Below are 57,671 nucleotides of genomic sequence, written 5' to 3'. Positions count from 1 at the left end.
GCTTTTTTTGAGCGCGCGCAGCTAGTGTTCAATGACTGCCAGCACAAACGGTTGCCGCTGTGCGTGGTGATGCTGGACATGGATCACTTCAAGCTCATCAATGACACCTATGGCCATCAGGTCGGCGACCAGGTATTGCGTCAAATGGGCGTCGTCATCAGCAGCTGTTTTCGCGAAAGGGACGTATACGGCCGATTGGGTGGCGAGGAGTTCGCCATTCTGCTGCCGGACACGTCCATTGAGGTCGCCCTGAATCTTGCCGAGCAACTGATTCGTTCTATTGGTGGTTTGATGTCCGGCCCTGTCCACCGCATATCGGCCAGTCTCGGTGTCGCCTCCATGGAGCTCCACGACAATGATCTGCAAAGTTTGATGAACCATGCGGACAAGGCGCTTTATCGGGCCAAGGCACGCGGGCGTAATCAAGTGGCTGTTTCAGAGTAAGGGCGGGGCAGGGCGGGCCTGAAGGAGCGTAGTTAGTGGGCGCCCGGTCCGCAATGGATAGACCGGGCGCCAATCGATGCCGCTTTAATGCGCGGCTATCGGCACCGTTACCGTCTTGCCAAACGCTGAGGTGACCGTGATGGTCGGGCTCGGTGTAGGCCCGCTACCGGTCGTCGTGACGGACACTCGCCAGCGCGCACCCGTGCCTGTTGGTGTTAGCGTTGCGGGGCCCAGATTAAGTGGCCCGCCGGTGGTCGAGGCGGTTACCGTCACGGTGTTGCCGGCAGCCCGCGAAGTGGTCCCGGCAATGTCCCAGGTGAAGCGATTATTGCTGCGGCCAGTGACCGAAGCGCTGGTGACCAACAGGTCTTCGTTGACCGCCGCGGCGGTGACCGAGACGGACACTGTTGCCGGGTCCGACTTCGCGTCCTTGGCGTCGCTGGCCTGATAGGTAAACGTCGCGGTGAACGGCGCGGGGACGATGTCCGGTGGGGTATAGATCACCCGCACACCGTCGGTGCTGACCGTGCCTTTACCCGAATCCGGCTGACTCAGGCCCACCACTTTGAGCGGAAGGTTACCGTCGGGGTCGGTGTCGTTGGCCAGCACGTTGATGGTCAGCGGCAGGCCATTGCTGCTGGTAGCGCTGTCAGGGTTGGCCACGGGTTTTTTGTTGTCGCCTTGGTTACCTTCACCATTACTGCCGGTGCGGAAGGTTGGCAACGCCACCGAGTTCACGTAGGTGACGCCGTCCCAGCCAGGCAGCGGTGTCGGCATCAACTGGAACTGCCCCGGATTCTCGACATCCCAACGTAGCAACATCGAGGAGTCTTCGTGCTGGGTGTTGTGGCAGTGCTCCATGTAGGTGCCGGCAAACTCGCGAAAGTGGATGGCCATATCGACATCCACCGAACTGTCGATCCCTTCACCAATGCGATAGACGTCCTTGCGCGCCCATTTCTCCCATTCCGGCGGTTCCTTGCCGTCGCGGGCGAGGATGATCCCTTCTTCGAAGTGCACGTGCACCGGGTGGTTCCAGCCGTTGCCACCGTTTTTGATTTTCCACACTTCGAGGGTGCCGTCACCGGAAAACCCCGCATCTGTGGGCCCATTGGCCAATTGCGGTGCCGCACTGAGCCGGCGTGGGTCCATGTTGTAGCCAGCCCCCCCGTCAGTCTTGATGGTCCATGGGGCTTCGTCGGTGCCATCGGAACGGCCGAATTCGAACACACGATGGCGCGCCAGTTTGAGTTTTGCTTGGACGGCCGGATCGTCGCGATCGAGGGTCAGCGGGATCATGGTCTTGCCGGCTGGTTTACCCGGTTTCGCGGGTTCGAAGTCGGCCGGGTTCATGCTCACGTCCTGACCGGTATAAGGCTGGACCAGCAGTTGCAGGAATTTGCCAACCGCTGGGTCGCCTTTGTCCCATTGCGGGCCTTTGCTGGTTTGTTTGATCACCGCTTTGTACTTCTCGGACAGCACGTCGGCCAATGACAGCTCGTTCTTCTCCGGCCCCTTGCCGGTTCTGTGTTCCATCAGGTTGACGAAGTACAGCTTGTCGCCGGGGCTGATGCCGTTTTTCGCGAAGTTGACGATGATGTCGAAGCGTTCGGCAATGCCTTGGGTGGGCAGGATGGCGTTGTGGTCTTGCAGGTTGCCGTCGCCATCCAGGTCCAGGCTGCCGTCGAACGGCACGGTGTGCTCCATGATGTTGCCGTCGTTGGCGATCATGTGGAACGGCACCCGGTTATAGGAAACCCCAGAGCCGGCCGGTCCTGGAAACTCACCGCCATTGCCGCTGACTTCGCGCACCAGGGCCAGTTTGAAGAAGCGCGACACCGAGCCGTTGAGAATGCGGAAACGGTAGCTGCGCGCACGGACTTTCAGGCGTGGCTGGTACTGCCAGTTGACGAGGATCTGGTCACCGAGAAACCCGTCGGTGTTGAACGGGTTGAACCACAACTGGCCGTTGTCGTCCCAGGCCTTGTCGGCCACCACTAAGTTCACATCGTAATCACGGTTGCCCCACGGCAACGCCGAACCGCTGGGGAAACGCAGGTTGACGCCGTCCTCGAGGGCTTCGTTGCCGCGATCAAGTGCGCTGTAGTAGTTCATCATCACCGCGTTGCCCTTGTAGACATTCTGCGCGGTGAAATCGAGCATATGGTCGTGGAACCAGTGGGTGCTCATGGTTTCACGCCAGTCGCCTCAACACCGGTTGGCCGTAACGCACCATGAGCAGTTTTGGCGGAAAGGTGCCGTCGAAGGTCCACACGGCGTTGTGATTTTGCAGCGGAAAATTCGGGTGAAAACGCGTGTCGATGCCTTTGGTGGTGCCCGTCGTGGTCGGAATGTCCGAGGTCTGATAGTAGAGCCCGCCAGGTCCGAACTCACCGACGGCGTAGTTATGCAATTGCTTGCGGTCACGCAGGCCCTGGTTGACTCGGGCGCCGACCTGGACGGTCTTGAACTGGACTTGAGGAAAGAACTCATTCCAGCGTTGATGCGACCAGCCTTTTCCCGGTGGCCGACCTTCAGCCGGCGAGCCCACCGGGTGGCGGTTGAGGAAAGTTTCTATCTGCGTCTTCCAGGGGTTGCGATCCAGCACATTGGAAAATTGTGACGGGAACGGAGTCAGCCCCGGCTGACGCATGAAGGCTTCCAGCGCCGCGCTCGACGGGCTGCTGCTCGCGACATTGTTCGGGTCCTGTTGGGGCGCCGGGCCGACAGTGGGCACGGGAAATGTCAGTGTCTGGGGCGGGGTGGTCGGATCAAGTTTTTCCGTGCCAAACTCTTCGAACAGCAACAGCTGCTGAGTGAACGGCTGAGCGCCAAATAATGGGCTGGGTTTGCCGTTGGTGGGGAAGTTGAACGACGTCTGTAAGTCCGGCGGCAGCACGTTGTCGGCCCGAGGGGTGTCCCGATTGCCGAACACGCCATTGGGCAGCGCTAAGGCGCCCTGATTGGCCTTGGGCAAGTTCTCCAGTGCCTCCAGTGCGGCTTTTGGATCGGCCGGCTGATTGGTGAACGCCGAGGGATCCGTCGGTGGTGGTGGCCCAAAATCATCCAGTGGTGCGGCGTTTACCGTGGTCAAGCTGAACGTCATCAGCATCACAGACGTGATGCCCTGCGCCCGGGAAAAGCCGGGCGACTTGTTCACAGGGACTGAGCTTTTCATGATGGTTCTCTTGGGGCATGCCAATGTGATGGCACGTGCGCCTTTCGTTAAGCAAAAGGCGAACCATTACCAAATACTTATTAAATATTATTTAAATCAATAAGTTACCTAAAATAAACATCGTCAATAGGGTGGGGGGAACGCGTAAAGTTGGGGGAATGTCCTCATTGTCGGGGAATGAGGTTGTCTGTACGCGACAACAAGCCCTGATGTTTTACACGAGCAAGGCCTGCCCTTTTTTGGGGTGAATGCTGATAACGCGGCGATCAATCGGTGACAATAGCCACGCCGCTGCCCAATAAGCCTTACCCCGGAGTCAGAATTTCAATGCCGCCACTCACCCACTTCGATGCCCCGTGCCCGGAGCACATCAACAGCCAGATCCTGCAACTGGTCGTCGATAACCTGACCGACATCAGCATGGTCGGCATCGCGCCGAGCAATCCACTGTACAACGTGTACCAATACACGGTCGGCTTCGAAGTGCACCTGTACCTGGAAGCGCTCAACGGGGCCAAGGGGATTGCAGTCGAGTTGATCGTCGCCACCGACGATGAAGACCCGTCGAAGGTCATCGGTTTCCTGCTGTACCTGCCGATCAAAGACGATCCTCAGGCCTGCGGCGTGGCTTACATGGCGGTCGACGCGGGCCATCGTCGTACAGGTGTCGCGCGCGCCATGCTGCAAGACATGATCAACCGCTACCCGCACGCCGAGTTGACCTGCGCAGTCGCCAAAGTGCCGTGGTTTGAGTCGATGGGCTTTCAGGTGTTGGGCGTACGCGGCACGCAAGTGCTGATGAACACCCGCGACCACAGCAGTGACGGTCTGATGGGGCTGCTGGATGTGGCCTCGATCTACAGTTCTTTAGAGGTTCGGCAGATCCATCACTACTTGCTGCAAAAGCACGGCAAGCGCGCAATGATCGATGCCGAGAAGCAGCGTGACCGACATCTGGACCAAATGACCCGCAACGCCAAGGTGTTTGTGCTGAATCGTTTAGGCCAGAACGCGGCGAACGAGCCGCGTCTGGACTAGACCCATAGGTCCTTTCGGGAGCGCACGGTCGCCCGACCGTGATATTCTGCGCGCCAACTTGGTTTGACCTGCTCAGTTGGCCCGTCTTGGAGACGTGCCGACAGGATCAATGTCGCTCAAGTAGCTGAAGCCAATAATGATAAAAAGTCAGTTCAGTAGGGACATATAACTGAGGTCGACGCAGTTGGTCGGTCTTGTGTGCCCACCCTCCAGTCATCCTGTACGAACCCACACGACATCCTGCCTGAATGCCGTGAGCCCAGGGTTTTGTCGCGAAGATGGAAGGGCGGATGGCGTTTTATCATAGGTGTGACAGATGTTTAAAAAAGTGAACACGGCCCTGCTGGGGCTGGCTTTGTCGATGGGGATTACGTCTGTACAGGCGCAAGAGGCAAAGAAAGTCGATGTGCTGCTGATTGGCGGCGGCATCATGAGCGCAACGCTGGGTGTCTGGCTCAATGAGCTGGAACCTGGCATGTCGATGGAAATGATCGAACGCCTCGACGGCGTCGCTCAGGAAAGCTCCAACGGCTGGAACAACGCCGGTACCGGCCACTCCGCCCTGGCCGAATTGAACTACACCCCGGAAGACGATAAGGGCAACGTTCAGATCCCGAAAGCCGTGGAAATCAACGAAGCGTTCCAGATCTCCCGTCAGTTCTGGTCCTGGCAAGTTCAACAAGGCGTGCTGAAGAATCCACGTTCGTTCATCAACTCCACACCGCACATGAGCTTTGTGTGGGGCGATGACAACATCAAGTTCCTGAAGAAGCGTTACGAAGCCCTGCAAGCGAGCCCGCTGTTCGCCGGCATGCAGTACTCCGAAGACCCGCAAGTGATCAAGAAGTGGGTTCCGCTGATGATGGAAGGGCGCGACCCGAACCAGAAAGTCGCGGCCACCTGGTCGCCAATCGGCACCGACGTCAACTTCGGCGAGATCACCCGCCAGTTCGTAGCGCATCTGCAAACCACGCCAAAGTTCGATTTGAAGTTGTCTAGCGAAGTGCAAGACATCACCAAGAACGAAGACGGCACCTGGCGCGTCAGCTACAAAAATCTCAAAGACGGCAGCAACGCCGAAACCGACGCCAAGTTCGTGTTCATCGGCGCGGGCGGCGGTGCACTGCACCTGCTGCAGAAGTCCGGCATTCCTGAAGCCAAGGAATACGCTGGCTTCCCGGTGGGCGGCTCGTTCCTCGTGACCGAAAACCCGACCATAGCCGAGCAACACCTGGCCAAGGCCTACGGCAAAGCCTCCGTTGGGGCACCGCCGATGTCGGTTCCGCACCTGGACACCCGTGTTCTGGACGGCAAGCGCGTGATCCTGTTTGGCCCATTCGCGACCTTCAGCACCAAGTTCCTCAAAGAAGGTTCGTACCTGGACCTGCTGACCACTACCACCACGCATAACGTGTGGCCAATGACCAAGGTCGGCATCAAGGAATACCCACTGGTTGAGTACCTTGCCGGCCAGTTGATGCTGTCTGACGAAGACCGCATGAACGCCTTGAAAGAATACTTCCCGAACGCCAAAGCCGAAGACTGGCGTCTGTGGCAAGCCGGCCAGCGCGTGCAAATCATCAAGCGTGATGAAGCCGCTGGTGGTGTGTTGAAGCTGGGCACCGAGATCGTTTCGTCTGCTGACGGCTCGATCGCCGGCCTGCTGGGCGCCTCGCCAGGCGCATCGACCGCTGCACCGATCATGCTGACCGTGCTGCAGAAAGTGTTCAAAGACAAAGTGGCTTCGCCAGCCTGGCAGGAAAAACTGCACCAGATCGTGCCGAGCTACGGTACTCAGCTCAATGGCAATCCTGAGAAAGTGGCCGAGGAGTGGGCTTACACCGCCAAGGTGCTGGAACTGACTCCGCCGCCAGCGATGGGTCAGGTGATGGCTCCGGCTGCTGCTGCGGCTGATGCCGGGAAAGCGCCGAAGGCTAATGCTGCGACTGATATGGCTCTGTAACCAGAGCGCTATTCAAAAGCCCACTGAACCGGTAACGGTCAGTGGGCTTTTTTGTGGGACATGGTTTTCAAAGGGCAGATTCGGGCTCCCGTTAACAGCCGAACACATCGAAGAGTGACAAGATTGCCCCCGTGGAAAAAATGAAGAGGAAGAGTACAAAGGATTGGAGTATCGGCTTACTACGCATCGGAGTGATCCGTCGGAATGGGCAGTGCATCGCGCTCAAGACGTTCGGTGACTGGAGGTCTTGTTGCCATGGGGCCCACCCCAACAGCGATCATGCTGATGAGAGGGAAACTGACGATGGAATACCACCCCGGGAGATTGAGTGTGTTGGTGGGTGCAATCGAGCCAGTCATTCCACGGCGCAGGCGATTGAGCAATACATCGGCTACATGCATAGGGAGTACCCCCAAGGTGCGCTGCTTATCTAGTTGTAGCAGCTTCAACGACACAATAAAGCACTGGATGAGAGCAGAGCATTCTCTATGCCAAGAGTTGAACGCTGTTTAATTTCTGGTCGAAGTGGTCCATTTATGCCCAGCGGCGCACATGAGGAGGTACTGTTTGCGGCATTTCGCCAGCAACACTAAGTCGATAAAGCCCATATATGGGGATTATTTTCCCGGCGTGTGGGGATAGCGACTCCACAGAATGCTGTCGGTAAACCACGTGCTGGATCAGGTAGATCGAAAAGGGTAGGCGAGGGCGTTGTTTCAAAATGCTGTGCAGTGAAAAGCCCCGTCCCCTTTGAAGGGGCGGGGCTTTATGCGTTCCAGTGTCTTGTTCTGAGCGAAGGCTCATTGTCTGTGCAGTATCACCGCAGCCTAGCGAACACCCGCACCTGCCATGGACTCTGGCACCCACTGCGCTGTCGATAGCGCCTCGGTATAGCGAATACCGCCATGAGGGCCTACCACGCCATTGATGTTGTAGGTGCCACGCGACAGGTCGTATGTCATGAAAGGGGTGGCATCCGGGACTTGTTGGTCATAGCTCTGGCTGAGGAACGCGAAGGAGCCACGGTAAAGCTTGCCACTCGTGTCGTATTGATCAGAGGCCACTGCGGCCCAAGTGTCTTCATCCAGGTAAAAGCGGCGTTTCTGGTAGATGTGCGTAGCACCGGCCTTGAGGTTGCCCTCGACGACGTAGACGCGGTGTTTTTCCCAGCGTACGAAGTCCGGGGCAATGAAGTTGGGGGTGGTCAGCGACTTGGCATCGGGAGCATAGGTCAGCTTGTAGGTGTTATAGGGCACAAACATTTCTTGCTTGCCCACCATCGTCCAGTCGTACAGTTCGAGTGCACGGGCCGTACCGGGGTTCGGTGTGTCGTAGGCCAGGATCGAAATCTGTTTGACCCGGCGCTGGGCCGGCATGTACTGCCAGGCACGGCCAGGACGCTGCAGCGGGTTGGTGGCGTTCTTGAGCATGATCGACTCGCCGGCTCGCCGTGCAGGGCTGGTATAGGACAGTTTCAACTGGTAGTAGAGGTCGGAGTTGTTGATGGGCTTCGACAGGTTCTCGTAAATCGGGAAGGAGACGAATGCCTCGCCGGTGACAGCCAGACTCGCCACGCCCGCCGAGTCGACGTTCCAGGAGTCGTACTTGGACCGGATGTTGACGCCCTGGTAGCGCAGCAGGAAATTCCACATCGCCTCGGCACCCGATTTCGGGATCGGGAACGGCACACCGGGCAATACGTTATCGAAGGCTATCCCACCATTGAGGGAGGTGGCGGCAGTGGCGTTCTTGCGGCTATTGTCCAGTACCGCTTGCGGCAGCGATGCGGTGCGGTGCGTCGGGTACACGTCGATGCGGTAGTCGGGGTAGCGCTTGGCCAACTCGACGGTGGTGGCCGTGAGCATGCTTTTGTACTGGTCAACGTTCTTGCCATTGATCACCAGCAATGGTTTCTCGTTCGCATAGGGATCCGGGCGCATGCTGTCACCGACCTTGAAGCTGGCCGGGGCAGTGGTCAGGCCACCGCTATAAGGCGGAATGGAACCATCGGTATTACCGGCCTTTTCAGCGCCTACCAGCGTCAGGTTGGTGCCCAGTTGGGCGGCTTCCTGACTCGATACATAGGCCTGTGCATCGATGGCCAAGGCCATGAGCAGTGGGGCAGCCAGAACTCTTTTCACGAATTTCATATTGTTGTTCTCCTGCTTGGCGTACCAAGCAACTCGTGACGCAGGCGCGGCAGTCGCGTTCGCCTTGTGGGCGATCAGACTGGCTCAATCGCCAGATGCTTTTTATAGCGCCCATTAAAAAGCCCCCGAGTCGGGGGCGCATGTCATTTGGCGACATTCGCTTGGCTTTTCATGACAGCTCAGGATGTCAGCGTGAGTGAGAGGCCCCATTCCGTCGCTCTACGTGCCCTTCAGGCTTTTGGCCGTTACAATGCGCACCTCGACCGTGACAAACCAGATAAAAAATATGTCTCTGCCTAAACATCACCTGGAACTGCTCAGCCCCGCCCGTGACGTGAGCATCGCTCGCGAGGCCATCCTGCATGGTGCCGACGCCGTGTACATCGGTGGCCCGAGCTTCGGCGCCCGGCACAACGCCTGCAATGAAGTCAGCGATATTGCCCGACTCGTGGAGTTCGCCCGTCGCTACCATGCCCGCGTGTTCACCACGATCAACACGATCCTGCATGACAACGAGCTGGAACCGGCGCGCAAGCTGATCCACCAGTTGTACGATGCGGGCGTCGACGCGTTGATCGTTCAGGATCTGGGTGTGATGGAGCTGGACATCCCGCCGATCGAGCTGCACGCCAGCACCCAGACCGACATCCGCACATTGGCACGGGCAAAGTTCCTGGACCAGGCGGGTTTCTCCCAACTGGTACTGGCCCGTGAGCTGAACCTGCAAGAGATTCGTGCCATCGCCGACGAGACCGATGCGGCGATCGAATTCTTCATTCACGGTGCGTTGTGTGTGGCGTTCTCCGGGCAGTGCAATATTTCCCACGCACAGAACGGTCGCAGCGCCAACCGGGGCGACTGCTCCCAGGCCTGTCGTTTGCCTTATACCCTCAAGGACGACCAGGGCCGCGTCGTCGCCTACGAAAAACACCTGCTGTCGATGAAAGACAACAATCAGAGCGCCAACATCCGTGCGCTGGTCGAAGCCGGCGTTCGCTCGTTCAAGATCGAAGGACGCTACAAGGACATGGGCTATGTGAAGAACATCACGGCCTATTACCGTCAGCGTCTGGACGACGTGCTCGAAGATCGTCCGGACCTGGCTCGGGCGTCCAGCGGCCGCACGGCACACTTCTTCGTGCCCGACCCGGACAAGACCTTCCACCGTGGCAGCACCGACTACTTCGTCAGTGAGCGCAAGATCGACATCGGCGCCTTCGACTCACCGACCTTCACTGGCTTGTCGGTGGGCGTGGTGGAGAAGGTGGGCAAGCGTGATTTGCAGGTGGTGACCTTTGAACCGCTGTCCAATGGCGACGGCCTTAACGTGCAGATCAAGCGCGAGGTGGTGGGCTTTCGCGCCAACATCGCCGAGCCCAAGGGCGAGTTCCTCGAAGAGGGCCAGAAGCGCTATCGCTACCGGGTCGAACCCAACGAAATGCCGGACGGGATGTTCAAGCTGCGGCCCAATCATCCACTGAGCCGCAATCTTGACCATAACTGGCAGCAAGCCTTGCAGAAGACCTCTGCCGAGCGTCGTATCGGTTTGAGTTGGATGGCACGTCTTGACGAGCAGCGCCTGCAACTGACCGCCACGAGCGAGGAGGGCGTCAGCGCCAGCCTGTCGCTGGACGGTCCGTTCGGCCTCGCCAATAAGCCGGAGCAGGCCTTGGAGCAACTGCGCGATCTGCTCGGTCAACTGGGCACCACGGACTATCACGCCACCGCCATTGAGCTGGTTGCACCCCAGGCGTTCTTCATTCCCAACTCGCAGCTCAAAGCCTTGCGCCGCGAAGTGATTGACGCATTGACTGTGGCCCGCCTGCTCGCCCACCCAAGAGGGCATCGCAAGGGCGAAACCAGTCCGCCGCCGGTGTATCCGGAGTCGCACCTGTCATTCCTGGCCAACGTCTACAACCAGAAGGCTCGGGACTTCTATCACCGCCACGGAGTCAAGCTGATCGACGCGGCGTTTGAGGCCCATGAAGAAACCGGGGAAGTGCCGGTGATGATCACCAAGCACTGCCTTCGTTTCTCCTTCAACCTCTGCCCCAAGCAAGCCAAAGGTGTCACCGGTGTCCGCACCAAGGTTGCGCCGATGCAACTGGTGCACGGTGACGAGGTGCTGACGCTGAAGTTCGACTGCAAACCTTGCGAAATGCACGTCATCGGCAAGATCAAGGGCCACATCCTTGACCTGCCGCTGCCGGGCAGTGTTTCGGAGCCGGTCGTGGGTTACATCAGTCCTGAAGACCTGCTGAAGACAATTCCTCGGGCGCCGCATTGAGTGACAGGCGAGTGCTGGGCGCACTTGCAGGGCGTGCCTGCTGACTGTTGCCATAAAGGAATTACCTAGAGCACTAAGGTGATCGCCGTACTCCAAGGGGTTCGGCGCAATATCTCGCCTTAGGGCTCTGGAATAGGCTAATGGCAACGAATTGGCGGAGCCCGTTATGCGATTGTTTGAACTGATGACCTTTACGGTGCGTGTGCGTACCGTTGCAGATGCACTGGTCCGAATCGAGGCCGCGCTGGCCAAGCCCGGGGTGGGTGGCACATTGATGGGGTGCTGGGCGTCGGAAATCGGCCAGCTGAATCAAATTGCCGTACTGCGCGGTTATGCCGACGAAGGCCTGCGGCAAGCGGAGCGCGAGCGCTTTCTGTTGGAGGGCGATGCGTTCGGTATCAACGCCTTTATCACTGACCTGCGAATCGAAAACTACAGCTTGTTCCCGTTCCTCAATCCCTTGAGCGCCGGAAAGCATGGCCCGTATTACGAAATGCGCGTGTACGATCTGGTCAGTACCGGGTTGCAACCGACACTCGATGGCTGGAGCAAAGCCGTGGAGCCGCGTACCGCCGAGCAGTATTCGCCGGTGTATGCGGCGTTTTATGCCACCGACGGTGCCTTGCCGCGTTACCTGCACATCTGGCCGTATTCAACCCTGGAGCAACGTCTGCAAGTGCGGACTCAAGCCGTGGCAGACGGTGTATGGCCACCTGAGAACTCCGGTCCGCAACTGCGCGACATGCGCTCGACGATTTACCTGCCTGCGGCTTTTTCGCCTTTGCAGTGAGTGTGTGAAGGCGCGGTACTCGAAATCAGCCACTGCTGAACAATCGACACCGGCCGTTGGGCCCCTGGCGGGCAATTGCGCCCAGCGGCCATTGGCCGCCTCTGGTCATGAGCCCGCACCTCCGTCAGGCGCGTACCGGGTACGCGGTTGAGTTTCTGAGTGTCCAGCTTGCTACTAAATAGTTTTCCCGTCGGTTTCGTTGTGGATCAAGTTCACCAGGTAAACCCACTAAATGTTATGAGCTAATAACCTCGTGTTTATAGCCTTTCGAACAATCTTTTAAGGGGTTTGTTATTAGAGGTGTTCTTATATCTTTAGAATAATTTGTGATTAGTCACAGCTGCTTTTATGTCTTTATGATCTGTCCCACAACTACTCGTGAGACAGGAGGTAGCTCGATGACTATTCAAATTAAACCGGTCGCTGGTCGAATTGGCGCACAACTGGACGGCGTAAAACTAGGAGGGGACATCAGTGCTGAATATTTCGAATTTATTAATCAGGCATTGCTGAAATATAAAGTGCTGTTTTTTCGCAACCAACATCTGGATGACGCCGAGCACGAAGCTTTTTCCCGACGCTTCGGTGATCAGGTGCCGCATCCGACCGTGCGTTCAGCTGAACAAAGCGCCGCCATTCTGCACCTGGACGCCAAGGAAACCCGAGCCAATTCCTGGCACACCGATGTCACCTTTGTGGCTAACTACCCGAAGATATCCATCTTGCGCGGTGTGGTTATTCCACCTTATGGCGGCGATACAGTGTGGGCCAATACCGCAGCGGCCTACGCCGACTTGCCAGAGCCATTGAAACAACTGGCCGATAATCTGCGCGCATTGCACACCAACTTATATGACTATGCGGCGCCGCGTAATACCAATGAATCGGGCCTCATACGTTATCGCGAACAGTTCACCGCCGAAGTCTACGAGACCGAACATCCTTTGGTGCGGGTGCACCCGGAGTCGGGTGAAAGAAGTTTGTTGTTGGGGCACTTTGTCAAACAGATACAGGGTGTAAGCAACAGCGATTCGAAACAACTGATTCGCCTGTTCCACGACCGAATTACCCATGTCGACAATACCGTGCGCTGGCGCTGGGAGGAGGGCGATGTGGTGATTTGGGACAACCGCGCCACACAGCACATCGCGATCAACGACTACGGCGATGCCCAGCGCATCGTGCGCCGCACCACCATCGACGGTGATGTGCCGGTCGGGGTGGATGGTCGCTTGAGCCAGGCGCTCAAGCCAAGTCCGGATACCCGCTCACCGAAAACCGAAGCCGACAAAAAACATCTCGCCGCCTGACAGCGAGCTCATGGACACAAGGAAGGTTGCATATGGAACTCAAAGGTATTCCCCTGTTTCTCAAATGCAGCATCGCTGCCGCACTGGCTACGGTTTTTTTCATTCCCCTGGCTCAGGCCGATGTATTGCGCATTGGTGTCGCGACAGCCGGTGGCGGTGATCCGGTGACGTTCAGTGGGTCGCCTCTGAGCATCGTGCGCAACCAGCAACTGTTGGAAAAGGCCTTCGCCGGGACCGGGACCGACGTGCAATGGTTCTTTTTCAAGGGGGCTGGCCCCGCCGTCAACGAAGCCTTGTCAAACCAGCAACTGGACTTCGCCTATCAGGGCGATCTGCCCGCCGTCGTCGGACGCTCCAATGGGCTGGACACCAAATTGTTGGCCGCACTGGGCGTACGAGCCAATCTTTACCTGGCCGTTCCCAAGGGCTCTGACATCAAAAGCATTGCGGATCTGAAGGGCAAGAAGGTCGCGATTTTTCGTGGCACCAACGGCCATCTGGTGTCGATCAATCTCTTGGCGGAGCAGGGTCTTACCGAACGCGATATCAAGGTCATCAACCTCGATACCGGCAGCACTCAGGCTGCATTGGTTTCCAATGGAGTAGATGCTGCATTCGGCGGTCGCGAATTGTTCAAGCTGCGCGATCAAGGACTGATCGACATTGTTTACGACAACCCCACTCAGGATGTGCGCTACACCCGACAGACCGCACTGGTCGTTCGGGGTGCCTATGAAAAAGAACATCCGGACAACGTGCAGAAAGTCGTCGATACGCTGGTGGATGCGGCGAAATGGACCTCGCAAGAGAGTAATCGTGACGCGGTCTTCACGGAGTGGGCCAAGAGTAATGAACCGGCAGAATCACTCCGTGCCGACTTTACCGGGGTGAGCATCAGGGACAAAGCCTCGCCGCTGGTCGACAACTTCCTGCTTGGCCGCTATCAGGCCGTGGCGGATCAAGCCAAGGAAGAAAAACTCATCCGCCGCCCCGTCAGTATTGATGGCTGGTTCGAGACCCACTATTTGCAAAATTCCCTCAAAGCCAAGGGGCTTGAGAACTTCTGGACGCCCTACGGTCCGGATGGCAAACAGCCGGCGGGTGATGCAGTAGCGGCCGCGACCAGCAAGCAAGGGAGCTAGACAAATGGCCAGGGCACAGACCGTCAGACTAGCGCCATACGCGGCGCCGGCATTGCCGAGCGACAACGTTAAACGTTTTCCACCGTCACCGGTCCGCCCAGTACGCAAGATTGAGGTGTCGCGCCAGTCAGCCTGGCCCTCCAGTCTGGTTGACAAGGCCTTGCCCTGGCTGTTGCCGCTGGTTTTGCTTGGCTTATGGTACTTGGGGGTGGAGCGCGGCTGGCTTTCAGAGCAGGTGCTGCCTGCGCCAGGGTATGTCTACCAGGCCTTGTCGGACCTGGCCACCAGCGGTGATCTCTGGCTGAACGCGTCTGCCAGCCTGCAGCGGGTTGTCGTCGGATTTACCTTGGGCGCCTTCATCGGCGTGGCTCTGGGCCTGGCCATGGGGCTGTCCAGGACGTTAGAGGATTGTCTCTTGCCCACCTTCAACGCACTGGTGCAAATACCGGTACTGGGCTGGTTACCGTTTGCCCTGTTGCTGTTTGGCATCGGCGAGACGCTCAAGTATGTGTTGATTGCCAAGGCGGCCTTGGTGCCGATCACGCTGTGTACCTTGCAGGCTTTCCGCCAGGCGCCCAAAGGGTTGTTGGAAGTCGGCCGGGCCTACGGTTTCAGTCGTCGACAAAGCGTTACCTCCATCGTCTTGCCTGCGGCTATCCCGACGCTGTTTACCGGTTTGCGTCTGGGCTTCACCAAAGCCTGGTTGTCTCTGGTAGTGGTTGAGCTGGTGGCGTCGAGTGAGGGGTTGGGTTACCTGATCGTCTATGGGCGTCAGCTGTTTCAACTGGACTTGGTGATGGCGGCCGTTGTGGTGGTGGGTGCGCTTGGTCTGCTGATAGACCGTGGTTTCGATTACGTGGAGAAACGCCTCAATCGTGGTCGGCCAACTGCCGGGGGGCGCCTGTCATGAGCACGATTTTGTCAGTAGGTAGTAGCAGCCGCCGGTATCGCGGTTGGGTTTTGCCCATTGCCGCCATTGCCGTGTGGTGGCTGGCATCGAACCAGGGCTGGAGTCATTCCGGGTTGTTCGTTTCGCCAGAAAAAGTGGCTGCAACAGCCTTGGATCAAATGGCCTCGGGTAAATTCTGGCGGGCCATTTCTGCCAGCCTGGCGCGCAACCTCAGTGGCTTCTTTATTGGGACCACGCTGGGCCTGGTACTGGGTTGCCTGTTGGGCCTGTCGAGGTATTTCGAGCGTTTAGTCGGACCGAGCTTCAATACCTTCAAGCAAATATCGCTGTTCGCCTGGATCCCGTTGATCTCGGTGTGGTTCGGCCTGGGCGATGTGGCCAAGGTGGTGTTCCTGTCATTGGCCGCAATGGTGCCGGTGGTGGTCAATACCTGTGACGGTTTGCGCAACGTCCCGCCCAACCTGTTGGAAGTGGCGCGGGTATACCGTTTCACCCGTTGGCAAACCATCGTCGGGGTGATGCTGCCCGCCGCGTTGCCGTCGATTTTTACCGGGCTGTATCTGGCGCTGGTCTATTCCTGGCTGGCGACCATCGGCGCTGAATACCTGCTGGTATCGGGGGAGGGGATCGGCAATACGCTGATTGATGGCGGCGAGCATTTCATGATGGACCTGGTGTTGTTTGCAATGGTGGTTATCGGCCTGGTGGGATGGGGTCTCAACGCTTTGGCCCGGACACTTGAGCGACGGATGCAGCGCCTGTATGGCATCGCTCCCCGTTGATGGGCACTTTCAAAAGGATCGCAACATGCTCAACAACAGCCTGACCCTGGAAAACATCAGCAAGCGTTTCGCTTCCCGACCGGGCAGTTCGACGCAGTTGCAAGTACTCGACAACATCCAGCTCGACATTGCGCCTGGCGAATTCATCAGCATCGTCGGCGCCAGCGGCTGCGGCAAATCCACGCTGCTGCGCCTGATTCTCGGCCTGGACGAAGAATACGACGGGCGCATCCTGCTGGATGGCAAACCCATCGAAGGCACTGGCCTGGAACGCGGCATTGTGTTTCAGGATCACCGTTTGTTCCCTTGGCTCAACGTCGAGCAGAACGTCGCGGTCGGGCTCAAGAATTCACCCCTGAGCGCTGCGCAGAAACACGAGACCGTGCGCGAGCACATTGAACTGGTTGGCCTGCAAGACTTTATCGATGCCTACCCGCATCAGATATCCGGAGGCATGGCGCAACGCGTGGCGATAGCCCGCGGCTTGGTCAATCGGCCGAGCGTGCTCTTGCTGGATGAACCGCTGGGTGCGCTCGATGCCTTGACCCGTGCGCGCCTGCAGGGCGAGCTGCAAAACATCTGGGCCAAGGAAAAAATCACCATGATCCTCGTCACCCACGATGTGGATGAGGCGGTATTCCTGGGTGATCGCGTGGTGGTGATGCAACCGAATCCTGGCCGCATCCGGCGCATTCTCGACATCGATCTGCCGCGCCCGCGCAACCGCAGTGACAGTCGCTTCATCGCCCTGCGCGACGATGTGCTGAGCGATTTCGCCGAGCTGCACTGAGCCTCCGCACCGCGCGCAAGCCCCTATTTTTTATGCCTGCTTTTTTCAAGGAACGGGAAATGTCCGAACGTCAGCTCAGCCTCAACCTTTTCATCTACCCGAACGGCCATCACGAAGCCGCCTGGCGTCACCCGCAGTCGGTGCCGCAAGCGTCCATGGATATCGGCTATTACCAGCAACTGGCGCTGCGCGCAGAACGCGAGAAGCTTGATGCGATTTTCTTCGCTGATTCGCCGTCACTGGCCGAAAGCGGGCGTGAAGGTCTGCGCATTCGTTTCGAGCCCATTACCTGGCTGGCGGCGATTGCCGCGGTGACCCAACGTATAGGCCTGATCGCCACGGCCAGCACCACCTACAGCGAGCCTTACAATCTGGCCCGCTCGTTCAGTGCGCTGGATCACCTCAGCAAAGGTCGTGCTGGCTGGAACATCGTTACCACTTCCATGGCGGCTGCAGCCGCCAATTTTGGCCTGGACCAACATCCGTCGGCTCATGACCGCTATGCCCAGGCCGAGGAATTCGTGCAGGTGGTCGGTGACCTGTGGGACAGCTGGGAGGACGATGCGCTGGTGCTGGACAAGTCTTCCGGAGTGTTTGCCGACAGCAACAAGGTGCATTCGATCAACCACGTGGGCACTCACTACAAAGTCAAAGGCCCATTCAACTCACCACGTTCCCCGCAGGGGCGACCGGTGCAGGTGCAGGCAGGGTCTTCCGAGGATGGCCGTGATTTCGCCTCCAGAAATGCCGAAGCGATTTTCACCGCGCACCAGACCCTGCAAAGCGCGACCGAATTCGCCAACGATATCCGTGCTCGGGTGAAGTCGGTGGGGCGTGATCCTCGCCAGCTGAAAATTCTCCCGGGCATCAGCCCGTACATTGGCAGTACCGAAGCCGAAGCCCAGCGCAAGTTCGATGAGCTCAACGAACTGGTGCTGCCCCATGTTTCCCTGGGCCAACTGCACCGCATGTTGGGTGTCGACCTGTCCGGTCACGATCTGGATGCGCCATTCCCGCGCCACTTGGTCAATTTCGACAGCAGCGAGAGCCAGTCCAGTCGCTTCAAGCTGATCATCGACATTGTCGACCGCGAAAAATCGACGCTACGCCAGCTGATCAATCGCCTGGCCGGTGCTCGCGGGCATTGGGTTCCGGTCGGTACGCCGGTGCAGATTGCCGACCTGATTGAGCAGTGGTTCCGCAGTGGCGCTGCCGATGGTTTCAATGTAATGCCACCAGCATTCCCCGAGGGATTTGAAGTGTTCCTCGATGAAGTGCTGCCGATCCTGCGCAAGCGTGGGCTGTTCCGCCATGAATATTCGGGCAGTACGCTGCGCGAGCATTATGGTCTGAGCCGGCCGGTTTCGCGTTTTACCCTGAAGCCCGCCGGAGCGACCTTGCCATTGCGCAGCGCAGAGCAATCGCTTCCCGCCCCTGTTTGATCTCGTTCAGGGCGGTTGGAGGATTAGCGGGAGAGAGCCTCGAAAAACTTATGAGGCTCTCATCGCTAACGTTCTGTCGAAGACTCAGTGAGAGACAACCGGTGCCGTCACCGTCTTGCCGAACGCCGAGTTAATGGTGATGGTCGGGTTGGGCGACGGACCACTGCCGGTGGTCGTCACCGATATCCGCCAGCGAGCGCCGGTACCGGTCGGGGTCAGTGTGGCCGTGCCAAGGTTCAGCGGGCCCGCGGTGGTCGAGGCCGTCACGGTGATGGTATTGCCAGTGCCTCGCGAGGTAGTGCCGGCCAGGTCCCAGGTGTAGCGGCTGTTGCTGCGGCCAGTGACCGAAGCGCTGGTGACCACCAGGTCTTCGTTGACCGCCGCGGCGGCGACCGAGACGGACACCGTCGCCGGTTCCGACACCGCGTCTTTGGCGTCGCTCGCCTGATAGGTAAACGTCGCGGTGAACGGCGCGGGGACGATGGCCGGTGGGGTGTAGATCACGCGTACACCGTCGGTGCTGACCGTGCCTTTGCCCGAATCCGGCTGGTTGAGGCCTACCACTTTGAGCGGCAGATTACCGTCGGGGTCGGAGTCGTTGGCCAGCACGTTGATGGTCAGCGGCAGGCCGTTACTGCTGATGGCGCTGTCAGGATTGGCCACCGGTTTTTTGTTGTCCCCTTGGTTATCGTCGTCCTTACCACCGGTGCGGGCGGTCGGCAGGGCCGCAGAAGCCACGTAGGTGACACCGTCCCAGCCAGGCAGGGGCGTTGGCATCAACTGGAACTGGCCGGGATGCTCGACATCCCAACGCAGTAGCATCGAGGAGTCTTCGTGCTGGGTGTTGTGGCAGTGTTCCATGTAGGTGCCGGCAAATTCGCGGAAGTGAATCGCCATTTCGACATCCACCGAACTGTCGATCTCCTGACCGATGCGATAGACGTCCTTGCGCGCGCCTTTTTCCCATTCCGGTGGAGCTTTACCGTCGCGGCTGAGGATGATCCCTTCCTCAAAGTGCACGTGCACCGGGTGGCTCCAGCCATTGCCGCCGTTCTTGATTTTCCACACTTCAAGGGTGCCGTCGCCAGAGAACCCGGCGTCCGTCGGGCCGTTGGCCAATTGTGGGGCGGCGTTGATCCGACGAGGGTCCATGGCGTATCCGAAACCGCCGTCGGTCTTGACGGTCCAGGGTGCTTCGTCGGTGCCATCAGAGCGACCGAAAATGAATTCGCGATGCCGCGCCAGCTTGAGTTCGGCCTGGACGGCCGGATCGTCGCGATCGAGGGTTAGCGGAATCATGGTCTTGCCGGCTGGTTTACCCGGTTTCGCAGGTTCATAGTCGGCGGGGTTCATGCTCACGTCCTGGCCGGAATAGGGCTGAACCAGCAGCTGCATGAATTTACCCACCGCCGGATCACCCTTGTCCCATTGCGGGCCTTTACTGGATTGCTTGATCACTGCTTTGTATTTTTCGGAGAGCACGTCGGCCAGGCTCACTTCCTCTTTCTCCGGGCCCTTGCCGGTTTGGTGTTCCATCAGGTTGACGAAATACAGCTTGTCGCCGGTCTTGATCCCGTTTTTCGCGAAGTTGATGATGATGTCGTAACGCTCGGCGATCGCCTGCGTCGGCAGAACCGCGTTGTGCCGCTGTTTATTGCCGCCGCCGTCCAGGTCCATGCTGCCGTCGAAGGGCACGGCATGTTCCATGAGGTTGCCGTCGTTGCCGATCATGTGAAACGGCACGCGGGCGTAGGAGACGCCTGAGCCGGACGGCCCGGGGAATTCGCCACTGTTACCGGCGATTTCACGCACCACGGCAATCTTGAAGTAGCGCGACACCGAGCCGTTGAGAATGCGGAAACGATAACTGCGCGCACGCACTTTCAGGCGCGGCTGGTACTGCCAGTTGACCAGGATCTGGTCACCGAGAAAGCCGTCGGTGTTGAATGGGTTGAACCACAGCTGGCCGTTGGCATCCCAGGCCTTGTCCGCGATCACCAGGTTGACGTCATAGTCGCGGTTGCCCCAGGGCAGCGCCGAACCGCTGGGCAGACGCAGGTTGACCCCATCTTCCAGCGCTTCGTTGCCGCGATCGAGGGCGCTGTAGTAGTTCATCATCACCGCGTTGCCCTTGTAGACATTCTGCGCGGTGAAATCGAGCATGTGGTCGTGGAACCAGTGGGTGCTCATGGTTTCACGCCAGTCGCCACGGATCTTGATGCTGCCGTTGTCGCAGGTTTTCAGGCCCGGGTTGGTGTCGTTGACGTACAGGGTTTCGCCCGGTGAGCAAGGGAACGCTGCGCGTGGGTCGTGGGCGTCGGTGTTGATAGTGTCGTAACCGGCCAACTGGATCGGCCAGCGATAGTCGTAGTACTGGCCTGGAAAGAAGAACGCATTGGCATAGCCATCGCTTTCCGCCGGGGCGTGGCCGTTGTGTTCATGGGTACTGATGGTGTGCAGGCCAAATCCGGCGTTGGCGGCCGGGTCGATGGGCAACGCGTTGTAGTGACGCATCAGCGTCGGTTGACCGTATCGCACCATCAACAGTTTTGGCGGAAAGGTGCCGTCGAAGGTCCACAGCGACTTGTGATTTTGCAGGGGGAAGTTGGGGTGGAAACGGGTGTCGATGCCTTTGGTGGTACCGGTCGTGGTCGGGATGTCCGAGGTTTGGTAGTAGAGCCCACCGGGACCGAACTCGCCAGCGGCGTAGTTGTGCAGCTGACGGCGGTCGCGCATGCCGCCGTTGAGTTTGGCGCCCGCTTGCACGGTTTTGAAGGCGACCTGTGGGTAGAACTCGTTCCAGCGCTGATGCGACCAACCCTTTCCTGGCGGACGACCCTCGGCTGGCGAACCTACCGGATGACGGTTGAGGAACGCTTCGACCTGCGCCTTCCACGGATTGCGGTCCAGCACGTTGGAAAACTGCGACGGGAACGGGTAAAGCCCCGGCTGGCGCATGAAGGCTTCCAGCGCCGCGCTCGACGGGCCGCTGCGAGCGATGTTGTCCGGGTCCTGCGCAGGACCCGGGCCGACGGTCGGCACGGGGAATGTCAGTGGCGGCGCGGGCAGGGTCGGGTCGAGTTTCTCCGTACCAAATTCCTCGAACAGCAGCAATTGCTGGGTGAACGGTAGAGCCCCGAACAAGGGGCTGGGTTTACCGTTGGTAGGGAAGTTGAACGAGGTCTGCAAGTTCGGTGGCAGCACATTGTCTGCACGCGGCGTGTCTCGGTCGCCGTACACGCCATTGGGCAAGGCAATCGAGCCCTGGTTGGCTTCCGGCATTGTTTCCAAGGCGTCCAATGCAGCCTTGGGATCGGCAGGCGGATTGTTGAAGGCTGAAGGGTCCGTGGGCGGCGGCGAGCCGAAATCATCGAGCGGTGCTGCGCCGGCCTTGGCCAGGCTGAAAAAAATGACAGAGACTACGCCGCATTTTTTCAGGAGGTTGAGCGAACTGAACGTTGAAGCAACGTTTTTCATTGTATTCCCCTCGCGTAATGCCAAATGGCGAATCCCGCCGTCCCCAACGGAAACGACAGCAACTGCGTTGCAAGGGGTTATGGCAAAAGTCGGGCCAACTGCAAAAAGGGGAAAAAAGTTCAGCGTTATTAGGGGGTTGATTGGTAGTGTTTCTCAAAGGAAATAACTGAGTGGTGGGGGATATTCCTCTAAATAGGTGGCATTTTGCCTGATTGGGTGGGGGAACAATCCGTTGTTGGAAATGGAACATCTGCTTGCTTACTGTGATCATGCGTCGTCGTACAACATGGTTGTGGGCTCCAGGACCTCACATCGCGTCGTTAACGCTCGACAATCACACGATTGATGATCCTCTATCCAGCGAGTTCTGTAAGAAATCGAAATTTGCGCAAGCAGTCCTTGTCAAGACCAGCGGCTATTTTGGATGTTGACAGCCCATCATGTAACTAGATATAAATGGCGCAGTTGTACGACGACAGACGATACATCGACTGTTCATGCCAAAAAATAAAAAGAGTGCCGGCCCCATCATGAATTCACCTTGCGAACTCATCCCCGTCAACGTCGCTTCCTCTGGCCTGATCTTGTCTGCTTGCGCGCCCGCACAGTCAGTTCCGTCACAGGCGACTGTCCCGCCAAACCCCCGCTAGTACTCGCTACACGCCCAGCTCCAGCCACCAGCAATCGCACTGCGCGTGATGCAACCGGCGGCGGGGTACAGCATAAGTTGATCGCAAGACCCGGCTGAATCTGACCAGCCTTGGCGCGGACTCTTCGCGTTTTGGCGATGCACTACGACACTATTGATCTCGCTTGAAACCGAGAGATCATCACCATAATCCAATAATAAAGTGATGCCATGAATCTGAACGAGCCCATCAATGCGAATGCGCAAAGCGTCGGCCAAACGGTCGGCAAATACCGCTGGACGATCTGTGCGCTATTGTTTTTCGCCACCACCGTCAACTACCTGGATCGCCAGGTACTGAGTCTGTTGGCGCCACAGCTGTCGACGCAGTTTGGCTGGAGTAACACCGACTACGCCAACATCGCCGCGGTTTTCCAGTTTGTGTACGCGATTTCCATGCTGTTCGCCGGTCGCTTCGTCGACAAGATTGGCACCAAGAAAGCTTATATGTTCGCGATTGGCATCTGGTCCACCGGTGCGGTCATGCACGCCTTTGCCGTGCCAATGGGTGAGGGCATTGGCGCCCTGAGCAGCGCGCTCGGCCTTGCTGTCATTCCGGTCTCGATTGCTGGTTTCATGATATCTCGCGCGGTTTTGGCGATTGGTGAAGCGGGTAACTTCCCGATCGCGATCAAGGCCACCGCGGAATACTTCCCGAAGAAGGAACGCTCCTTCGCCACCGGCATCTTCAACTCTGGTGCCAACGTGGGCGCGGTCCTGGCACCGATCTGCGTACCGCTGATTGCCGGTATTTGGGGCTGGGAAGCGGCCTTTATCGTGATCGGCATGCTGGGCTTCGTCTGGGTCGCCGTCTGGATTGCGCTCTACCAGAAGCCGGAGCAGCAAAAGCGTTTGTCGGCACAGGAACTGGCGTACATCCGTAGCGATGAACCTGTGCAAATGGTCGCCCCGGAAGTGTCGGGTATCGCTGCGAAAAAAGTATCGTGGTTCAAGTTGCTGACTTACCGCCAGACCTGGGCGTTTGCCTTCGGCAAGTTCATGACCGATGGCGTGTGGTGGTTCTTCCTGTTCTGGCTTCCAACCTACCTGTCGGCACAGTACGGCATGAAGGGCGCAGACATCGTGGTACCGCTGGCCGTGTTGTACAGCTTGACGATGATCGGCAGTATCGGTGGTGGCTGGTTCCCGAGCTACTTCATGTCCCGCGGCGACAAGCCGTATGACGGTCGCATGAAAGCCATGCTGGTGATCGCGCTGTTCCCGTTGGTGGTGTTGCTGGCGCAGCCATTCGGTTACATCAGCTTTTGGGTGCCTGTATTGTTGATTGGCGTTGGCGCATCGGCGCATCAGGCGTGGTCGTGCAATATCTTCACGACGGTGTCCGACATGTTCCCGCAAAAAACCATCGCTTCGGTGGTCGGCATTGGCGGCATGGCCGGTGGTTTGGGCGGCGTTGTGATGACCAAGATCGGTGGTTATGTATTCGACTACTACAAATCGATCAACGATATTCACACCGGCTACATGATCATGTTCGCTATCTGTTCGCTGGCCTATCTGGTGGCATGGAGCGTGATGAAGATGCTGGTGCCTCGCCACAAGGAAATCACTGATCTGTAAACAGCGATCAGTGCAATAGAAAGCCCCGTCCCACTTCAGTGGGGCGGGGCTTCTTCGTTTTCAAGAACAAAAGATCGTGCGAACACGGCCCCTGGCGCCTGCAGGTTCGAAGTGCTGATCCGTATTTTCCCGAGCTATCTGCCTCTGTAATGCACTCAGTGGCAGGCTCACAATGGCGGCACACAGCGAACTCATAATGTAGGAGGCCCCAATGGGCAAGATGGCAATTTTCCTGGGTGGATTTCTGGTGCTGACCCTTTTGATTGGTGCTCTGGCCACGATCTCTCCCGTTTAATCCTTGCGCCACCAGAGTGCAGATCAAACCTCTTCGCGCCACCGCCGCGCCTGAACCACCAATGCCGGCGCAAAGTGCAGCACCACCATGCGCACCAGATGATGGGACAGGATGAACACAACGTTCAGTCCGCTACTGAAGGCGACCATGGAGATGGTCTCGATGGCACCCGGCATGTAGGCCAGCCATAACGACCAAGGATCGCTGGCCCAAACCCGCCCGGCCACGCCGGCAAACGCTGCGGCGATCAGCAGCATCAGGCCGACGGACATCAACGCGGCACGCCCGTGGCGAACGAGCTCAGCGAAGCTGATGTCCTTGAATTTCGAGCCGATCAGCACACCGAGCAGGACGGCGGCGGAGTTGACACTCCACGGAGGCATGTGAAATCCCTGCAGGTAGCCGGTCTTGACGTAGACGCCGGTGAGGACGATGGCGGTGAGCATGAACGGTGCCGGCACGCCAACGTTCAACAGCAAACGACCGAGCAACAGGCACAGGGCGATCAGCGACAGCAGGGTCAAGGCCAGGCTCATGTCCAACGGGTTGCTCTGGGCAATCGCCACATCGGTCTGTCCTGGAATGCAAAAGCTCACGAGGAGGGTGATGGAGAGCAGTCGCACCAGATGCACGACGATCACCTTGCCGGATGCGCGTTCGGATTCGAGCAAGTCGAACACCGCCGCGAGTGCACCGGGGTAGACGGCCAGCAGGGTATCCTTGCGGTTCCATCCGGCGATTTTCAGCAGCGCCAAACCGGCCACCGCGCTTTGAGCCATCAGGCACATCAGCATGACGCCCAGGCTGGGCAAGATGGCCGCGACCGTGTGGCTGTCCCACGACGTAAACATCAGGCCGGTCGCGATCCCCAGTACGATTTGCACGTAGCCGAGGCCGAAACGCAGGGTAGGGGAGAAACGCAGGTTACTGGCGATCATTGCGCTTGCGAGTATCGAGCCGAGCAACAGGCCATGGGGGATACCGGCGTATTGCAGCGCGGCGCCGACGCTGGTGGCGATCAATAAACACAGCAGGGTTTTCATGAGCCTTCCTTGATTCTTGAATTAACCGACGCTTCCATCCGGGCAGCCCATGTTTTCCCACCTAACGGCATGAAACGTCAAGAAGCCAGCTCGTCCTGTCCTTTAGGCGACATCTACTGGCTTACTAGCGTTAGTCGGTAATCTGTGGACGGGTTAGAGTCGTCATCACGCTCCTGGCAAACCCGGATGACCCTGATGACGCGCCCCCGTTTCTTACCCGACAACTTCACCCTGACCCTGATCGGCGTCGTGCTGCTCGCCAGCGTGTTGCCCGTCAGTGGTCAGGTTGCGGTGGGCTTTGGTTGGCTGACCAACATAGCCATTGCTCTGCTTTTCTTTATGCATGGCGCCAAATTGTCACGCGCGTCGATCATCGCCGGTGCTGGCCACTGGCGCCTGCATCTACTGGTGTTCAGTCTGACCTTTGTGTTGTTCCCGCTGCTCGGGTTGGCGCTCAAACCGGTGCTGTCGCCGCTGATCGGAGACGATCTGTACATGGGCATGCTCTATCTGTGCGCGCTGCCCGCTACGGTGCAGTCGGCCATTGCCTTTACCTCTCTGGCGCGTGGCAACATTCCAGCGGCGATTTGCAGCGCGGCGGCGTCCAGTCTGTTCGGGATCTTTATCACGCCATTGCTGGTGACGCTGCTGCTGAATGTGCATGGCGATGGCGGCTCGACCCTCGATGCAATTGTGAAGATCAGTGTGCAATTGCTGCTGCCGTTCATTGCCGGGCAGATTGCGCGACGCTGGATCGGTGCCTGGGTCGGGCGCAACAAGAGTTGGCTGAAGTTCGTGGATCAGGGCTCGATTCTGCTGGTGGTCTTCGGCGCGTTCAGCGAAGCAGTGAACGAGGGCATCTGGCACCAGATTCCGCTGTGGCAACTGGCCGGGCTGGTGGTGGCGTGCTGCGTACTGCTGGGGGTGGTGTTGGTGGCCTCTACAGTGCTGGGCAAAGCTTTTGGTTTCAATGTGGAAGACCGCATCACTATTCTGTTCTGCGGTTCGAAGAAAAGTCTGGCGACCGGTGTGCCGATGGCCCAGGTGCTGTTCGCCGGCAGCACCATTGGCGTGTTGATCCTGCCGCTGATGCTGTTCCATCAAATCCAGCTGATGGTCTGTGCAGTGCTGGCCCAGCGCTACGCCAACCGCCAGGAGTCGATTGCTGAACTGATGGCTCAAGTTGATCCTTGATCGGCTGAGTCCCTATCCCCGCCGAAGCTCTAAACCCGCGATGTAGTGCCGTATTTTTTCGGTAGCCAGCCGTCTTCGGGCGGCATGTGCCTATGCATGTGACTGCCGGGGCTGCCAGACATAGAGCTCAGTGTGATAGTTTTGCTCTATGTGGCGGGAGAGAAAGTATGCAGTGGTTCATGAAACTGAAGCTGGGGACAAAACTGATCATCGCGTTCCTTGCAGTTTCCGCAATGGCATTGATGATTGGCGTACTCGCCTACAAGAATATCTACAAGGTTGCTGACATGATGGCCAGCATGTACGCCGACCGTCTGGTGCCGATTCGCGACCTGGGGTATGCGAATAGTGAGCTACAGGAGGATATGGCCCGGATTTACAGGGCTTGCACGGAAACCGACCTGGAAGTGATGGCGTCCTTGACACCGAAAAACCAGGCGTCGGAGCGCCACATTGTCAACCTCATGAATGCGTATCGCCAGACGTTGCTGGTTGATGGCGAGAAACAAAACTTAAGCGTGTTTGACCAGCAATGGCCGCTCTATCTCCAAGCGGCGCAGAAGGCATTGGCGTTGGGAGTGGCGAACAGGAATCTGGAGGGGCTCGCGGTGCTGCAGACTGAGGTTATGCCGTACTACACGGTCTTGCAGACAACCTTGGAGGCCCTGATCAAGATCAACGAGGATACGGCCAGTCAAGGGAACTCCGAAGCCGATGTGATCGTAGCGCGGATCGGCCAGACCATGGTGGGCTTGATGATAGGCGGCTTTGTGTTGGCAATCCTGATCGGTTTGCTGATTACCCGCATGATTGTGCGGCAGATTGGTGGTGAGCCGTCCTATGCAGCGGATATTGCGTGCAGGGTGGCGGCCGGTGATTTAACAGTGACACTGCAAACCAAAGCCAGCGACCGCTCCAGCCTGTTGTACGCGTTAAAAATAATGCTCGAACAACTGCAAGCGTATTACGCAAAACTGGAGCACAAGGTCGATGAACGCACTGCTGCCTTGACGGATGTGCTCGCGCAGCAAGCCGCTAGCATGAAGGTGAAAGCCAGCCTGATCGCCGAAATCCAGGAAAAAAATCACCAACTGCAGATCGCCGACCAACACAAAAGCGACTTCGTGGCCAACATGAGCCATGAGATTCGCACGCCGATGAACGCGATTATCGGCATGAGCTACCTGGCGCTGAAGACCGAACTGAACCCGCGCCAGCGCGACTACATCGAGAAAATCCAGCAGTCCGGCAAACATTTGCTGGGCATCATCAACGACGTGCTCGACTTTTCCAAGATCGAGTCCGGCATGCTGAATGTCGAACAGACCGAGTTCACCCTTGAGGAGCTGCTCGGCAACGTGGTGAACCTGGTCGGTACGCGGGCCGCGCAGCGCAACCTGGAATTGATCCTCGATGTGGGCGGCGACGTCCCGACCACGTTGATGGGCGACCCGCTGCGCTTGGGGCAAGTGCTGATCAATTTCGTCAGCAACGCGGTCAAGTTCACCGAACAGGGCCAGATCACCATCTTGGTTCGTCTGCAGGAGTGCCGCGAGTCCGAGGCGCTGCTGTATTTTGCGGTCAAGGACACCGGTATTGGCCTGTCCGAAGAACAAATGGGGCGTCTGTTCCAAAGTTTCCAGCAAGCGGATACCTCGACGACCCGCCAATACGGCGGCACCGGCCTGGGGCTGGCGATTGCCAAGAAACTCGCCGAATTGATGGGCGGCACGGTCGGCGTGGACAGCGTCGTCGGCCGGGGCTCGACCTTCTGGTTCACCGCTCGGGTTGGCATCGTGTCAGAAGCGAGTAAAAAACTGCGCGGCGGCCGGATGCTGGCGGTGGACGACAATGACAGCGCCCCTCACAGCCTGTCGCAGGAGGCTCCAACGGGGAACATCATGGCGACGATTTTCGGCGCGCGGGTACTGTTGGTTGAAGACAACGCGTTGAACCAGCAGTTGGCGAGTGAACTGCTGCGTGATGCCGGTTTACTGGTCGATATCGCTGGCAATGGGCAAATTGCCGTCAACCGGGTCCAAACGGGCGACTACGACTTGGTGCTGATGGACATGCAGATGCCCGTCCTCGATGGCGTGAGCGCGACGCGGGCCATTCGTGCCTTGCCCGGCAAGCGTGATCTGCCCATCGTTGCCATGACCGCCAACGCCATGCTGCCCGATCGCGAACGCTGCATGGAGGCGGGCATGGTGGATGTTGTCGTCAAACCGATCGACCCAGACGCACTGTTCCATGCGCTGCTGCGCTGGATCGAGCCAACCGGCGCAGCGCCAGAGGCTGTTGGCATCCAAACTAACGCTATCACGCCCGATGCCGACTTGGATTTCAGTGGCGTGGACGTGACTGCCGGGCTACGCCGGGTGCTGGGCAAGCACAACCTGTATCTGGACTTGTTGCGCAGCTACCTGGCCGGCCAGAGCCCCTTGTTGTCGCAGCTGCGCGCGGCGCTGGCGGTGGGCGAGTTAGAGAAGGCCGAGCTGTTGGCCCATAGCTGCAAGGGGGTGTCAGCGACCATCGGTGCCGACACCGTCGCGCAGGCGGCAGATGCATTGGAGCAGGCGTTGCGTGCAAAGAGACCTCACGATGAGTTGCAGGTCTGCCTGGAAGACTTGACCGAGCCTTTGGAGGCCCTGCTGGGGCAATTACGCGAGAAGTTGCCCGGTGTGGTCGAGGCAGACCCCATCGCGGTCGACGCCGTCGAGTTGCAGCAGATTTGCCGACATCTGGATGAGCTGCTGAATGACTTTGATGCGCAAGCCGTGCCCTATTTCGCTACGCATGCGGGTGTTCTGCGCGGTGCGTTTGCGAACAGGTTCCAGCCACTGGAGGGTGCTGTGAAAGGTTACGATTTCGAGCGGGCGCAGGTCTTTCTGAGCGAGGCCCTGCAGGCTTGCGAAGCAGGCGCAAGCGGCCACAGTAGATCCATAATCGCCTGAGTCCCGAGCCTGGTCTGGAGTGATGCATGAAGGTTGGCGTGATTTCCGATACCCATGGCTTGCTCCGCGCTGAAGCCCTTGCAGTCCTGGAGGGATGTGAACGGATCATTCATGCGGGCGACATTTGCAGCCGGGACATTCTCGAGCAGCTGGCGTCTCTTGCTCCACTGCATGTCGTGCGCGGGAACAATGATCTGGGCGCGCCTTGGGCAGAACAGCTTGATGATTTTCTGTGTTTTGACCTTAACGGATGGAGCGCTTTGCTGGTACATGACATCGCCGATGTCCCGGTCGTGCTCGATGCCGGCATCAAACTGGTGATCACCGGCCATTCGCACCAGCCACGCATTGAATGGCGCGGTGACCGGTTATTTCTCAATCCCGGCAGCGCGGGACGGCGGCGCTTCAAGCTGCCGGTGACGCTGGCGTTGCTTGAAGTGCTGGAGACCTCGATTGAGCCGCGGCTGGTCTCACTGTTGGATTGCCATCCGCATTGACCCATCAGAAAGTTGTTGGCCTGGTTCATCACTCGATAGTTTCACCCATCACTCGGACGTTAAAGCCCCAACTCTAAAGCCAGCAAGTCCGACAATGGTTGTGGTCGTCTAATCAATCTGGCTTGTCCTTGCTCGATCAATACTTCCGGCAACAGGGGGCGGCTGTTGTAATTGGATGACATGGAGGCGCCGTACGCACCTGTGTCATGCATGATCAGCAAGTCGCCAACCTGCGCCTCGGGTAGCAGGCGAGGTGTCACACCGTGTTCATCCTGCGTATAGATATCGCCCGATTCACACAGGGGGCCGCCCACCACGTAGTCGTGTTCAGGGCGATGGATGGGCGCCCCCTCTGCATCCAGCAAGGTCATGTGGTGATTGGCGCCATAGAGGGCAGGGCGCATCAGGTCATTGAAGCCTGCGTTCACGGACTGCCCAAACTCGGTTTCATCTATTCGCTGTTCACCTCCACGGTCGTGGTGCTGGGCCTTTTTATTTGATGGGCTGGTGGCGACCTTGCTGGCCCCTGTGATCAGCATGATATTGGCGTTCAGTCTCGCGTTGCCATTGGCGGTTGCGCGGTTATCCACCAAGCTCTGGTTACGCACGCTGGCAGCCGCTTATATCGGCTGTTTTCGTGCAGTACCGTTATTGTTGCTGATCCTCTTTACCGTGATTCTTTTGCCTTCCATGGGGCTACATTGGTCGGCCTTGGGGTATCTCGTATTCGGCATGGTGCTGCACCATAGTGCAATGACGGCGGAAATCGTCCGCACCGGGATACTTTCTTTGGGCCGAGGGCAAAGGGAAGCAGCGCTGTCTATCGGCATGCGAGAGCACCAGGCGATGCTGTGGATCGTGCTGCCACAGGCGTTGAAACTCATGTTGCCGGCCTTGATCAGTGGGGTTCTGGCCATTGTTCAAGACACATCACTGGGCTACATCATTCCCTACGAGGAACTGTTGCGCCGTTCACAGCAGATATCCAGCTTCGCGCCGCAAACACTGCTTCAGTCCGCGTTTATCGTGACGGTCATGTATGGCTTTGTCAGCGCGCTGCTGTTGGCACTGCGGCACGGGATCGAACGCCGGCAGGCCTATACCTCCCGGGCCGCGAAAGGGAGCACCAGCGTTACAGCCTCGGTGGTTTTTACAGAAACGCTTGGAGGTATTCCGGGTGTAACGCCGGCGCTGGGTCATGTGTCGGCGCAAGCGTCCACTCGTGACAAATAGTGCAGTTCTGGAGTTACGGGTGTGCTGTCACCGAGCTACAAAATGTAGTCAGCTATTTCTGTGTCAATCTTGAGAAAATAATTTCGTATGATTTCAAAAGCCTGTTCTGTAGAAGGAACTAGCGTGCGCAGGGCCAATCTCACAATGCCTAGGGTCATATCTAAATTAAGCTTTGGATTTACGTCCAGGGCTACAACGGCGCCGCTTTTTAGTGGTTGAAGCATCGCGTTGTAGGTGGAAGGAGAGACCATGTTTGAGACGGATAACAATTTCTGTATGGTTTCAAGGTTGTTTATATTTACAGAAAAGTTTTTTTCAAGGGGTAATTTCCATCCATAAAGCTGCGAAATATTGAATGCCAAAGTGTCGCTAATATAACCAGCCCCTATGATGGGGTAATTTTCCAGTTCGTCTATGGTGATGTTCTTTTTGGCGGCAAGCGGATGGCCCTGTCTGGCAAACCAGCCGTAGGTACATTTATAGAGTGGCTCTGACAATAGATCCGCTGAGCTCGCCGCCGAGCTGACATCTCCAATGAAAAAATCCAGTTTTTCTCTCCGTAGTGAATCCAGCAACACATCCGTGCTTTCCACCTGAACCTGAACTCTCAATTTGGGGCCTTGTGCAACCAAATCATTAATCATGGGTGCGAGCAGGTCTATGGCTATGGAAGACCCTAGTCCAAAAGCCAAAGGGCCATAGGCGCCGTCCTTCATCAAGCTCAGTGCGCGGGCTCCTTCGCGCTCATCAAAGACAATACGGCGTGCTCGCTCCAAATATTCCAAGGCATAAGGAGTAGGGCGCAAGCGGCGATTGCTTCGGTCAAAAAGCGATACTCGAAGCTCGTCTTCCAGGGCTTTGAGACTCCTGGATAGCGCTGGGAGGCTCAAGTGCACAGCCTCAGCAGCAGCGCTGAGCGACCCCGTCTCCATCACCGCCACAAAATGGTGAAGCTGCCTGGTGTTCATGTGATGCCTCGAGTTGCAATTTCTGCAAGATTTTAAGCGGAAAATTGCAATTTACCTAAATAAAGGTGAGTCCTTACACTCGATGCCTACTACAAACCAATGGCACGTACAATTTCATGAGCAACGCATTGCCTCTCTCGCCCGTCAAGCCACTGGTAGCTATCGCCGCTGACCGAGTGGAGCGTTACGGTCATCAAGCCCATACCTTATTCCACGGCTACGTGAGTGCAGTGGCATCGGTTTCTGGTGGGCTACCACTGGCGCTACCTGCTGACGAAGCAGCAATCGATATTGCCAGTTTGATTGCCCATGTAGATGGAGTCGTCCTGACGGGAAGTCCGTCGAACATTGCCCCGCATCATTACGGGCAAGCATCAAATCCAGAGGGTTCGATGCTGGATCCGGCACGCGATGCAACGGTTTTGCCGCTAGTCAAAAAGCTCGTTGCAGCGGGTATTCCGGTTCTCGGGATTTGTCGCGGGTTCCAGGAAATGAATGTTGCATGGGGAGGGACGTTAAACGTCGCTGTCCACGAGAGGCCAGGGGCCATTGATCATCGTGAGGGTGATCAATCCAGGCCTATTAAGGATTGGTATCAAGACTGCCACTCGGTAGACATCATTGCTGGTGGCGTTCTATCAAGGCTATGTACCGAAAAAAGCGTACTCGTGAATTCGCTCCACCACCAAGGTGTAGAGAGTTTAGGTAAAGGGTTGAAGGTTGAAGCGATTGCCCCGGATGGGTTGATCGAAGCTTTCTCGGTAGAGGGAGCACCGAGCTTTGCATTGGCTGTGCAGTGGCATCCGGAAATGCGCGTGGAGGACAGTGACTTTGCTCGAGCAATATTCGAAGCGTTTGGTGAGGCATGCCGACAGCGATCAATTGTTCGTGCTGAATCGTGCAAAGCAAGTCGGTGAAAAACGAGAGTCTAATGAACACAAAAACAATATCTCAACTATTCAGTCAGACGTACGCTGAATCTCGAAAAAAATTCCTCGAGGCTGCGCAGTCGAAAGGCTTGGCTGTTGAAAGTTATGAACTGAACCTGAAAGGGGCAGAAGGTGAGGCGCTCGCCACCGATGTGGTGATTGATGGCCCGCTGGATGCTTCCAAAATGCTCATTGTCATCAGTGGGGTTCATGGTGTTGAAGGGTTTACGGGTTCGGCTGTGCAAACCGGCTTGCTTGGTTTGAATCTGTCAAAACCTGACGACACGTCGGTTTTATATGTACATGCGATCAATCCGTTCGGTTTCTCGCATCTGCGTCGCGTCACTCAGGAAAACGTCGACCTCAACAGAAATTTTATTAATTTTAATTCTGACCTGCCGCAGAACCCGGGTTATGACCAGATTCATGACGCCTTGCTTCCGCAACAGTGGCCGCCAGAGAGTGACGAAGTATTAGAGGACTATCGCCAGGAACACGGTGACAGGGCGCTGCAACAGGCTATGTCCATAGGGCAATATAAATCTGAAAAGGGCATGTGGTTTGGTGGTAAGGCGCCAACCTGGAGCAACGATACAATCAGAGCAATTCTGCGCAAGTACACCGCGGATATCAAAGTACTTGCTTCAATCGATATTCATACCGGGCTCGGGCCCTACGGCTACGGTGAAAAAATATTCGCCGGTTTTGATAATGGCATTTTCAATCTTGCGCAGGAATGGTGGGGCGAACTGACTAATGTGCACACTGGCACGTCTACCAGTGTGCCAATGAGTGGCCCGATCCAGGCCGCTATTATTCAAGAGTGTGAAAACGCTAAACACATCGGTATTTGTCTTGAGTATGGTACCTACCCGCTTGAACGAGTGATCACTGCACTCAGAGCGGATCATTGGACCTACCGTTATGAAACGCGCACGACAGCACAGGGATTAGCAATAGCAAGTCATCTCAAGGATACCTTCTACCCTGACGAGCCCGAGTGGCAGCTAAAGGTTTGGGAACAGGCGGAACAGGCAGTCTTACAGGCCCTTAAAGGACTCGCGGTTTAGGACTTGATGCGACAGTAAGAGAGCCGGGTGATTGTAAACTTTAACTATCCTGATGATCATAAAATGAATAATCAACCAATATCTCCATCGGTGGATGTGAATCTTTCAGTTGCTGACACTGACGTAGGTCATACGGCAATAAATAAAAAAGCGATTGCGGCGGCTGTGGCGGGTAATGCGCTTGAATTTTATGATTTTGTCATCTATGCATATTTTGCCGTCTACATCGGCAGAGCGTTTTTTCCGGTGGCTGGGGAGTACGGCAGCTTAATGGCAGCCGTTGCAACTTTTGGCGTTGGGTTCTTCGCCCGCCCGTTGGGTGGCATTTTGATCGGAGCCTACGCCGACCGGGCAGGGCGCAAACCCGCCATGATTCTTACTGTAGCAATGATTACGATCGGTACGATTGGGTTAGCGATGACGCCCAGTTATCAGTCGATCGGTATTGCCGCACCGATTATTGTCGTTATCTGCCGGTTGATTCAGGGTTTGGCGCTTGGCGGCGAAGTCGGACCTGCGACATCGCTACTGATCGAAGCAGCCCCCCCTCATCGTCGTGGATTTTATTCCAGCTGGCAGATTGCGAGCCAGGGGATCGCTGTAGCGGTGGGAGGGGTGCTGGGTGTCGCACTGTCCTTTTGGTTGAGTGCAGAACAGCTTGAAAACTGGGGATGGCGCGTTCCGTTCTTTCTAAGCCTGGTGCTGATTCCTATCGTTATCTACATGCGTAGAGCATTGCCAGAAACTCATGAAACGGCCCAAGAGCGGACAAGCAGTGAAATCGTTGGTGTTGTCCTGCGCGAGCATAAAAAGGTACTACTGCTAGGCGTTCTACTGTTTGCTTCGATTGGCGTTGCGTCGCAAATCGGCAACTACATGGTCAGTTACGCTGTACAAGTGCTTAAACTTTCTGCGCCGATTGCGCAAGGAAGTGTTTTGGTCGGCGGGTTGGTGACATTTGTTTTTGCCCTTATAGGCGGCTTGCTTAGCGATCGCTTGGGAAGAAGGATTACCAATTTTATTCCTCGGGTTATTTTGACGTTGGCTATTGTCCCACTCTTCATGTGGCTGGTGAGTGCGCCTACTTTGCTCACGCTGTTCACGGTGAATACAGTCATTGCTGCGCTGACCGCAATGTTTGCCACCGCCGGACTTGTGCAAATTCCAGAGCTGTTACCGATAGCGGTTCGCAGCACGGGTTTGTCTTTGGTTTATGCACTGGGCACCGCGATATTTGGGGGGACGACTCAATTTATCGTTACCTGGTTAATTGCGGTCACCCACAGCCCGATGGCGCCGGCATGGTATTTGGCTGGCGTAAGCGTTTTAAGCCTTCTCGCTATGCTGTTTTTACCTGAATCAAAAAACATAGATGTTAGAAAGTGATGTGTGTCTAGCTGAAAAATAAATCCCGGTATAGCGTTGGTTGTTTCTTTTTGTTGGCCTGAGGCTGCTCAACACAGGTGCTTGGGTGTTGGCTTGATGTTGCATTGAAAATATTTTTACTTGCTGAGCCCTGATCTAATAATAAAAACTATTGGTGATAGACATGCGTTATATACAGCGTACAACTGTTTTTTTGTTCTCCCTTATAGCGACTTCCGCGGCCCAGGCTGAAAATTCCAGCCAGGCGTTTGTCGCTACTCAGCTTAAGTCCAGCAGTACCCAAGACGAGGCCTCCGGATTCATTGCAGGGCAATCGCTCTCAGGATCAACCAAAAACTTTCTATCCAAAGAGCAAGCGGAACGGAACAGCACATTCTTCATCAAAAAAAGTGGTGGTTTGCCGGAGCCTACCGACCGCCGTGATACATGGGTCCAGGGAACGATCCTAGACTACCGTTCTGGATTTACCCAAGGTGAATTTGGCCTTGGAGTTGAGGTGGGTGTTTACAACGCTATTGCACTCGAACAGGGCAAGGGGCGCATTGCCGGCGGCGGCAATCGGACGCTGACTGACAGTGATGGAAACGCGGTACATCAATGGAGCAAACTGGGACTGGCCAACGTAAAGGGGCGAGTATCAAATACGACGCTCACTGTCGGTCGCCAGGATATGCAAACGCCAATGATTGCTGACAATACTAACAGAGCACTGCCGTCAAGTTTCGAAGGTGTCAATTTGGACAGTGCTGAATTCAATAATCTGAGTTTCGACTTGGGCGCATTTGATAAAGTCTCTCCGCGTTCAGAGCAAAGCACCACGGATATCGTATCCGAGTATGGCAATCGCAACGTGTCGAGCGACGCGGCTTACATTGCGGGGGCTACCTATACACCTTTTAAAAGCTTTAAAACGAGCGTGTATTCGACTCAGGTCGAGGATTTTTGGAATCAATACTATCTCGGTTTTGTGCACAACGCAGGAGATCGAGCCAGCCTTGGCTTAACCACGTCGTTTAATTACTATAAAACCAACGATCAGGGCTCGGCAAAAATGGGTCCAATCGATAATGATGCCTATAGCCTGGCTTTTAAATTATCACATGGGGCTCATAGTCTAGTATTCGCCTGGCAACAGATAAACGGAAATGAGTACTTTGATTATATTCACGAAAGTAAAGGCACAATGCTGGCTAACTCATTTTTGTCGAACTATAACGGACCAAACGAAAAATCGGTGCAACTAGCGTACGCCTTGGATACGGCGCCCTACGGCCTGCCTGGATTGACATTCTATTTATACAATGTTCGCGGCTGGGATATCGATGGTACTCATTACCAAGGCAATAGCTATCCCGTAAAACGTTTAGACGGTGATAAACAACAGGAGTCTGGCCTCTTGTCTTCTTACACCGTGCAGAGTGGTGCGCTAAAAAGTAGCAATCTCCAGGTGGGCTATGTGGCGCATCGTGCCACGCCGAATGAAATTGATGGAAACGTCAAAGAGTTTCGCATGGTCACAACGATTCCGTTTAACGTATTTTGAAATGGCGTAGTGTGGGATAGATAGCCGTAGACTCGAGGTCCCGGCACAAGCGAGTGAGTCTTCCTTTGGGCCACCCCAACCCCTGTCACCGGGGTTGGGGCAGCCCATTCAAGGCCTCACAGGTTCAACAATTACTTCACATCAAACCGATCCAGGTTCATCACCTTGGTCCATGCCGCCACGAAGTCTTTAACAAACTTTTCCTTCGCGTCGCTGCTCGCATAAACCTCAGCCAGCGCCCTTAATTGCGCATTCGAACCAAAAACCAGATCCACCCGCGTGCCGGTCCATTTCACTGCGCCGGTTTTGCGGTCACGTCCTTCAAACTCTTCAGCGGCCTCGGAAGTGGGTTTCCATTCCACGCCCATGTCGAGCAGGTTGGTGAAGAAGTCGTTGGTCAGCGCTTCCGGTTGTTGGGTAAAGACGCCGTGTCGGGTTTGTCCGACGTTGGTGTTCAATACGCGCAGGCCGCCGATCAGCGCAGTCATTTCTGGCGCGGTGAGCGTCAGCAGTTGCGCCTTGTCGATCAATAGCTGCTCGGCCGGTACGCGGTAGCGGGTTTTCAGGTAGTTGCGGAAGCCGTCGGCAATCGGTTCCAGGAAGCCGAAGGATTCCACGTCCGTTTGCTCTTGCGACGCGTCCATCCGCCCCGGCGTGAACGCCACTGTAACGGTTTGGCCGGCATTTTTTGCCGCCTGTTCGACACCCGCATTACCGGCCAGCACGATCAGGTCGGCCAACGAGATTTTCTTGCCGCCAGCGTTGAACTCGCTCTGGATGCTTTCGAGTTTCGCCAGCACGCTCGCCAGTTGTTCAGGCTGGTTGGCTTGCCAGAATTTCTGTGGGGCCAGACGCAGGCGTCCGCCGTTGGCACCGCCGCGTTTGTCGGAACCGCGGAACGTGGAAGCGGCGGCCCAGGCAGTCGAAACCAGCTGCGAGACCGACAGGCCGGAGGCGAGGATTTTGCCCTTGAGTGCGGCGACGTCGCTGTCGTTGACCAGCGCATGATCGACCGCCGGGATGGGGTCTTGCCACAACAGTTCTTCGTTCGGCAGTTCCGGGCCGAGGTAGCGGGAGAGGGGGCCCATGTCGCGATGGATCAGCTTGAACCAAGCGCGGGCGAAGGCGTCGGCCAATTGATCGGGGTTGGCCAGGAAGCGTCGCGAAATCGGCTCATAGATCGGGTCGAAGCGCAGGGCCAGGTCCGAGGTTAGCATCGTTGGATTACGCCGTTTGGACGGGTCGTGGGCATCCGGAATGGTACCGGCGCCGGCGCCGTTTTTCGCCACCCACTGATGCGCCCCGGCGGGGCTTTTACTCAGTTCCCAGTCGAAGCCGAACAGGTTTTCCAGGTAGTTGTTGCTCCATTTTGTCGGTGTGGTGGTCCAGGTCACTTCCAGGCCACTGGTGATGGTGTCCGCACCTTTGCCGGTACCAAAGCTGTTTTTCCAGCCAAAGCCTTGCTCTTCAAGGCCGGCGGCTTCGGGCTCGGCCCCGACATTGTCGGCAGGTCCGGCGCCATGGGTTTTACCGAAGGCGTGGCCGCCAGCGATCAGCGCCACGGTTTCTTCGTCGTTCATCGCCATGCGACCGAAAGTCTCGCGGATGTCCTTGGCTGACGCGACGGGATCCGGATTGCCTTCAGGGCCTTCGGGGTTGACGTAGATGAGGCCCATTTGCACGGCGGCGAGAGGGTTTTCCAGATTGCGGCCTTGCTCGGTACGGCTCTCTTCATTTTCCCCAGGCTCGGCAACCAGCGGACCTTCGCCGGGTTCTTGCATGGGCTCGTTTTCTTTGCCGTAACGGGTATCGCCACCCAGCCATTTGTTTTCGGAGCCCCAGTAAACGTCTTCATCCGGCCCCCAAACATCCGGACGACCACCGGAGAAACCAAAGGTCTTGAAGCCCATCGATTCCAGCGCCACATTGCCGGTGAGCACGATCAGGTCAGCCCAGGAAATGTTGCTGCCATATTTTTGCTTGATCGGCCAGAGCAGCCGGCGTGCCTTGTCGAGGCTGACGTTGTCTGGCCAGCTGTTGAGCGGTGCAAAGCGTTGCTGACCGGAGCCAGCGCCACCCCGGCCATCACCGGTGCGATAGGTGCCGGCAGCGTGCCAGGCCATGCGAATGAAGAATGGCCCATAGTGACCAAAGTCCGCTGGCCACCAGTCTTGCGAATCGGTCATCAGCGCCGTGAGGTCTCGTTTGACCGCTGCAAAGTCCAGTTTTTTGTAAGCTTCGGTGTAGTTGAAACCCTCGTCCAGGGGATCGGACAGGGATGAGTGCTGGTGCAGGATTTTCAAATTCAGTTGGTTCGGCCACCAGTCGCGGTTCGTCGTGCCACCGCCAGCGGCGTGGTTAAACGGGCATTTCGATTCATTTGCCATGTGCGAGCTACCTTTGGTCGTGATCATCCGGGCTATTCGGCCCTTTATGGGTTCTGGAATAGCGACGAGCGAAAGCAATGACACAGGCTGCTGGGCCAGCAGTTCGATTCACTGATTGTTTTGATCACACGGAAATCGGTACAGCGGAAAACGAGGTGCAATCACGGTGGCCCACGGCAGGCTTAGTCATGTTTCTGACTCATTCCTGTCTCCTTATCAGCTCAAAACGGCTGGCTGACGCCAGCGCAGGGATAAGGTTAGACGCCTATCCGCAAGTCAGCTAATAGGTGGAGTATTCGGGGCTCATAGGCAAAAGCTTTTACTGAAGCCTTCGAGATTGAGGCGGCCGGCAACCCTACGTTCAAGTCACTGAAGGAGGTAGCCCGCGCCTTTGTCAGATGTGGGTGATGTTCCTTATCAAGCTAAAGAAGCCGCGGGCATGAGCGCGGTCATTGCGCCCCAAACACCATCGTCCAATACACCCCTTTATCACTGCGCGCTTGCGCCGCATAACCAGCGCCGACTTGAGTAAACATTGGGTTCATCAAGTTTGCACAATGCCCAGGGCTGGCCAGCCATCCTGCCATCGCCTTGCTCGGTGAACTCTGTCCGGCGGCGATGTTTTCGCCGATCTGCCTGCCGCGAAAGCCTGCGGCCCTCGCTCGATCCGCTGGCATATCACCGTCGGGGTCTTGGTGCGCAAAGTAATTTCCATAGGCCATGGCTTTGCTGTGCCCTTGTGCGGCAGCTCCGAGAGCGGGGTTCCAGCCAAGCGGCCGTGCGGCGGCGAAGCGCTGGCCGCCGCACATCCTCGGTTTGGCCCGCGCTGCGTTGACCTGTGCCAACAATGCTTTGCTGACGGCTCGCGAATCGCCGATCTGACTGTCGAGCACCGGCCGCGCCAGCACCACTTGCCATTCAGTCCTGGCGCGACTGACGCCAATGTCGGCGTACTGGCCGTCCAGCAGCGCCCCGCAATAATCGTCCTGCAACCTATCAAAGGCTTCATCGGCATTCTGTGCGCCGACCACTCGAATGCTGCGTACCGCCACCGCTGAATAGCCGGAATCTTTCAGCCGTTCGCGCAAACCACCGCCATAGCCAATGGGCAGCGCCAGGTTGGAATTCAGTGCCAGCGGTGCCAGGCGCTGGGCCGGGCGTCTGTCGCAACGTTGCGGGTGGGCACGGTAGTCGTTGATCGCTGCCACCAGTTGGCGTTCGCCATTGGCATAAGCGGGGGAGGCGGATAGAGCAAGTACAGGCAAGAAACACAGCGAGGCGCAGCGCAAGGCGAGGACGGTCGGGTGCATGAGGCGGACAGCTCTGATAAGAATAGGTTGGCAATGGGAATTCACGGCGGGAGTAAGACTGGGGTTTGCACACTAGGTTCAGGAGGGCGAGGTGCAAAAAGAGCGGCTTTGCCTACCGCATGTCGCAAATTGCTAAAAGCCCCGGTCTGGCGTTAAACATGTGGCGGCCGCGGTCGATAGCGTTTTCATAATGCCGACGTGACAACAGAGGGCTCCACCGTGTCGATAAAACTCCGTTTACTTTTGCTGATTGGCACCAGTGTGCTCACCGCGCTGATCGTGAGCCTGGTCAGTTACGTGGGAAATACGCAGATGGCTGAAGCGGTGAATGAGAGCGAGGTCAGCATGACCGCGCTACGCAATCACCTCGAAGCCGACATGATGCATGACGCCCTGCGCGCCGATGTGCTGTCGGCGATGTTGGTAGGCCTAGGCAAAAGCACCAGCAGCAAAGCCGAGGTGCGCAGTTCAATCGAGGAACATGCCAAGCATTTTCGCGAAGTACTGGGTGACAACCTTAAGCTGCCGGTCAACGACACCCTCAAAGTTGCACTGAACAAAGTCAAACCGAGTCTCGACACGTACATCAGTGCCGCCGAGCGCATCGTCGGCCTGGCGCTGGAAAATCCCGAAGCGGCGCAAAAAGATTTGGGCACCTTCAATACTGCGTTCAGCCAACTGGAAGAGCAGATGGCGGCCCTCAGCGAGTTGATCGAAACCAACACGCAGCAGACCAGCCACGGCACAGCGCAAGCCATCCAGAGCGCCAATTTCACCCTCGGCATCGTGCTGGTCGCCAGCCTGGTGTTGCTGCTGGTTCAGGGACGCTGGGTGACGCTGAGCATCATCGGCCCGTTGCAGACTGCCAGCCGGATTGCCCAAAGCATCGCCCATGGCAATTTGAGCGAACCGATTACCCAGCCGACACAAAAGGATGAAGCCAGCGCATTGATCCGCAGTCTGGCGACCATGCAGCGTGACCTGCGCGGCATGATCGAGGTGGTGCGCAGCAACGCTCACGGTGTGAGCGGCATGAGCGATCAATTGAGCAGCGGTTGCCATCAGGTTGCCGACAGCAGCCAGCAGCAAAGCGCCGCCGCCAGCACCATGGCCGCTGCCGCCAGCGAAATGACCGCGAGCATCGAGGAAATCACTCGCCACGCCGAACGTGCGCTGGACATGGCCAATCAGGCCGAGTCACTGGCCAAGGATGGCGGCCGGGTAATCCATCAGGTCGTCCAGGACATGGACGGCATTGCTCGTTCCGCGCAGCAGTCGGCTCAGGTGATCCGCACGCTGGACAAGGAGTCCGAAGGGATCTTCAACATCATTCAGGTGATCAAGGGCATTGCCGATCAGACCAACCTGCTCGCGTTGAACGCCGCCATCGAAGCCGCCCGTGCCGGTGAGCAGGGCCGTGGCTTTGCTGTGGTCGCCGATGAAGTGCGCAGCCTCGCTGGCCGCACCAGCGCCTCCACCCAGGAAATTGCCAGCATGGTCGCGCGCATCCAGCAAAGCACCCGCGAGGCGGTGACCAGCATGGAGGCCGGCGTGGCCCAGGTCGACAAAGGCATGGCCGTGACCGCCGACGTTGAGCGCGCGATTCGTCAAATCCTCGACGCGACGCTCAACACGACGCAACTGGTCAACGACATTACCCGCACCATCGGCGAGCAAAGCCTGGCCAGCAACGAAATCGCTCATCAGGTGGACATGATTGCCGGCATGTCCGAAGGTAACAGCAAGGTTATCGGGCAGACGGCGTCGACGACCGATGAACTGTCGAGTCTGGCGGGCAAGTTGTCGCAATCTGTGGATCGGTTTCGGCTCTGACGGATTTCAACATCAAGTATCTGGCCAGCACGCCTTCCCGCTCCCGCGCTGTTGCGTGGAAGCGGGGATAGGTTCTTAGATAAGCTCACCGCAGAAAATATCGTGATTGCCATCGGCCGGGCTATCGCGCACCACGAGTGCGTAATGGCCGGAACGCAGTGTGTCATAGCCCAAAGGCACACTCTTCTCGAGTTGGATTCCCTCTGTTTCGTTGAAGTTGTCAGCAATGACTCTGTTGAGTGAATAGGCCGGTTTCGGCTCATGCTTGGCACAGCTTCCCGAGTAGATATAGGTATACAAGTGCGCCGGAACCAAAGTGCCGTCGGGTACACCACCCACGAACAATGAGAGTTCCGTCTCACTACTGTTCAAGGGGGTTAGAACGGCCTGAGCGATATGCCCGGCATTGTAAGTAGTTGCGTTCAAGGGAACGGTGTCGATCTGCTTTTGGGTTGCACCAGCCACGGAGATCCACCCTACCGTTACCATCAACGCCAGCGAAGATACGATTTTCATCGTAAAACCTCCTGCCTTACAAAGGCGCGTTGAAGTGATCCCCCTCTAAATTCTACTCGCCTGCATAAATCCAGGTTTTCTTCGGATAGTCGGTCTAATAACGATTGGATATGAAACCCCGTTCTCGAAGGGTCTTACAGGTTGCCTCTGATGGCTTAGAGATACTTATCCGTCACAGCCCCTTCTGAAGCACTGGACACTGTTTTCGCATATTTCGCCAACACCCCACGCTTGTATTTGGATTCTGGCCGCACCCAGCGGCTCTTGCGCTCGGCCAATACCGCGTCGGTGACGTCCATCGTAATCTGCCGGGTTTCGGCGTCGATGGTGATTTTGTCGCCGTCTTCAATCAACGCAATCGGCCCGCCTTCAAAGGCTTCCGGCGTGATATGCCCCACGACAAAACCGTGCGAGCCACCGGAGAATCGGCCGTCAGTGATCAACGCGACATCCTTGCCCAGCCCCTTGCCCATAACCGCCGATGTTGGCGAGAGCATTTCGCGCATGCCGGGCCCGCCCTTGGGCCCTTCATAGCGGATCACGATGACGTCGCCAGCCTTGACCTCGCCATTGAGAATTCCCGCCAGAGCACCTTCTTCACCGTGATAGACCCGGGCCGTGCCTTCAAAGCGCAGGCCTTCCTTGCCGGTGATTTTGGCCACGGCGCCGGTGGGCGAGAGGTTGCCGTGCAGCACCACCAGGTGTGAGTCCTTTTTGATCGGCTTGTCGAAGGGCAGGATCACGTCCTGGCCTTCGTGATAATCGGGCACGTCTTTCAGGTTTTCAGCCAGGGTCTTGCCGGTCACTGTCAGCACGTCACCATGCAACATACCGGCGTCGAGCATGCGTTTCATCAGCGGCTGGATGCCGCCAATGGCTACCAGTTCGCTCATCATGTATTTGCCGCTGGGGCGCAGGTCGGCCACCACCGGCGAGACCTTGCCCAGCTCGACGAAGTCGTCCAGCGTCAGTTCGACATCCACGGCATTCGCCATGGCCAACAGGTGCAGCACGGCGTTGGTCGAGCCGGCGAGGGCGATGACGACGCGAATCGCGTTTTCGAAGGCTTTGCGGGTCATGATGTCGCGTGGCTTGAGGTCCAGCTTGAGCAATTCCATGACCTGCTGACCAGCGCGGAAGCTATCTGACGCTTTATCGCTGCCGACCGCCTCCTGAGAACTGGAACCGGGCAGGCTCATGCCCAACGCTTCAATGGCTGAGGCCATGGTGTTGGCCGTGTACATGCCGCCGCAGGAGCCGGGGCCGGGAATCGCCACTTCTTCGATCTGTTTGACCTGGATTTCGCTGATATCCCCCCGCGCATGCTGGCCTACGGCTTCAAACACGGAAATGATGTCGGTGTGGCCGGCGCCCGGACGGATGGTGCCGCCATACACAAAGATCGAAGGGCGATTGAGCCGCGCCATGCCGATCAGGCAGCCCGGCATGTTCTTGTCACAGCCGCCGACGGTCACCAGTCCGTCAAAGCCTTCGCAACCGACCACCACCTCAATCGAATCGGCGATCACCTCGCGCGACACCAGCGAATACTTCATGCCTTCGGTGCCGTTGGCGATACCGTCGGAAATGGTGATGGTGTTGAAAATGACGCCTTTGGCGCCGGCCGCGTTGGCGCCTTTTTCGGCTTCAAGCGCGAGTTTGTCGATGTGCATGTTGCACGGCGTGACCATGGCCCAGGTGGACGCGATGCCGATCTGCGGCTTCTTGAAGTCGGCATCGGTGAAGCCCACGGCGCGCAGCATGGCGCGTGCGGGCGCGGCTTCGACGCCGTCGATGACTTGAGAGGAGAATTTGCGCAGATCGTCTTCGTCGCTCATGATTTTTGCTCACATCAGCAGACCGTATCGGCAAGGATTGAAGTCTAGACCCGGGTGCCGCAAAAATCAGTTTGCCGATGCACACACCTCACGAACACATTCGCGCAACCATCGATGCGCCGAGTCCGCATCCATTCGCGGGTGCCAGAGCATAGAAATCGTGATCGGTGGCGTCGGGATTGGCAGGGGGAAGCTGTGTAAATCGGCGCGCAGGTTTTGAGTGTGCCGCTCAGGCACGGTCGCGATCAGGTCCGAGGCGCGGGCCAGTGCCAGGGCGGCAGAAAAACCGCCCACGATGGTGACGATGTCTCGCTCAAGCCCCAGTGATTTCAAGGCGTCATCCATCGGCCCGCTGTCCCGCCCGCGTCGCGAGACCAGGATATGTCGGCCAGCGGCATAACGGGCGGGTGTGATCTCGCCGTCGCTCAGCTCATGTCCAGCGTGTACCACACCGATAAAGCGATCCCGGAACAGAATACGGGTGCGCACTTCGGGGCTGGTGGTGTCGCCCACCACGCCGGTTTCCAGGTCGACGGTTCCGTCACGCAGCAGTGCGCTGTCCTTGTTGAGTTTCTGCACGAACTTCAGGCGCACGCCGGGCGCTTCCTCGCTGAGTCGAGCAATGAGCGCCGGGCCAAAATTTTCGACAAAACCGTCGCTGGTGCGCAGGGTGAAGGTGCGAACCAGGTGCTTGAGATCGAGGAGCTCGGCCGGACGCAACAACGCTTCGGCGTACTGAACCAGTTGGCTGACCTGCTCGCGCAGTTCAAGCGCTCGCGGTGTCGGCACTAGCCCTCGGCCGGCACGCACCAGCAACGGGTCGCCGGTGGTTTCACGCAATCGCGCCAGCGCCCGGCTCATCGCCGAGGGGCTCAGGCGCAAGCGCTGGGCGGCGCGCGCCACGCTGCCTTCGGCGAGCAGGGCATCGAGGGTAAACAGCAGGTTCAGATCGGGCGTGGTCATGGCTGAACGTTAGCACGACTGCGCAATGGCATGGCGTTGAGTGCAGGTATTGAGTGCAAATGCTGCACCTTCCGCCATGCCACTCACGCGCATACGCTGAAAGCCAATCTTCCAAAAGTGGCCAGCCCATGAAAATCCTCACGTCATCCACCCCGGTCCGTTGGTCGCTCGCCAGCCTTTCACTGTCGATGTTGATGCCGTCCCTCGACACCAGCATCGCCAATGCCGGATTGCCAACATTGGCTCAGGCCTTTGGCGCTGCGTTTGAAAACGTGCAGTGGATCGTCCTGGCTTACCTGCTGGCGATCACGACATTGATTGTCAGCGTCGGACGACTCGGCGACCTGCTCGGTCGCAAACGCTTGTTGTTGAGCGGCATCGTCATTTTCACCCTGGCATCGCTGGCGTGCGGGCTAGCGTCTTCGTTGGGTTGGCTGGTCGCCGCCCGCCTCGTGCAAGGCCTCGGTGCGGCGATCCTGTTGGCGCTGACCATAGCGTTTGTCGGGGACACGGTGCCGAAGGCGCAGACCGGCAGCGCCATGGGCTTGCTCGGCACGATGTCGGCGATGGGTACTACGCTCGGCCCATCGTTGGGCGGTGTGTTGATGTCAGGTTTTGGTTGGCAGGCGATTTTTCTGGTCAATGTGCCGTTGGGCGTTGTGAGTTTTGTACTCGCGTTTCGCTGCTTACCGGCGGATCAACCTGTAGCACGGCGGGCTGGATTCGATTTTCCGGGGATGCTGCTGTTGGCGCTGACGCTCGGTACGTATGCGTTGGCCATGACTTCGGGTCATTGGGGGTTGCTGCTGGTCGCTGGTGTCGGCGCCGGGATTTTCCTGTGTATAGAGGCGACGTCCAGATCGCCCTTGATCAGGTTGGCGCTGTTCCGTGAACGTGGGCTGAGTGCAAGCCTGGCAATGAGCGCTCTGGTGTCGACGGTGATGATGGCGACACTAGTGGTGGGGCCGTTTTATCTCTGCGCAGCGCTGGGGCTGAAACCGGTGCTGGTCGGGCTGATCTTGTCAGTTGGCCCGCTGGTGGCGGCGCTGGCCGGTGTTCCAGCCGGTCGGCTGGTGGACCGTTTTGGCGCGCAGCGCATGACCGTCTTCGGGCTGGCTACCATGGCGCTGGGCGCCGGGGCGTTGTCGATCATGCCGGCGGGTTTTGGCATTCCCGGCTATCTCGCGCCCATTGTGGTGGTCACCGCCAGTTATGCGTTATTTCAGGCAGCCAACAACACTTTGATCATGACGGGCGTCAGTGCGGATCAGCGGGGAGTGATCGCCGGTTTGCTTAGCCTGTCGCGCAATTTGGGGCTGATCACCGGCGCCTCGGCGATGGGCGCGGTGTTTGCCGACAATGGCATGCGGGTTACGTTTGCGGTTGCCGCCGGGCTGATCGTCTTGGCGTTGGTCATCGCGATACGTACCCCCTGTGGGAGCGAGCCTGCTCGCGATGACGGCGGCAAAGTCAACATTAATGTCAGCTGACACACCGCTATCGCGAGCAGGCTCGCTCCCACAGGGGGCTGCGGCGGTGATTTGGATCAGGCAACCTGCGATTGAATCCTTTCCTATATGTCAGCCGCCGGATCAGCAGTGTTGGTATCAGCGTCATCCTTACGCTCAATCGGCCGCAGTTTGAACCGGCAGACATTCCCGCCCCTGACCATGCATTCCGTATGGTCGACCTCACCACCGCCCAGTGCACCAATCAAGGCCAGGTCCAGCTCGCACACCACCGGATGAGCGGCGGCGAGGCGGTGGAACACGCAGTTGTGCGCGACGATTTCCTTATCTTCCGAGGTGCGAAAGATCACTTCGGCTTCGTACCCGGCCTGATTCATGTGCTGCACGATTTTGGCTTCGTCCACCACATGCTGCTCACGGTCCAGCGCCAGTTTGCGGCCCATGCTGCGCATGAGCGATGCGAGCGCCTCGGGGCCGATGATATCGGCCACTTCGTCGATCAGGACGCTAGCCAGCAGTTGATATTGGCGGGGGAACAGCTCCTTTGCATGCTCGGTGAGCCGATACAGTTGCTCCGGACGCCGACCTGTCGGGCGCGTGTCTCCGCGCAGGACCAGGCCGGCACCCTCCAGCGCCGCCAAGTGCTGGCGAATCGCGGTGCGGGTGACGGCCAATTGCTCCGCCAGCTCGTCAATGCTCATGCCATGCGCATGATGCAGCAGCGCATTGAGCAAGTCCTGCTGGGTACGGCCCAGTCCTTCAAGCATGGCGTGTCCTCACGTTTAGAACTTGTCCGGGAACTGCTTGACCAGTGCCGCCGTCAGCGCATCGGCCAGTGCCTGTATATGAACGCGCATCATGTGCCAGGTACTGGCTTCGCCAGCATAGTCATGCGCGGCGATTTGATCGATCTGACTGACATGGTGTCCGCCGTGGGCCGCCAGCATGGTGACCAATGTGCTTTCAGGCAAATTGGGGTTGGCGCTGGCCAGGAAGGCGGCAATGGCCTTGGCATTGCTGGTCAAGTCGGCGATGGCGGCCTGCTTGCCTTTCGCATCCTTGGCGACAGTGGCGTCGCTGTAGTGTTTCACTGCGGCCCAGTGACCGGCCAGCAGCTTGAGCAGCTGATCGGCGGCGGGCTGGCCGTAAAGCGGGGCGATGCTGTTGGCGATTTGGGTGGCGTTGGCGACAACCTGCTCAGCGGCGAGCTTGGCTTGTGCCTTGTCGCCCGCCTGATTGGCAATCACGTAGTCTCTGATCCAGAAAATATGTTCGACCCACAGGTCGCGCAGCGCGAGACGGGTGGTGAGGGCCGCGCTGTCGGCGGCGGGTGGTGTGGCGGGGGGAGTCTGGCTCCAGACGGGTTGAGCGCACAGAGCCAACAACAATAAAGCCAAGGTTTTGATATTCATCACGGTACCCTCTAATTGTGGGATTGTTCGACAATATCAATTAAAGCATTAAAATATGTTTTTATTGGGCAAAAGCAAAACTTGCGGATTAACGGTCATGGCGACCGCCCGCAGGTGACCGCTGAAACCGGCACTTTTATCAGAGGTGAAATCACCTCAACACAAAGTCCACTGGCGCTAGCACGGGAGGTAGCTGGGTTTCTCCCATCGCGGTCAGGATCTCCCGCTCGATGGTGCGCACGAATGCATCGAGGGGCAGATCGTTTTCGTCGCGGCCAAAAGGGTCTTCCAATTCATCGCCAATCGCGTCCAGGCCAAAAAAGGTGTAGCTGACGATCGCCGTGAAAATCGGTGTCATCCAGCCTAGGGGTTCGGCCATGGCGAAGGGCAGGAGGAAGCAGAAAAGGTAGCTGGTGCGGTGCAGCAACAAGGTATAGGCAAACGGCAGCGGCGTATGTTTGATCCGTTCGCAGGCGGCCTGCGCCTGGGTCAGGTGGACCAGATGATTGGCCATGATTGTGTAGCGCCATTCGTTGATTACTCCCGACTCGCTAAGTGCCGAACACTGCTGACCGACCTGCAACAAAATGCGCCCGCTAAAGTCGGGTGCGTTGTCATTGGGGATCGGGTCGAGCCAGCGAGCACTGGCTGTGCGTTCGTTTTCCTGGCGCAATTTTGCGTTGAGCGCATGGGCGAATCCGCACAAGTCACCCAAGATGGCGTTTCGCGTGTCGGCATCCTTGATGATCGCGGTTTCGCGAATCATTGAACGAATCGCAACCATCACGTCGCCCCAGGCTTTGCGGCCTTCGTACCAGCGGTCGTAGCAGGCGTTGTTGCGAAAACTCATGAAGATCGACAGCGACAAGCCCAGCAATGTAAACGGCGTCGCGCTGACTTTGGAGAAGTAACTGGGGTGCGCCGTTTCGACGAGCACGATAGCCGAAGCCAGCAACATGACCATCAGGCTGCGCAGGGCAATCCGTTTGGCAATCGAGCCCTTGATCGCGCTGAGGATGTTGATGAAGTTCGGTTTGGGTCTGACGATCATGGAGTTCTGCCTTCAGGTGTTTCGCGTCGCGCGCAGGCTAAGATCAAGCAGGCGGTAAGTCCAATCACTCTCCGTGACCGCATGATCGATGCCGTCTATGAACGCTATTGTTCTCATAATCCATCGCCCAGCAACTTGAGGTATTGAGGGCTGTCGGAAACGGAGTTATGGCCAGCGTCCGGTATCACCTTCAGCGTGGCCACGCCGGGGGCGAAATGGGTGTAGAGCTGCTGCGTGCTCGATCGCGGTATGACCTCGTCATGCCCGGCGGCGATCAACAACGTCGGCACCGTGATGTGGGCCGCGTATTGCCACGATTGGAATTTGTCCCGCAGCAGCCACCTCACCGGAAACCACGGGAATCGCTGTTTGGCGAGGTTTTCCAGGCTGTTGTAAGGCGTGATCAGGATCAGGCGCGAGGCGGGGCGTTGGCTGGCCAGGCGCACGGCAACGCCCGAACCCAGGCTGCGACCGACCACTGCAATAGTCGGATGACGGTTGTAGACCGTGTCAAACAAGGTCAGAGCATCGCGCGCAATCGCCTCTTCGGACGGCGAGCCGGTACTGCCGCCGTACCCTCGGTAGTGCATCAAGTACAGCGCATGTTCGGGAAACGCCTGAGAAAACGCGGCCAGGTTGCCAGACACATCCTCTGCATTGCCACCAAAGTAGATCAGCGCGTTCGGGCCGTCATGCGGCCTGACTGACACCTGCACCTGCGCGTCCTCGACAGTCAGCGTCAGCAGCGAAGTGGGTGTTGCGATAGCACTGGGTTGCGGAAAGTAGATCAAGGCGCGCTGAAACACGAACAACGCCGCACACAGCGCCAAGTACAACGCGGCAATGATGACGATGGAAAACGTCAGGGTTCTGAACATTCGACTAACTTTAGTGGGCGACATTGACGGCTCGGGAAATGAGGACCGCTAACACGTCATCAGTGCCTGAGTTTAGTTCAAAGGTAGCGGGGCACGCCGGGTTGGGCCATACAGGCAAATACGATGAGCCACACTGACGGATACACACGTCGACAACTACTCACGCTGGCTGCCGGTGCTTCGGCGGTTTTCACCTTCGATCAGGTGTTGGCAACCTCTGCGCCGTCGACGGAAACAGGAGGCAAGACCATGCTGACCCGCGCTATTCCATCCAGTGCCGAGCTATTGCCCATCGTCGGGTTGGGCACGTATCGCGGCTTCGATGTCCAGCCTTCCAGCCCCGCCTACAAACAATTGCCAGAGGTGCTCAGCGCTTTGTTCAAAAAGGGCGGAACCCTCATCGACAGCTCGCCGATGTATGGCCGCGCCGAACAGACCACCGGTGAATTGCTCTCGATTCATGAGCCACGCTCGCCAGCCTTTCTCGCCACCAAGGTGTGGACCCGTGGCCGCGAGGAAGGCATCGCGCAGATGGAGCAGTCCTTCAGCCTGCTGCAAACCGACCGCATTGACCTGATGCAGATCCACAACCTGCTGGACTGGCAAACCCATTTGCCGACCTTGCGCGAATGGAAGGAGCAAGGTCGGATTCGCTACATTGGCATCACCCATTACACGCCGACGGCCTACGAGGAATTGGAAGCGGTGCTCAAGGCCGAGTCCCTGGATTTCTTGCAGATCAACTATGCGCTGGACGATCGCGGTGTCGAAAAACGTATCCTGCCGCTGTGTCGCGAACGCGGGGTGGCGGTGATCTGCAACCGGCCCTTCGGTGGCGGTGGTTTGCTCAAACGCCTGAAAGGCAAGCCGCTGCCCGGGTGGGCTGCGCAAGTGGGGATCACCAGTTGGGCGCAACTGGCGTTGAAGTTCCTGTTGTCCCATTCGGCGGTGACCTGCGTGATCCCCGGTACCGGCAATCCGCGTTACATGGCGGACAATGCCGGTGCCGGTTTCGGTCCGATGCTCACGGGGGCGCAGCGCGAGCAGCTAATCGATATCGTGCGTTAGGTGTGAGAGTAAAACCGTTGCGGGATGTCTTGCGCAAACGGGTAGAGAGGGAAGTAAGGCCGGGCTTCATCGATCACCCGCTGCACGGACGGCCTGCTCATCAGCGTGTCGAAATAGGCGCTCAAGTGGCCGTATTCATCAGGAATTCGCTCAAGCGTACTGGCATAGAAAAGCGCCGGGGCTGCTGCGCAATCGGCCAGGCTGAAGTCGTCGCCAGCCAGCCAGGTGCTGTTCGCCAATTGGCGGTCGAGCATGCCGTACACAGTCTGTAGTGTGGAGCGCGCCTGAGTCAGATTGCCGTTCGCACCGATGATGCGGTCCAGGACAATTTGTTGCAGTGGGGTCTGAAGATAGTTGTCGCAGATCCGGTCCCACAGACGGACCTCCAACGCCGTGTCCCAATTGGCCGGAATCAAGCGGTTTTGCCCGGCAAAATAATGATCCAGGTATTCAATGATGATCGTGGACTCCGCCACGTCGAACTGGCCGGTGTGATCGCGGAAAACCGGGAATTTGCCGATCGGCCAGAGCGCCTGCAACTCTGCTTTCTCGGCAGCGTTGCCCAGATCAATGATCCGTTTTTCGAAGTCGACAGCGTGTTCATAGAGCGCGATCAGCACTTTGTGGCAGTACGACGACAGCGGATGGTAATAAAGCGTCAGTGACATTTTTCAGCTCCTCCGGGGGAAATGGCTTTCCTCAGCATAGTCGCCGTCCGCGAGGGTTAAATGGCGGTGCTAGACTTTCCAGTTTGGACCGATCAGCCCTCACTGGTGGTGTGAGGACGATAAAGCGGGAGGTATTTCATGACTGCTCAATCGCTGGACAGGGAGCACATCAGCGTTGTCATTCGCAATTATGTAGAAGGGATGGTGTTCGCCGACGAAGTGCTGCTGCGGCACGCGTTTCATCCCGCGTGTCGCATCATTGGTCACTACCATGGCGAGCTGGAATGGTTATCGCTGGATGACTTTATCAGCGCGATCAAGGCCGAAGGACCGGCGCCCAAAGAGATCAAACCGTTCTGGGAAATGATCAGTGTCGATATCACCGGGGATGCCGCCGCCGTCAAAGTGATGGATGACTACATGGGCATGCGCTTCACGGATTATTTGTCGTTGCTGAAAATCAACGAGCGCTGGATGATCGTTAACAAGCTCTACTTCTTCCACGAGTAAAACCGCTGCCTGGGAACCAACGACTCCCAGGCAACGTAATTCGCTTAGCGGCGGTCCAGCCACACGGTCTGCGCATTGCAGAACTCGCGAACCCCGAAGTGCGACAGCTCGCGGCCGAAACCGCTTTTCTTCACGCCGCCAAAGGTCACGCGGGGGTCGGAAGCGCTGTAGCCATTGATGAACACACCACCGGTTTCCAGTTCGCCGGCCATCTGTTGGGCGAGTGCGACATTGCCCGTAAAAATGGTTGCAGCCAGGCCGAACTCACTGTCATTGGCCAGTTCCAGCGCATGTGCGGTGTCCCGCGCCGTGATGATCGACGCGACCGGGCCAAACAATTCCTGTTTGAACGACGTCATCTGATCGGTGACATTGGCGAACACGGTCGGCTCATAGAAGTTACCGGAGCCTACAGCCTTCTTGCCACCCATCAACAGTGTTGCGCCTTCTTCCAGGGTGGCACGCACTTGTTGATCCAGTTCATCACGCAGATCAAAACGGGCCATCGGGCCGAGGTAAGTGTTGGCGGCCAGAGGATCGCCGACCACCAGTTTGCCCGTGGCTTCGACGAACTTCCGTGTGAACTCCTCGACAATCCCTTGCTCGACGATCAAGCGCTTGGCCGCCGCGCAGACTTGCCCGGTGTTCTGGTAGCGGCCGATGACGGCGGCTTTGACCGCTTCATCGAGGTCTGCATCGTTGAGCACGATGAACGGATCGGAACCGCCCAGTTCCAGCACGCATTTCTTCAGCGCGGCACCGGCCTGAGCACCGATGGCCATGCCGGCGCGCACGCTGCCGGTGAGGGTTATTGCCGCGATACGAGGGTCGGCAATCGCCGTGGAGACGCCCTCAGGCGTGACGTTCAGCACCTCGAAAACACCTTGAGGGAAATCGGCGTTCTTGAAGGCTTCCAGCAGCAGATAAGCGCTGCCCATCACATTGGGAGCATGTTTAAGCACGTAGGTATTGCCAGCGATCAGCGCTGGAACAGCACCGCGCAGCACCTGCCAAATCGGGAAGTTCCACGGCATCACCGCGAGAATAGGTCCGAGCGGACGGTATTCAATGCGCGCCTTACCGCCTTCAACCAGCGTCGGTTCGGCGTTGAGCATGGCCGGGCCGTGCTCGGCGTACCACTCGCAGAGCTGCGCACACTTCTCGATTTCGCCGCGGGACTGGGTGATCGGCTTGCCCATTTCCAGGGTGATCATGGTGGCCATTTTGTCGGCACTGTCGCGCAATGCCCGAGCCAAGGCGACTAGCAATTGTGAGCGTTGCTCGACGGCTGTTTTGCGCCAGACGCGAAATCCGCCAGCAGCCCGCGACAAGGCGGCTTGCAGAGCCGATTCGGACTCGAAAGGGTAATGGCCGATCTGTTCGCCGGTGGCCGGGTTGATCGAAATCGCATGGGTAAGGTTGGAAACGCTGGTCATGGCACCGTCCTGCTGGGTGGGAATGCGCTCAGGTTACGGTGGTGTTTGTTTTCTGGAAACTGAATAATACTGAGCATAACGTTCACGTTTGGAGAATGATTTGGATCTGGTTCAGCTGGAGATTTTCAAGGCAGTTGCCGAGCACGGCAGCATCAGCGTCGCCGCGCAGCACATCCACCGGGTGCCTTCCAACCTGACGACGCGGATCAAGCAGCTGGAACTGGATCTGGGCGTGGACCTGTTTATCCGCGAGAAAAGTCGACTGCGTTTGTCGCCGGCCGGCTGGAGTTTTCTCGACTATGCCCGGCGCATTCTCGACCTGGTTCAGGAAGCCCGCGCCACCGTGGCGGGTGAAGAGCCGCAAGGCGCGTTTCCGTTGGGGTCGCTTGAGAGTACGGCGGCGGTGCGTATTCCCGAACTGTTGGCCGCCTACAACCAGAAACACGCCAAGGTTGAACTGGACCTGTCCACCGGCCCCTCGGGGACCATGATCGACGGCGTGTTGTCAGGCCGTCTGGCCGCTGCGTTTGTCGACGGTCCGGTGCTGCATCCGGCACTGGAAGGCGTGCCGGCGTTCGAAGAAGAGATGGTGCTGATCGCGCCGCTCAACCATCCGCCGATCCATCGTGCGCAGGATGTGAATGGCGAAAACATCTACGCCTTCCGCTCCAATTGCTCGTACCGGCACCACTTCGAGAGCTGGTTTACCAAAGACGCCGCAGTGCCTGGCAAGATCTTCGAAATGGAGTCCTATCACGGCATGCTCGCCTGCGTCAGCGCCGGTGCCGGCCTGGCGTTGATGCCGCGCAGCATGCTGGAGAGCATGCCGGGGTGCACCACGGTGAGTATCTGGCCGTTATCGGAATCGTTCCGGTATTTGCGCACCTGGCTGGTCTGGCGCCGAGGGACGGTGTCACAGAGTTTGACCATGTTTGTGCGATTGCTGGAAGAGCGTGGGGTGGTGCAACCACAACCCTGAACCCACCCGATACCCCATGTAGGAGCTGGCTTGCCAGCGAAAGCGGTGGGCGATCACAGGGAGCGGCGGGGGTAGCCATTTCATTAGGGGACCGTGTTGGTCATGGGGTCGCCATCTCCTCGGCCTGGCCGGCAAACCATTGCATGATCAGCGCGCATGCCGGATGGGACGCGGCTGAGGGTTGCAGGCACAGTGAATAGAGGCCTCGGGTCTTCAAGGGGCGGCCGAACGGGACGATGAGCACGCCACGCTCGATCGATTCCTCAGCCAGGGTCATGTCCGTCATCGCCACCCCCAGACCGCGCGCGGCGGCGTCCAGCGCCAACTCATCGAGGTTGAAGGGGATATGCCGGTAGTCCTCCAGCGACTGGCCGCCATTGGCTGCCAGCCAATCGATCCACGCTTGCTTGTCCGCCGAACGATGCAGTAGCGCGAAGTTGCTCAGATCTTCCACGCAGGCCAGCGGCCGGGTCGGACTGCCGAGACCGGGGGCGCACACTGGAATCAGCGCTTCTTCGAACAGGGTCAGGCAGGCAGGATCACTGGACGGCTCTGGCAGATAGAGGATGTACGCGTCACTGTCGCTGGCCGGCTCGACGATCTCGGTCGCCACAGTCTCGATCGACAGGGAAACATCCGGGTGATGGCGATAGAAGTCGCTCAGTTTCGGCAGCAACCAGCGAACCGCCAGCGACACATGCATGCGAATGCGGAAGGGGCGTTTTTGCGGGGATAGCCGATCTTCGAGAGTTTTCAATTGCTCAAGGATGGTGCGCGCGCTGCCCAGCACCCATTCACCCTCCGACGTCAGGCGAAGGCTGCGGCTGCTGCGCACAAACATCGACACGCCGAAGTGGCTTTCCAATTGCTGTATTTGTCGGCTGACGGCGCTTTGGGTCAGGCACAGCGTGTGCGCCGCCTGAGTGAAGCTGCCGGCTTCAGCGACTACCACCAGCGCCTGCAAGGCCTGGAGACTGGGTGCGTGGCGAATTTTATCCATGCGTTTTCAGAATGGCTCAATGATTTTATAACGTTGGTTGTATCACCGAAGACCTAATAGATTCTAGCCCTGACGGCCGCCATCAATCATCGTCTATGCGATTACCGCATGCGCAGGCCGGGAACGACACTCCAGGCAGGTGATGCATGAAAAATGAATGTGGCTGGATCGCGCAAACCGACAGCGTACCGGCGCGTGAGCGTCTGAGCGGTTCGCAAAAAGCCGATTGGCTGGTGATCGGTGCCGGCATTACCGGCCTGAGCGCCGCCCATGCCCTGGCACGATTGCACCCTCAGGCGCGCATCGTGGTGGTCGACCGCCAGCGCTCCGCGCAAGGCGCTTCGGCACGCAATTCCGGCTTTGTGGTGGCCCACGAACATCCGACTAACGACGAGTTAATTGGCAATTGCGGGTTCGCCGAGTTTGAAGTGGACACCACCATTTCTCGCGCCGCCCGTGCAGAAGTCAGCGAGATGATTGCCCGTCACGGCATGGAGTGCGACTTTAGGGACTCCGGCTATTTCTTCGCCGTCAGCGATCCCGGCAAGTTGACCCACGTCGAGGCCAAGCTGCAAACGCTGCGCGCACTCGGGGCTTCTGCGCAGTTTCTGGAAGGTGAACAACTGGCTCAAAAACTCGGCACCCGGCATTACCGTGCGGCGATTTGGTGTGGCAAAGGCAACGCGTTGCTGCAACCGGCGAAGTACGTGAAGGGTTTGCTTGATGCGCTGCCCCAGACGGTTACGGTTTACGAAAATACCGACATCAGCAGCCTTGAACGTCTGGATAAAGGTGGTCTGAGGGCCAACGGAGTCGAGGGCAGCATCGAGGCGAAACGGGTGTTGGTCTGCCTGAACGCCTTTGTGCCGCGTGCAGGCATTCAGGACAGCGGCACGTTTGCCATGGAGCTCAGCGCAAGCCTCACGCGACCGCTGACCGACGCCGAATTTCGCGATATGGGCAATGTCGAACCCTGGGGCGTTTTATCCACTCGTCCCCTTGGCGCCACGGTGCGGCTGACCCCGGACCGCCGCGTGATGATCCGCAACACGGCGGAATACCGCTCGCGGGATTTGTCCGCCAGTGAGTTGTCGATCCGCCGCCAACACCATGTGCTCGGCTTGCAACGACGTTTCCCTTGGCTGGGCGAGCAAGACATCCAATACACCTGGACCGGTCACCTCAGCGCCTCGCGCTCCGGGCAGCCGTATTTTTCACAGGTGCAAGAGGGGGTATTTGCCGTGGCCGGTTGCAATGGTTCTGGTG

General features: G+C 57.9%; 42 protein-coding genes and 3 pseudogenes (2 of these 45 only partly in view). 27 read left to right on the top strand and 18 right to left on the bottom strand.

Annotated elements, in window-relative coordinates; genetic code table 11:
• A protein-coding gene (locus tag AC3ISI_RS15925) for a GGDEF domain-containing protein (protein WP_489332785.1) crosses the window boundary here: on the top strand, window positions 1-444 show its 3' end. The gene continues 684 nt to the left of window position 1, outside the view; only the last 444 of its 1,128 coding nucleotides appear in the window; its start codon lies beyond the left edge, outside the window; the stop codon is at window positions 442-444.
• An 84-nt stretch (window positions 445-528) separates the two neighbouring features.
• Here AC3ISI_RS15925 and AC3ISI_RS15920 read toward each other — a convergent pair.
• Window positions 529-3,622 (bottom strand): annotated as a pseudogene (locus tag AC3ISI_RS15920) (Ig-like domain-containing protein).
• Window positions 3,623-3,949: 327 nt separating this feature from the next.
• Between AC3ISI_RS15920 and AC3ISI_RS15915 the strand changes: the two are divergent.
• Window positions 3,950-4,660 (top strand): GNAT family N-acetyltransferase, encoded by a 711-nt coding sequence (locus AC3ISI_RS15915; protein ID WP_489332784.1) that lies wholly within the window; start codon window positions 3,950-3,952, stop codon window positions 4,658-4,660.
• 316 nt (window positions 4,661-4,976) lie between these two features.
• Window positions 4,977-6,623: a malate dehydrogenase (quinone) gene (mqo, locus tag AC3ISI_RS15910; protein ID WP_489332783.1), complete on the top strand. Its 1,647-nt coding sequence runs from the start codon at window positions 4,977-4,979 to the stop codon at window positions 6,621-6,623.
• A gap of 827 nt (window positions 6,624-7,450) precedes the next feature.
• On the opposite strand, the gene AC3ISI_RS15905 is transcribed toward mqo, so the two are convergent.
• Window positions 7,451-8,773 carry a DUF1329 domain-containing protein gene (locus AC3ISI_RS15905; RefSeq protein ID WP_489332782.1) on the bottom strand — a complete coding sequence of 441 codons (1,323 nt, stop codon included), beginning with the start codon at window positions 8,771-8,773 and terminating at the stop codon, window positions 7,451-7,453.
• A 286-nt stretch (window positions 8,774-9,059) separates the two neighbouring features.
• Here AC3ISI_RS15905 and AC3ISI_RS15900 point away from each other — a divergent pair, with 286 nt between their 5' ends.
• From AC3ISI_RS15900 to AC3ISI_RS15865, 8 genes are all read left to right on the top strand, one after another.
• Window positions 9,060-11,060 carry a peptidase U32 family protein gene (locus tag AC3ISI_RS15900; RefSeq protein WP_489332781.1) on the top strand — a complete coding sequence of 667 codons (2,001 nt, stop codon included), beginning with the start codon at window positions 9,060-9,062 and terminating at the stop codon, window positions 11,058-11,060.
• A 166-nt stretch (window positions 11,061-11,226) separates the two neighbouring features.
• Window positions 11,227-11,850 carry an NIPSNAP family protein gene (locus AC3ISI_RS15895; protein ID WP_489332780.1) on the top strand — a complete coding sequence of 208 codons (624 nt, stop codon included), beginning with the start codon at window positions 11,227-11,229 and terminating at the stop codon, window positions 11,848-11,850.
• Window positions 11,851-12,248: 398 nt separating this feature from the next.
• A complete protein-coding gene (locus tag AC3ISI_RS15890) occupies window positions 12,249-13,160 on the top strand; it encodes a TauD/TfdA dioxygenase family protein (RefSeq protein WP_489332779.1) in 912 nt (303 codons plus the stop codon).
• 32 nt (window positions 13,161-13,192) lie between these two features.
• Window positions 13,193-14,302 carry an ABC transporter substrate-binding protein gene (locus AC3ISI_RS15885; protein ID WP_489332778.1) on the top strand — a complete coding sequence of 370 codons (1,110 nt, stop codon included), beginning with the start codon at window positions 13,193-13,195 and terminating at the stop codon, window positions 14,300-14,302.
• A gap of 4 nt (window positions 14,303-14,306) precedes the next feature.
• Window positions 14,307-15,212: an ABC transporter permease gene (locus tag AC3ISI_RS15880; RefSeq protein WP_489332777.1), complete on the top strand. Its 906-nt coding sequence runs from the start codon at window positions 14,307-14,309 to the stop codon at window positions 15,210-15,212.
• Complete coding sequence (locus tag AC3ISI_RS15875) at window positions 15,209-15,994, top strand: ABC transporter permease (protein WP_489332776.1); 786 nt, start codon at window positions 15,209-15,211, stop codon at window positions 15,992-15,994. Before AC3ISI_RS15880 ends, AC3ISI_RS15875 begins: the two co-directional genes overlap by 4 nt.
• Window positions 15,995-16,019: 25 nt before the next feature.
• On the top strand, window positions 16,020-16,784 hold the full coding sequence (locus tag AC3ISI_RS15870; RefSeq protein WP_489332775.1) for an ABC transporter ATP-binding protein: 765 nt from the start codon (window positions 16,020-16,022) through the stop codon (window positions 16,782-16,784).
• Window positions 16,785-16,843: 59 nt separating this feature from the next.
• Window positions 16,844-18,226 carry an LLM class flavin-dependent oxidoreductase gene (locus tag AC3ISI_RS15865; protein ID WP_489332774.1) on the top strand — a complete coding sequence of 461 codons (1,383 nt, stop codon included), beginning with the start codon at window positions 16,844-16,846 and terminating at the stop codon, window positions 18,224-18,226.
• Between the two features lie 84 nt (window positions 18,227-18,310).
• Here AC3ISI_RS15865 and AC3ISI_RS15860 read toward each other — a convergent pair whose 3' ends face one another.
• A complete protein-coding gene (locus tag AC3ISI_RS15860; protein ID WP_489332773.1) occupies window positions 18,311-21,703 on the bottom strand; it encodes an Ig-like domain-containing protein in 3,393 nt (1,130 codons plus the stop codon).
• Window positions 21,704-22,562: 859 nt separating this feature from the next.
• On the opposite strand from AC3ISI_RS15860, the gene AC3ISI_RS15855 reads away from it, so the two are divergent.
• Window positions 22,563-23,972 carry an MFS transporter gene (locus AC3ISI_RS15855; RefSeq protein ID WP_489332772.1) on the top strand — a complete coding sequence of 470 codons (1,410 nt, stop codon included), beginning with the start codon at window positions 22,563-22,565 and terminating at the stop codon, window positions 23,970-23,972.
• Window positions 23,973-24,290: 318 nt separating this feature from the next.
• Here AC3ISI_RS15855 and AC3ISI_RS15850 read toward each other — a convergent pair whose 3' ends face one another.
• Window positions 24,291-25,310, bottom strand: a complete 1,020-nt coding sequence (locus tag AC3ISI_RS15850; protein WP_489332771.1) for an AbrB family transcriptional regulator — start codon at window positions 25,308-25,310, stop codon at window positions 24,291-24,293.
• 195 nt (window positions 25,311-25,505) lie between these two features.
• Between AC3ISI_RS15850 and AC3ISI_RS15845 the strand changes: the two genes are divergently transcribed.
• From AC3ISI_RS15845 to AC3ISI_RS15835, 3 genes are all read left to right on the top strand, one after another.
• Window positions 25,506-26,504 (top strand): bile acid:sodium symporter family protein, encoded by a 999-nt coding sequence (locus tag AC3ISI_RS15845; RefSeq protein ID WP_489332770.1) that lies wholly within the window; start codon window positions 25,506-25,508, stop codon window positions 26,502-26,504.
• Window positions 26,505-26,683: 179 nt separating this feature from the next.
• The gene (locus AC3ISI_RS15840) at window positions 26,684-29,461 is read left to right on the top strand and encodes an MCP four helix bundle domain-containing protein (protein WP_489332769.1); all 2,778 of its coding nucleotides are present in this window, start codon (window positions 26,684-26,686) and stop codon (window positions 29,459-29,461) included.
• Between the two features lie 26 nt (window positions 29,462-29,487).
• Window positions 29,488-29,958 carry a metallophosphoesterase family protein gene (locus tag AC3ISI_RS15835; protein ID WP_489332768.1) on the top strand — a complete coding sequence of 157 codons (471 nt, stop codon included), beginning with the start codon at window positions 29,488-29,490 and terminating at the stop codon, window positions 29,956-29,958.
• A gap of 59 nt (window positions 29,959-30,017) precedes the next feature.
• Here AC3ISI_RS15835 and AC3ISI_RS15830 read toward each other — a convergent pair.
• Window positions 30,018-30,386, bottom strand: a pseudogene (locus AC3ISI_RS15830) (diaminopimelate decarboxylase family protein); the annotation flags it as partial.
• An 88-nt stretch (window positions 30,387-30,474) separates the two neighbouring features.
• Here AC3ISI_RS15830 and AC3ISI_RS15825 point away from each other — a divergent pair.
• Window positions 30,475-31,191, top strand: a complete 717-nt coding sequence (locus tag AC3ISI_RS15825) for an amino acid ABC transporter permease (RefSeq protein WP_489332767.1) — start codon at window positions 30,475-30,477, stop codon at window positions 31,189-31,191.
• 35 nt (window positions 31,192-31,226) lie between these two features.
• Here AC3ISI_RS15825 and AC3ISI_RS15820 read toward each other — a convergent pair whose 3' ends face one another.
• Window positions 31,227-32,159 carry a LysR family transcriptional regulator gene (locus AC3ISI_RS15820; protein ID WP_489332766.1) on the bottom strand — a complete coding sequence of 311 codons (933 nt, stop codon included), beginning with the start codon at window positions 32,157-32,159 and terminating at the stop codon, window positions 31,227-31,229.
• A gap of 116 nt (window positions 32,160-32,275) precedes the next feature.
• On the opposite strand from AC3ISI_RS15820, the gene AC3ISI_RS15815 reads away from it, so the two are divergent.
• From AC3ISI_RS15815 to AC3ISI_RS15800, 4 genes are all read left to right on the top strand, one after another.
• Window positions 32,276-33,076: a gamma-glutamyl-gamma-aminobutyrate hydrolase family protein gene (locus tag AC3ISI_RS15815; RefSeq protein ID WP_489332765.1), complete on the top strand. Its 801-nt coding sequence runs from the start codon at window positions 32,276-32,278 to the stop codon at window positions 33,074-33,076.
• Between the two features lie 14 nt (window positions 33,077-33,090).
• Window positions 33,091-34,158, top strand: coding sequence for a M14 family metallopeptidase (locus AC3ISI_RS15810; protein ID WP_489332764.1), 1,068 nt, complete (start codon window positions 33,091-33,093; stop codon window positions 34,156-34,158).
• Window positions 34,159-34,185: 27 nt separating this feature from the next.
• Window positions 34,186-35,544, top strand: a complete 1,359-nt coding sequence (locus tag AC3ISI_RS15805; protein ID WP_489332763.1) for an MFS transporter — start codon at window positions 34,186-34,188, stop codon at window positions 35,542-35,544.
• A gap of 163 nt (window positions 35,545-35,707) precedes the next feature.
• Window positions 35,708-37,087 (top strand): OprD family outer membrane porin, encoded by a 1,380-nt coding sequence (locus AC3ISI_RS15800; RefSeq protein ID WP_489332762.1) that lies wholly within the window; start codon window positions 35,708-35,710, stop codon window positions 37,085-37,087.
• Window positions 37,088-37,218: 131 nt separating this feature from the next.
• On the opposite strand, the gene katG is transcribed toward AC3ISI_RS15800, so the two are convergent.
• Window positions 37,219-39,474 (bottom strand): catalase/peroxidase HPI, encoded by a 2,256-nt coding sequence (gene katG / locus AC3ISI_RS15795; protein WP_489332761.1) that lies wholly within the window; start codon window positions 39,472-39,474, stop codon window positions 37,219-37,221.
• A gap of 449 nt (window positions 39,475-39,923) precedes the next feature.
• Window positions 39,924-40,784 carry a CAP domain-containing protein gene (locus AC3ISI_RS15790; protein ID WP_489332760.1) on the bottom strand — a complete coding sequence of 287 codons (861 nt, stop codon included), beginning with the start codon at window positions 40,782-40,784 and terminating at the stop codon, window positions 39,924-39,926.
• Window positions 40,785-40,982: 198 nt separating this feature from the next.
• Between AC3ISI_RS15790 and AC3ISI_RS15785 the strand changes: the two are divergent.
• Window positions 40,983-41,759, top strand: a pseudogene (locus AC3ISI_RS15785) (MCP four helix bundle domain-containing protein); the annotation flags it as partial.
• Complete coding sequence (locus AC3ISI_RS15780) at window positions 41,754-42,617, top strand: methyl-accepting chemotaxis protein (RefSeq protein WP_489337727.1); 864 nt, start codon at window positions 41,754-41,756, stop codon at window positions 42,615-42,617. The pseudogene AC3ISI_RS15785 and the gene AC3ISI_RS15780, both read left to right, overlap by 6 nt.
• Window positions 42,618-42,692: 75 nt before the next feature.
• On the opposite strand, the gene AC3ISI_RS15775 is transcribed toward AC3ISI_RS15780, so the two are convergent.
• The 3 genes from AC3ISI_RS15775 to AC3ISI_RS15765 all read right to left on the bottom strand — a co-directional run bounded on the left by AC3ISI_RS15775 (window position 42,693) and on the right by AC3ISI_RS15765 (window position 45,934).
• Complete coding sequence (locus AC3ISI_RS15775; protein ID WP_489332759.1) at window positions 42,693-43,133, bottom strand: hypothetical protein; 441 nt, start codon at window positions 43,131-43,133, stop codon at window positions 42,693-42,695.
• A gap of 155 nt (window positions 43,134-43,288) precedes the next feature.
• Entirely contained in the window at window positions 43,289-44,971 is a 1,683-nt protein-coding gene (gene ilvD / locus AC3ISI_RS15770; protein ID WP_489332758.1) for a dihydroxy-acid dehydratase, read from the bottom strand.
• A 66-nt stretch (window positions 44,972-45,037) separates the two neighbouring features.
• Complete coding sequence (locus tag AC3ISI_RS15765; RefSeq protein ID WP_489332757.1) at window positions 45,038-45,934, bottom strand: LysR family transcriptional regulator; 897 nt, start codon at window positions 45,932-45,934, stop codon at window positions 45,038-45,040.
• 128 nt (window positions 45,935-46,062) lie between these two features.
• Here AC3ISI_RS15765 and AC3ISI_RS15760 point away from each other — a divergent pair, with 128 nt between their 5' ends.
• Window positions 46,063-47,424, top strand: a complete 1,362-nt coding sequence (locus AC3ISI_RS15760) for an MFS transporter (RefSeq protein ID WP_489332756.1) — start codon at window positions 46,063-46,065, stop codon at window positions 47,422-47,424.
• An 83-nt stretch (window positions 47,425-47,507) separates the two neighbouring features.
• Here AC3ISI_RS15760 and AC3ISI_RS15755 read toward each other — a convergent pair whose 3' ends face one another.
• The 4 genes from AC3ISI_RS15755 to AC3ISI_RS15740 all read right to left on the bottom strand — a co-directional run bounded on the left by AC3ISI_RS15755 (window position 47,508) and on the right by AC3ISI_RS15740 (window position 50,768).
• Window positions 47,508-48,170, bottom strand: a complete 663-nt coding sequence (locus AC3ISI_RS15755) for a helix-turn-helix transcriptional regulator (protein WP_489332755.1) — start codon at window positions 48,168-48,170, stop codon at window positions 47,508-47,510.
• 15 nt (window positions 48,171-48,185) lie between these two features.
• Window positions 48,186-48,815 carry a hypothetical protein gene (locus AC3ISI_RS15750; protein ID WP_489332754.1) on the bottom strand — a complete coding sequence of 210 codons (630 nt, stop codon included), beginning with the start codon at window positions 48,813-48,815 and terminating at the stop codon, window positions 48,186-48,188.
• A gap of 151 nt (window positions 48,816-48,966) precedes the next feature.
• On the bottom strand, window positions 48,967-49,866 hold the full coding sequence (locus tag AC3ISI_RS15745; RefSeq protein WP_489332753.1) for a bestrophin family protein: 900 nt from the start codon (window positions 49,864-49,866) through the stop codon (window positions 48,967-48,969).
• Between the two features lie 113 nt (window positions 49,867-49,979).
• Window positions 49,980-50,768, bottom strand: a complete 789-nt coding sequence (locus AC3ISI_RS15740; protein WP_489332752.1) for an alpha/beta hydrolase — start codon at window positions 50,766-50,768, stop codon at window positions 49,980-49,982.
• Window positions 50,769-50,867: 99 nt separating this feature from the next.
• On the opposite strand from AC3ISI_RS15740, the gene AC3ISI_RS15735 reads away from it, so the two are divergent.
• The gene (locus AC3ISI_RS15735) at window positions 50,868-51,812 is read left to right on the top strand and encodes an aldo/keto reductase (protein WP_489332751.1); all 945 of its coding nucleotides are present in this window, start codon (window positions 50,868-50,870) and stop codon (window positions 51,810-51,812) included.
• On the opposite strand, the gene AC3ISI_RS15730 is transcribed toward AC3ISI_RS15735, so the two are convergent.
• A complete protein-coding gene (locus tag AC3ISI_RS15730) occupies window positions 51,809-52,480 on the bottom strand; it encodes a glutathione S-transferase family protein (RefSeq protein WP_489332750.1) in 672 nt (223 codons plus the stop codon). The two genes, AC3ISI_RS15735 and AC3ISI_RS15730, sit on opposite strands and share 4 nt — an antisense overlap.
• A 138-nt stretch (window positions 52,481-52,618) precedes the next feature.
• On the opposite strand from AC3ISI_RS15730, the gene AC3ISI_RS15725 reads away from it, so the two are divergent.
• Window positions 52,619-52,990, top strand: coding sequence for a nuclear transport factor 2 family protein (locus AC3ISI_RS15725; protein WP_489332749.1), 372 nt, complete (start codon window positions 52,619-52,621; stop codon window positions 52,988-52,990).
• A gap of 44 nt (window positions 52,991-53,034) precedes the next feature.
• Here AC3ISI_RS15725 and AC3ISI_RS15720 read toward each other — a convergent pair whose 3' ends face one another.
• Window positions 53,035-54,426, bottom strand: a complete 1,392-nt coding sequence (locus AC3ISI_RS15720; protein WP_489332748.1) for an aldehyde dehydrogenase family protein — start codon at window positions 54,424-54,426, stop codon at window positions 53,035-53,037.
• Between the two features lie 100 nt (window positions 54,427-54,526).
• On the opposite strand from AC3ISI_RS15720, the gene ptrR reads away from it, so the two are divergent.
• Window positions 54,527-55,405 (top strand): putrescine utilization regulator PtrR, encoded by an 879-nt coding sequence (ptrR, locus tag AC3ISI_RS15715; RefSeq protein WP_489332747.1) that lies wholly within the window; start codon window positions 54,527-54,529, stop codon window positions 55,403-55,405.
• A 100-nt stretch (window positions 55,406-55,505) separates the two neighbouring features.
• On the opposite strand, the gene AC3ISI_RS15710 is transcribed toward ptrR, so the two are convergent.
• Window positions 55,506-56,405, bottom strand: a complete 900-nt coding sequence (locus AC3ISI_RS15710) for a LysR substrate-binding domain-containing protein (protein ID WP_489332746.1) — start codon at window positions 56,403-56,405, stop codon at window positions 55,506-55,508.
• A gap of 146 nt (window positions 56,406-56,551) precedes the next feature.
• Between AC3ISI_RS15710 and AC3ISI_RS15705 the strand changes: the two genes are divergently transcribed.
• Window positions 56,552-57,671, top strand: partial view of an NAD(P)/FAD-dependent oxidoreductase gene (locus AC3ISI_RS15705; RefSeq protein WP_489332745.1) — the 5' portion only. Its footprint extends 182 nt past the window's final position; only the first 1,120 of its 1,302 coding nucleotides appear in the window; it begins with the start codon at window positions 56,552-56,554; the stop codon falls past the right edge of the window.

The organism is Pseudomonas sp. GL_139_B, from assembly GCF_057834475.1.
Note: the sequence above shows the minus strand (reverse complement) of the source record. Positions and strands in the feature narration are given on the sequence as shown.

Coding starts and splice junctions, on each gene's coding strand:
- AC3ISI_RS15750 (WP_489332754.1), bottom strand. CDS start 48,815: ATGAATATCAAAACCTTGGCTTTATTGTTGTTGGCTCTGTGCGCTCAA.
- AC3ISI_RS15865 (WP_489332774.1), top strand. CDS start 16,844: ATGTCCGAACGTCAGCTCAGCCTCAACCTTTTCATCTACCCGAACGGC.
- AC3ISI_RS15800 (WP_489332762.1), top strand. CDS start 35,708: ATGCGTTATATACAGCGTACAACTGTTTTTTTGTTCTCCCTTATAGCG.
- AC3ISI_RS15745 (WP_489332753.1), bottom strand. CDS start 49,866: ATGATCGTCAGACCCAAACCGAACTTCATCAACATCCTCAGCGCGATC.
- AC3ISI_RS15760 (WP_489332756.1), top strand. CDS start 46,063: ATGAAAATCCTCACGTCATCCACCCCGGTCCGTTGGTCGCTCGCCAGC.
- AC3ISI_RS15890 (WP_489332779.1), top strand. CDS start 12,249: ATGACTATTCAAATTAAACCGGTCGCTGGTCGAATTGGCGCACAACTG.
- AC3ISI_RS15855 (WP_489332772.1), top strand. CDS start 22,563: ATGAATCTGAACGAGCCCATCAATGCGAATGCGCAAAGCGTCGGCCAA.
- AC3ISI_RS15730 (WP_489332750.1), bottom strand. CDS start 52,480: ATGTCACTGACGCTTTATTACCATCCGCTGTCGTCGTACTGCCACAAA.
- AC3ISI_RS15905 (WP_489332782.1), bottom strand. CDS start 8,773: ATGAAATTCGTGAAAAGAGTTCTGGCTGCCCCACTGCTCATGGCCTTG.
- AC3ISI_RS15880 (WP_489332777.1), top strand. CDS start 14,307: ATGGCCAGGGCACAGACCGTCAGACTAGCGCCATACGCGGCGCCGGCA.
- AC3ISI_RS15850 (WP_489332771.1), bottom strand. CDS start 25,310: ATGAAAACCCTGCTGTGTTTATTGATCGCCACCAGCGTCGGCGCCGCG.
- AC3ISI_RS15725 (WP_489332749.1), top strand. CDS start 52,619: ATGACTGCTCAATCGCTGGACAGGGAGCACATCAGCGTTGTCATTCGC.
- AC3ISI_RS15720 (WP_489332748.1), bottom strand. CDS start 54,426: ATGACCAGCGTTTCCAACCTTACCCATGCGATTTCGATCAACCCGGCC.
- AC3ISI_RS15840 (WP_489332769.1), top strand. CDS start 26,684: ATGAAACTGAAGCTGGGGACAAAACTGATCATCGCGTTCCTTGCAGTT.
- ilvD (WP_489332758.1), bottom strand. CDS start 44,971: ATGAGCGACGAAGACGATCTGCGCAAATTCTCCTCTCAAGTCATCGAC.
- AC3ISI_RS15870 (WP_489332775.1), top strand. CDS start 16,020: ATGCTCAACAACAGCCTGACCCTGGAAAACATCAGCAAGCGTTTCGCT.
- AC3ISI_RS15810 (WP_489332764.1), top strand. CDS start 33,091: ATGAACACAAAAACAATATCTCAACTATTCAGTCAGACGTACGCTGAA.
- AC3ISI_RS15755 (WP_489332755.1), bottom strand. CDS start 48,170: ATGCTTGAAGGACTGGGCCGTACCCAGCAGGACTTGCTCAATGCGCTG.
- AC3ISI_RS15845 (WP_489332770.1), top strand. CDS start 25,506: ATGACGCGCCCCCGTTTCTTACCCGACAACTTCACCCTGACCCTGATC.
- AC3ISI_RS15835 (WP_489332768.1), top strand. CDS start 29,488: ATGAAGGTTGGCGTGATTTCCGATACCCATGGCTTGCTCCGCGCTGAA.
- AC3ISI_RS15735 (WP_489332751.1), top strand. CDS start 50,868: ATGAGCCACACTGACGGATACACACGTCGACAACTACTCACGCTGGCT.
- AC3ISI_RS15895 (WP_489332780.1), top strand. CDS start 11,227: ATGCGATTGTTTGAACTGATGACCTTTACGGTGCGTGTGCGTACCGTT.
- AC3ISI_RS15900 (WP_489332781.1), top strand. CDS start 9,060: ATGTCTCTGCCTAAACATCACCTGGAACTGCTCAGCCCCGCCCGTGAC.
- AC3ISI_RS15790 (WP_489332760.1), bottom strand. CDS start 40,784: ATGCACCCGACCGTCCTCGCCTTGCGCTGCGCCTCGCTGTGTTTCTTG.
- AC3ISI_RS15815 (WP_489332765.1), top strand. CDS start 32,276: ATGAGCAACGCATTGCCTCTCTCGCCCGTCAAGCCACTGGTAGCTATC.
- katG (WP_489332761.1), bottom strand. CDS start 39,474: ATGGCAAATGAATCGAAATGCCCGTTTAACCACGCCGCTGGCGGTGGC.
- AC3ISI_RS15710 (WP_489332746.1), bottom strand. CDS start 56,405: ATGGATAAAATTCGCCACGCACCCAGTCTCCAGGCCTTGCAGGCGCTG.
- mqo (WP_489332783.1), top strand. CDS start 4,977: ATGTTTAAAAAAGTGAACACGGCCCTGCTGGGGCTGGCTTTGTCGATG.
- AC3ISI_RS15915 (WP_489332784.1), top strand. CDS start 3,950: ATGCCGCCACTCACCCACTTCGATGCCCCGTGCCCGGAGCACATCAAC.
- AC3ISI_RS15875 (WP_489332776.1), top strand. CDS start 15,209: ATGAGCACGATTTTGTCAGTAGGTAGTAGCAGCCGCCGGTATCGCGGT.
- AC3ISI_RS15820 (WP_489332766.1), bottom strand. CDS start 32,159: ATGAACACCAGGCAGCTTCACCATTTTGTGGCGGTGATGGAGACGGGG.
- AC3ISI_RS15860 (WP_489332773.1), bottom strand. CDS start 21,703: ATGAAAAACGTTGCTTCAACGTTCAGTTCGCTCAACCTCCTGAAAAAA.
- AC3ISI_RS15740 (WP_489332752.1), bottom strand. CDS start 50,768: ATGTCGCCCACTAAAGTTAGTCGAATGTTCAGAACCCTGACGTTTTCC.
- AC3ISI_RS15765 (WP_489332757.1), bottom strand. CDS start 45,934: ATGACCACGCCCGATCTGAACCTGCTGTTTACCCTCGATGCCCTGCTC.
- AC3ISI_RS15780 (WP_489337727.1), top strand. CDS start 41,754: ATGCAGCGTGACCTGCGCGGCATGATCGAGGTGGTGCGCAGCAACGCT.
- AC3ISI_RS15775 (WP_489332759.1), bottom strand. CDS start 43,133: ATGAAAATCGTATCTTCGCTGGCGTTGATGGTAACGGTAGGGTGGATC.
- AC3ISI_RS15885 (WP_489332778.1), top strand. CDS start 13,193: ATGGAACTCAAAGGTATTCCCCTGTTTCTCAAATGCAGCATCGCTGCC.